At 67.6% G+C, this 57,017-nt stretch carries 54 protein-coding genes (1 of these 54 running past the window's edge); 23 read left to right on the forward strand and 31 right to left on the reverse strand.

All coding sequences use genetic code 11. From position 1 onward, the window contains the following. The 3 genes from AC1DTF_RS12735 to AC1DTF_RS12745 all read right to left on the reverse strand — a co-directional run. The coding region (locus AC1DTF_RS12735) for an ATP-binding protein (RefSeq protein ID WP_477474291.1) at positions 1-3,170 on the reverse strand (3,170 nt) is incomplete at its 3' end. A gap of 1 nt (position 3,171) precedes the next feature. After that, positions 3,172-4,398, reverse strand: a complete 1,227-nt coding sequence (locus AC1DTF_RS12740) for a glycosyltransferase (protein ID WP_477474292.1) — start codon at positions 4,396-4,398, stop codon at positions 3,172-3,174. 111 nt (positions 4,399-4,509) lie between these two features. Next, complete coding sequence (locus tag AC1DTF_RS12745) at positions 4,510-5,076, reverse strand: NADPH-dependent FMN reductase (RefSeq protein ID WP_477474293.1); 567 nt, start codon at positions 5,074-5,076, stop codon at positions 4,510-4,512. An 83-nt stretch (positions 5,077-5,159) separates the two neighbouring features. Here AC1DTF_RS12745 and AC1DTF_RS12750 point away from each other — a divergent pair, with 83 nt between their 5' ends. Genes AC1DTF_RS12750 through AC1DTF_RS12765 form a run of 4 tightly spaced genes read left to right on the forward strand, consistent with a single transcriptional unit; the run spans position 5,160 to position 8,164 of the window. Beyond that, positions 5,160-5,768 carry a TetR/AcrR family transcriptional regulator gene (locus tag AC1DTF_RS12750; RefSeq protein ID WP_057166224.1) on the forward strand — a complete coding sequence of 203 codons (609 nt, stop codon included), beginning with the start codon at positions 5,160-5,162 and terminating at the stop codon, positions 5,766-5,768. Further along, the gene (locus AC1DTF_RS12755; protein ID WP_477474294.1) at positions 5,765-6,796 is read left to right on the forward strand and encodes a DNA polymerase IV; all 1,032 of its coding nucleotides are present in this window, start codon (positions 5,765-5,767) and stop codon (positions 6,794-6,796) included. The genes AC1DTF_RS12750 and AC1DTF_RS12755 overlap by 4 nt, the downstream gene beginning before the upstream one ends. After that, positions 6,790-7,944, forward strand: coding sequence for an AAA family ATPase (locus AC1DTF_RS12760; RefSeq protein WP_057166222.1), 1,155 nt, complete (start codon positions 6,790-6,792; stop codon positions 7,942-7,944). The genes AC1DTF_RS12755 and AC1DTF_RS12760 overlap by 7 nt, the downstream gene beginning before the upstream one ends. A gap of 19 nt (positions 7,945-7,963) precedes the next feature. After that, positions 7,964-8,164 (forward strand): hypothetical protein, encoded by a 201-nt coding sequence (locus tag AC1DTF_RS12765; protein WP_477474295.1) that lies wholly within the window; start codon positions 7,964-7,966, stop codon positions 8,162-8,164. On the opposite strand, the gene AC1DTF_RS12770 is transcribed toward AC1DTF_RS12765, so the two are convergent. Both AC1DTF_RS12770 and AC1DTF_RS12775 read right to left on the reverse strand, forming a co-directional pair. After that, on the reverse strand, positions 8,161-9,021 hold the full coding sequence (locus AC1DTF_RS12770) for an SDR family oxidoreductase (protein ID WP_477474296.1): 861 nt from the start codon (positions 9,019-9,021) through the stop codon (positions 8,161-8,163). The two genes, AC1DTF_RS12765 and AC1DTF_RS12770, sit on opposite strands and share 4 nt — an antisense overlap. A gap of 34 nt (positions 9,022-9,055) precedes the next feature. After that, positions 9,056-9,700 carry a TetR/AcrR family transcriptional regulator gene (locus AC1DTF_RS12775; RefSeq protein ID WP_057166219.1) on the reverse strand — a complete coding sequence of 215 codons (645 nt, stop codon included), beginning with the start codon at positions 9,698-9,700 and terminating at the stop codon, positions 9,056-9,058. Positions 9,701-9,836: 136 nt separating this feature from the next. On the opposite strand from AC1DTF_RS12775, the gene AC1DTF_RS12780 reads away from it, so the two are divergent. From AC1DTF_RS12780 to AC1DTF_RS12790, 3 genes are all read left to right on the forward strand, one after another. Then, positions 9,837-11,318 carry a cytochrome P450 gene (locus AC1DTF_RS12780; protein WP_477474297.1) on the forward strand — a complete coding sequence of 494 codons (1,482 nt, stop codon included), beginning with the start codon at positions 9,837-9,839 and terminating at the stop codon, positions 11,316-11,318. Positions 11,319-11,429: 111 nt separating this feature from the next. After that, positions 11,430-12,923, forward strand: coding sequence for a cytochrome P450 (locus tag AC1DTF_RS12785; protein ID WP_477474298.1), 1,494 nt, complete (start codon positions 11,430-11,432; stop codon positions 12,921-12,923). Then, the gene (locus AC1DTF_RS12790) at positions 12,923-13,300 is read left to right on the forward strand and encodes a DUF4267 domain-containing protein (RefSeq protein WP_057166216.1); all 378 of its coding nucleotides are present in this window, start codon (positions 12,923-12,925) and stop codon (positions 13,298-13,300) included. Before AC1DTF_RS12785 ends, AC1DTF_RS12790 begins: the two co-directional genes overlap by 1 nt. Positions 13,301-13,315: 15 nt before the next feature. Here AC1DTF_RS12790 and AC1DTF_RS12795 read toward each other — a convergent pair whose 3' ends face one another. Beyond that, on the reverse strand, positions 13,316-13,789 hold the full coding sequence (locus tag AC1DTF_RS12795) for a homocitrate synthase (RefSeq protein WP_477474299.1): 474 nt from the start codon (positions 13,787-13,789) through the stop codon (positions 13,316-13,318). Positions 13,790-14,009: 220 nt separating this feature from the next. Between AC1DTF_RS12795 and AC1DTF_RS12800 the strand changes: the two genes are divergently transcribed. After that, positions 14,010-14,759, forward strand: coding sequence for a sulfite exporter TauE/SafE family protein (locus AC1DTF_RS12800; protein WP_477474300.1), 750 nt, complete (start codon positions 14,010-14,012; stop codon positions 14,757-14,759). Positions 14,760-14,762: 3 nt separating this feature from the next. On the opposite strand, the gene AC1DTF_RS12805 is transcribed toward AC1DTF_RS12800, so the two are convergent. Together AC1DTF_RS12805 and AC1DTF_RS12810 are read right to left on the reverse strand one after the other, a co-directional pair. Continuing rightward, on the reverse strand, positions 14,763-16,118 hold the full coding sequence (locus AC1DTF_RS12805; protein WP_477474301.1) for a neutral zinc metallopeptidase: 1,356 nt from the start codon (positions 16,116-16,118) through the stop codon (positions 14,763-14,765). A 109-nt stretch (positions 16,119-16,227) separates the two neighbouring features. Next, positions 16,228-16,995 carry an SDR family NAD(P)-dependent oxidoreductase gene (locus tag AC1DTF_RS12810; RefSeq protein ID WP_477474302.1) on the reverse strand — a complete coding sequence of 256 codons (768 nt, stop codon included), beginning with the start codon at positions 16,993-16,995 and terminating at the stop codon, positions 16,228-16,230. A gap of 99 nt (positions 16,996-17,094) precedes the next feature. On the opposite strand from AC1DTF_RS12810, the gene AC1DTF_RS12815 reads away from it, so the two are divergent. Continuing rightward, a complete protein-coding gene (locus tag AC1DTF_RS12815; RefSeq protein WP_477474303.1) occupies positions 17,095-18,627 on the forward strand; it encodes a molybdopterin-dependent oxidoreductase in 1,533 nt (510 codons plus the stop codon). On the opposite strand, the gene dosR is transcribed toward AC1DTF_RS12815, so the two are convergent. The 3 genes from dosR to narJ all read right to left on the reverse strand — a co-directional run bounded on the left by dosR (position 18,608) and on the right by narJ (position 20,439). After that, the gene (gene dosR / locus AC1DTF_RS12820; RefSeq protein ID WP_477474345.1) at positions 18,608-19,258 is read right to left on the reverse strand and encodes a hypoxia response regulator transcription factor DosR/DevR; all 651 of its coding nucleotides are present in this window, start codon (positions 19,256-19,258) and stop codon (positions 18,608-18,610) included. The two genes, AC1DTF_RS12815 and dosR, sit on opposite strands and share 20 nt — an antisense overlap. A gap of 13 nt (positions 19,259-19,271) precedes the next feature. Further along, complete coding sequence (locus AC1DTF_RS12825) at positions 19,272-19,712, reverse strand: pyridoxamine 5'-phosphate oxidase family protein (RefSeq protein WP_057166402.1); 441 nt, start codon at positions 19,710-19,712, stop codon at positions 19,272-19,274. 91 nt (positions 19,713-19,803) lie between these two features. Beyond that, complete coding sequence (gene narJ, locus AC1DTF_RS12830; RefSeq protein WP_477474346.1) at positions 19,804-20,439, reverse strand: nitrate reductase molybdenum cofactor assembly chaperone; 636 nt, start codon at positions 20,437-20,439, stop codon at positions 19,804-19,806. A gap of 121 nt (positions 20,440-20,560) precedes the next feature. Between narJ and AC1DTF_RS12835 the strand changes: the two genes are divergently transcribed. Genes AC1DTF_RS12835 through AC1DTF_RS12845 form a run of 3 tightly spaced genes read left to right on the forward strand, consistent with a single transcriptional unit; the run spans position 20,561 to position 24,561 of the window. Beyond that, complete coding sequence (locus AC1DTF_RS12835; RefSeq protein ID WP_477474304.1) at positions 20,561-22,090, forward strand: ATP-dependent DNA ligase; 1,530 nt, start codon at positions 20,561-20,563, stop codon at positions 22,088-22,090. Positions 22,091-22,135: 45 nt separating this feature from the next. Next, positions 22,136-24,424 carry a carbon starvation CstA family protein gene (locus tag AC1DTF_RS12840; RefSeq protein ID WP_057166210.1) on the forward strand — a complete coding sequence of 763 codons (2,289 nt, stop codon included), beginning with the start codon at positions 22,136-22,138 and terminating at the stop codon, positions 24,422-24,424. Continuing rightward, positions 24,370-24,561, forward strand: coding sequence for a YbdD/YjiX family protein (locus AC1DTF_RS12845; protein WP_082614031.1), 192 nt, complete (start codon positions 24,370-24,372; stop codon positions 24,559-24,561). The genes AC1DTF_RS12840 and AC1DTF_RS12845 overlap by 55 nt, the downstream gene beginning before the upstream one ends. Here AC1DTF_RS12845 and AC1DTF_RS12850 read toward each other — a convergent pair. The 3 genes from AC1DTF_RS12850 to AC1DTF_RS12860 are packed head-to-tail and all read right to left on the reverse strand — an operon-like array spanning position 24,558 to position 27,696. Then, positions 24,558-25,793 (reverse strand): cytochrome P450, encoded by a 1,236-nt coding sequence (locus AC1DTF_RS12850; RefSeq protein WP_477474305.1) that lies wholly within the window; start codon positions 25,791-25,793, stop codon positions 24,558-24,560. The genes AC1DTF_RS12845 and AC1DTF_RS12850 overlap by 4 nt on opposite strands. Next, on the reverse strand, positions 25,790-26,653 hold the full coding sequence (locus AC1DTF_RS12855; protein ID WP_477474306.1) for an SDR family oxidoreductase: 864 nt from the start codon (positions 26,651-26,653) through the stop codon (positions 25,790-25,792). Before AC1DTF_RS12855 ends, AC1DTF_RS12850 begins: the two co-directional genes overlap by 4 nt. After that, positions 26,650-27,696 (reverse strand): LLM class F420-dependent oxidoreductase, encoded by a 1,047-nt coding sequence (locus tag AC1DTF_RS12860; RefSeq protein ID WP_477474307.1) that lies wholly within the window; start codon positions 27,694-27,696, stop codon positions 26,650-26,652. Before AC1DTF_RS12860 ends, AC1DTF_RS12855 begins: the two co-directional genes overlap by 4 nt. A gap of 86 nt (positions 27,697-27,782) precedes the next feature. On the opposite strand from AC1DTF_RS12860, the gene AC1DTF_RS12865 reads away from it, so the two are divergent. Then, positions 27,783-29,279 (forward strand): acyl-CoA carboxylase subunit beta, encoded by a 1,497-nt coding sequence (locus AC1DTF_RS12865; RefSeq protein WP_477474308.1) that lies wholly within the window; start codon positions 27,783-27,785, stop codon positions 29,277-29,279. Positions 29,280-29,333: 54 nt separating this feature from the next. On the opposite strand, the gene AC1DTF_RS12870 is transcribed toward AC1DTF_RS12865, so the two are convergent. From AC1DTF_RS12870 to AC1DTF_RS12885, 4 genes are all read right to left on the reverse strand, one after another. Continuing rightward, positions 29,334-30,191: a DUF559 domain-containing protein gene (locus tag AC1DTF_RS12870; protein WP_477474309.1), complete on the reverse strand. Its 858-nt coding sequence runs from the start codon at positions 30,189-30,191 to the stop codon at positions 29,334-29,336. Positions 30,192-30,282: 91 nt separating this feature from the next. Then, positions 30,283-31,320 (reverse strand): TIGR03857 family LLM class F420-dependent oxidoreductase, encoded by a 1,038-nt coding sequence (locus tag AC1DTF_RS12875; protein ID WP_477474310.1) that lies wholly within the window; start codon positions 31,318-31,320, stop codon positions 30,283-30,285. Then, on the reverse strand, positions 31,317-31,688 hold the full coding sequence (locus AC1DTF_RS12880; RefSeq protein ID WP_477474311.1) for a nuclear transport factor 2 family protein: 372 nt from the start codon (positions 31,686-31,688) through the stop codon (positions 31,317-31,319). The genes AC1DTF_RS12875 and AC1DTF_RS12880 overlap by 4 nt, the downstream gene beginning before the upstream one ends. Next, positions 31,685-32,752, reverse strand: a complete 1,068-nt coding sequence (locus AC1DTF_RS12885; RefSeq protein ID WP_477474312.1) for a phosphotransferase — start codon at positions 32,750-32,752, stop codon at positions 31,685-31,687. The genes AC1DTF_RS12880 and AC1DTF_RS12885 overlap by 4 nt, the downstream gene beginning before the upstream one ends. A 66-nt stretch (positions 32,753-32,818) precedes the next feature. On the opposite strand from AC1DTF_RS12885, the gene AC1DTF_RS12890 reads away from it, so the two are divergent. After that, positions 32,819-33,418, forward strand: coding sequence for a TetR/AcrR family transcriptional regulator (locus AC1DTF_RS12890; RefSeq protein WP_477474313.1), 600 nt, complete (start codon positions 32,819-32,821; stop codon positions 33,416-33,418). Here the strand turns inward: AC1DTF_RS12890 and AC1DTF_RS12895 are convergent. Genes AC1DTF_RS12895 through AC1DTF_RS12915 form a run of 5 tightly spaced genes read right to left on the reverse strand, consistent with a single transcriptional unit; the run spans position 33,415 to position 38,352 of the window. Next, entirely contained in the window at positions 33,415-34,527 is a 1,113-nt protein-coding gene (locus AC1DTF_RS12895) for an alpha/beta hydrolase (RefSeq protein ID WP_477474314.1), read from the reverse strand. The genes AC1DTF_RS12890 and AC1DTF_RS12895 overlap by 4 nt on opposite strands. Continuing rightward, positions 34,484-36,094 (reverse strand): flavin-containing monooxygenase, encoded by a 1,611-nt coding sequence (locus tag AC1DTF_RS12900; RefSeq protein ID WP_477474315.1) that lies wholly within the window; start codon positions 36,092-36,094, stop codon positions 34,484-34,486. The genes AC1DTF_RS12895 and AC1DTF_RS12900 overlap by 44 nt, the downstream gene beginning before the upstream one ends. After that, positions 36,081-37,061 carry an NAD-dependent epimerase/dehydratase family protein gene (locus AC1DTF_RS12905; protein ID WP_477474347.1) on the reverse strand — a complete coding sequence of 327 codons (981 nt, stop codon included), beginning with the start codon at positions 37,059-37,061 and terminating at the stop codon, positions 36,081-36,083. Before AC1DTF_RS12905 ends, AC1DTF_RS12900 begins: the two co-directional genes overlap by 14 nt. A gap of 33 nt (positions 37,062-37,094) precedes the next feature. Next, positions 37,095-37,529 (reverse strand): nuclear transport factor 2 family protein, encoded by a 435-nt coding sequence (locus tag AC1DTF_RS12910; RefSeq protein ID WP_477474316.1) that lies wholly within the window; start codon positions 37,527-37,529, stop codon positions 37,095-37,097. A 1-nt stretch (position 37,530) separates the two neighbouring features. Beyond that, entirely contained in the window at positions 37,531-38,352 is an 822-nt protein-coding gene (locus tag AC1DTF_RS12915; RefSeq protein ID WP_057167374.1) for a mycofactocin-coupled SDR family oxidoreductase, read from the reverse strand. An 84-nt stretch (positions 38,353-38,436) separates the two neighbouring features. Between AC1DTF_RS12915 and AC1DTF_RS12920 the strand changes: the two genes are divergently transcribed. The 3 genes from AC1DTF_RS12920 to AC1DTF_RS12930 are packed head-to-tail and all read left to right on the forward strand — an operon-like array spanning position 38,437 to position 41,688. After that, a complete protein-coding gene (locus tag AC1DTF_RS12920) occupies positions 38,437-39,444 on the forward strand; it encodes an aromatic ring-hydroxylating oxygenase subunit alpha (RefSeq protein WP_477474317.1) in 1,008 nt (335 codons plus the stop codon). Then, positions 39,441-40,031 (forward strand): cysteine hydrolase family protein, encoded by a 591-nt coding sequence (locus AC1DTF_RS12925; RefSeq protein WP_477474318.1) that lies wholly within the window; start codon positions 39,441-39,443, stop codon positions 40,029-40,031. Before AC1DTF_RS12920 ends, AC1DTF_RS12925 begins: the two co-directional genes overlap by 4 nt. Continuing rightward, positions 40,024-41,688 (forward strand): acyl-CoA synthetase, encoded by a 1,665-nt coding sequence (locus AC1DTF_RS12930; protein ID WP_477474319.1) that lies wholly within the window; start codon positions 40,024-40,026, stop codon positions 41,686-41,688. The genes AC1DTF_RS12925 and AC1DTF_RS12930 overlap by 8 nt, the downstream gene beginning before the upstream one ends. Here the strand turns inward: AC1DTF_RS12930 and AC1DTF_RS12935 are convergent. Beyond that, positions 41,675-43,150, reverse strand: a complete 1,476-nt coding sequence (locus AC1DTF_RS12935; protein WP_477474320.1) for a coniferyl aldehyde dehydrogenase — start codon at positions 43,148-43,150, stop codon at positions 41,675-41,677. The two genes, AC1DTF_RS12930 and AC1DTF_RS12935, sit on opposite strands and share 14 nt — an antisense overlap. A 160-nt stretch (positions 43,151-43,310) precedes the next feature. Here AC1DTF_RS12935 and AC1DTF_RS12940 point away from each other — a divergent pair, with 160 nt between their 5' ends. Both AC1DTF_RS12940 and AC1DTF_RS12945 read left to right on the forward strand, forming a co-directional pair. Further along, entirely contained in the window at positions 43,311-44,534 is a 1,224-nt protein-coding gene (locus tag AC1DTF_RS12940; RefSeq protein WP_477474321.1) for a cytochrome P450, read from the forward strand. A 136-nt stretch (positions 44,535-44,670) separates the two neighbouring features. After that, positions 44,671-45,237, forward strand: a complete 567-nt coding sequence (locus AC1DTF_RS12945; RefSeq protein ID WP_477474322.1) for a TetR/AcrR family transcriptional regulator — start codon at positions 44,671-44,673, stop codon at positions 45,235-45,237. Here AC1DTF_RS12945 and AC1DTF_RS12950 read toward each other — a convergent pair. Next, on the reverse strand, positions 45,228-46,763 hold the full coding sequence (locus AC1DTF_RS12950) for an aldehyde dehydrogenase family protein (protein WP_477474323.1): 1,536 nt from the start codon (positions 46,761-46,763) through the stop codon (positions 45,228-45,230). The genes AC1DTF_RS12945 and AC1DTF_RS12950 overlap by 10 nt on opposite strands. A 48-nt stretch (positions 46,764-46,811) precedes the next feature. After that, entirely contained in the window at positions 46,812-49,004 is a 2,193-nt protein-coding gene (locus AC1DTF_RS12955; RefSeq protein ID WP_477474348.1) for a molybdopterin-dependent oxidoreductase, read from the reverse strand. 101 nt (positions 49,005-49,105) lie between these two features. On the opposite strand from AC1DTF_RS12955, the gene AC1DTF_RS12960 reads away from it, so the two are divergent. The 3 genes from AC1DTF_RS12960 to AC1DTF_RS12970 all read left to right on the forward strand — a co-directional run bounded on the left by AC1DTF_RS12960 (position 49,106) and on the right by AC1DTF_RS12970 (position 51,992). Then, on the forward strand, positions 49,106-49,528 hold the full coding sequence (locus AC1DTF_RS12960; protein WP_477474349.1) for a Zn-ribbon domain-containing OB-fold protein: 423 nt from the start codon (positions 49,106-49,108) through the stop codon (positions 49,526-49,528). Next, a complete protein-coding gene (locus AC1DTF_RS12965; RefSeq protein WP_477474324.1) occupies positions 49,528-50,673 on the forward strand; it encodes a thiolase family protein in 1,146 nt (381 codons plus the stop codon). Before AC1DTF_RS12960 ends, AC1DTF_RS12965 begins: the two co-directional genes overlap by 1 nt. 86 nt (positions 50,674-50,759) lie before the next feature. Continuing rightward, positions 50,760-51,992: an amidohydrolase family protein gene (locus AC1DTF_RS12970; protein WP_477474325.1), complete on the forward strand. Its 1,233-nt coding sequence runs from the start codon at positions 50,760-50,762 to the stop codon at positions 51,990-51,992. Between the two features lie 13 nt (positions 51,993-52,005). Here the strand turns inward: AC1DTF_RS12970 and AC1DTF_RS12975 are convergent, their stop codons facing one another. Continuing rightward, positions 52,006-52,926 (reverse strand): LysR family transcriptional regulator, encoded by a 921-nt coding sequence (locus AC1DTF_RS12975; protein WP_477474326.1) that lies wholly within the window; start codon positions 52,924-52,926, stop codon positions 52,006-52,008. A 100-nt stretch (positions 52,927-53,026) separates the two neighbouring features. Here AC1DTF_RS12975 and AC1DTF_RS12980 point away from each other — a divergent pair, with 100 nt between their 5' ends. Continuing rightward, positions 53,027-53,305 carry a CBU_0592 family membrane protein gene (locus AC1DTF_RS12980; protein WP_477474327.1) on the forward strand — a complete coding sequence of 93 codons (279 nt, stop codon included), beginning with the start codon at positions 53,027-53,029 and terminating at the stop codon, positions 53,303-53,305. 7 nt (positions 53,306-53,312) lie between these two features. Here the strand turns inward: AC1DTF_RS12980 and AC1DTF_RS12985 are convergent, their stop codons facing one another. The 4 genes in view from AC1DTF_RS12985 to AC1DTF_RS13000 are tightly spaced (at most 14 nt apart) and all read right to left on the reverse strand, a layout consistent with a single transcriptional unit that may run on beyond the window. Further along, the gene (locus tag AC1DTF_RS12985) at positions 53,313-54,491 is read right to left on the reverse strand and encodes an acyl-CoA dehydrogenase family protein (protein WP_477474328.1); all 1,179 of its coding nucleotides are present in this window, start codon (positions 54,489-54,491) and stop codon (positions 53,313-53,315) included. Between the two features lie 14 nt (positions 54,492-54,505). Beyond that, the gene (locus AC1DTF_RS12990; RefSeq protein ID WP_477474329.1) at positions 54,506-55,567 is read right to left on the reverse strand and encodes an acyl-CoA dehydrogenase family protein; all 1,062 of its coding nucleotides are present in this window, start codon (positions 55,565-55,567) and stop codon (positions 54,506-54,508) included. Between the two features lie 2 nt (positions 55,568-55,569). Beyond that, complete coding sequence (locus tag AC1DTF_RS12995) at positions 55,570-56,412, reverse strand: amidohydrolase family protein (protein WP_477474330.1); 843 nt, start codon at positions 56,410-56,412, stop codon at positions 55,570-55,572. Beyond that, positions 56,409-57,017 carry the final stretch of an acyl-CoA synthetase gene (locus AC1DTF_RS13000; protein WP_477474331.1) on the reverse strand. The gene runs 1,008 nt beyond the window's last position, so only the last 609 of its 1,617 coding nucleotides appear in the window; its start codon lies beyond the right edge, outside the window; its stop codon occupies positions 56,409-56,411. The genes AC1DTF_RS12995 and AC1DTF_RS13000 overlap by 4 nt, the downstream gene beginning before the upstream one ends.

Genomic DNA, 57,017 nt, shown 5'->3' on the forward strand with positions numbered 1-57,017 from the left:
GCCGACACCATCTGTGCGCCGACCGCCGCGTGCCCGTCGAACCCGCAGGACTCGGCGGCGGCCAGGTACCGGGCGGCAAAGTCCCGCTCGGCCCTGAGGTCGCCCTCGGCCCGGGCCACCAGGGCCCGCAACCGTAGCAACGGAACCTCGTGCAGCATGAATCCGGGATCGGTGGGCACGGCCGCGAGTCGGTCGATCGCCGCGCGCGCGGCACGCACGTCCCCGGCGGCGTTGCGGCCGAGCAGTGCCTCGACCAGTGCGCTGACGGCCGGACCGCGCCACACCACGGCGCCGATGGAGAACAGCGCATCCACCACGACGCCGGCCAGTTCGACGGCGCCGTCGAAGTCGCCGAGCTCACACCGGCGGCGGGCGAACTGGATGTCGGCGATGTGCACGATCGACGAGTTACCGCAGCCCTGCAGCGCGCTGAGCCGAGCCCGGCGCAGGTGTTCGTACCCGGCGTCGCGGCCGGCTTCCTCCCCGGCGACCAGGACCAAACCGCGGGCCAGGTGGGCGTGCACCACCGTGAAATCGTCACCGTCGCGGTCGGCGGCGGCCAGCGCCGCGGCGGTGTCGCGYAGCGCGTCGGACCCGGACCGCAGGGCTCCCAGTCCGATCTGCGCGTACTTGTGCAGGGTGGTGGTGACCAGGATCAGCGGATCCAGTGGGCGCGACAACTCGATGGCGCGGTCCAGGTCGTCCTTCCATCCGGGCTTTCCCACAGACATGCCGGCCACCCCGCGCATGGCGATGGCCAAGGTCAACGGCGAGCCGAAGAAGGTTCCGCCCTGATGCAGATCACCCGCGGCCAGGTCGATGACCCGCTGGGCAATCCGCGTGATCTCGGCGACTTCGGCGGTTTCCCACTTGGCCGCCAGTGCGCCGAACGACACCGCGACCGTCAGGGTGTCATCGCCGCTGCGTTCCAGCAGCCGCTCCAACTCCGAGGCGTGTGCCGAGGCGGCGCGGGGGCGGTTGTGGAAGGTCAGCGCCATCACATAGCCCGCCATTCCGGTGGCCAGCGATCGTTGGTCATCCTGTTCCCTGCACAGCCGACGCAGCTCGCCGAACTCGGCCTCGGCGTCGGCAACGCTGGCGCGCCAGGACATACCGCACAGCGCACCACTGGCATCGATGTGCATTCGCAGCCGGTCCGGGTCGCCGACCGGCAACCGCTGGGCCACCTCTGCGGCGCTGCGCCAGCTCGCGCGGGCGGCCGCGACATTGCGTCCCGTCAGCCACACCCCGGCCCGCATATGCCAGTCGTAGGCCGTCTTCAGATCACCGGCGGCCTCCAGATGGCCGGCGATCAGCGCGGCGTTGGCCTCGGGCGTTCCCGGCCCGTGCTGCTCGATGGTCGAGGCGAGCCGCCGATGCAGCCGGGCGCGTTCCGAGCGCAGTTGCGACTCGTAGGCGACCGTGCGGATCAACGGGTGCCGGAACCCGTATTCCGCGCCGGACGCCGTCACCTCGATCATCTCGGCAGTGATGAGTTCATCGATGCACACCGGCTCGACGAGGTCGTGTAGGCGGCTCTCGGTGAACCGGGCACCGATGACCGCCGCCGCGTTGAGCGCGTTCTTGGCCGCGTCGCCGAGCCGGTCGATGCGTGCCGCGATGGTCGAGTGCAGCGTGGCCGGCACTCCCGTCACCGTGGCGCCGTCGATGGCCACATAGCGGCCGGCACGACCTTGCAGCACGCCGCGTTCGGCGAGATCGCGCACGATCTCCTCGGCGAAGAAGGGGTTGCCCGCAGCATGCTCGGCGATCTCGTCCGCCACCGACGCCACCGACGGATCGGTCCCGAGCAGTTCGCCGATCAACACCGTGGATTGCGAGTCATTCAACGGCACAAGGGAGATCGCGTCGCGGACGGCCAGCCTGCCCCGGTATTCGGGACGGTAGGTGACCAGTGCCATCGACCGGCTGCCGTGCAGCAACGAAAGGAACTCGGCGATGGTGGACTCGCTGGCCTCGTCGATCCAGTGCGCGTCCTCCACGACGTAGACCGCGGGGTCCGGCCGGGCCGCCGACGCGGCGGTCAGCAGGGCGCCGAGCCTGCGCCGGCGCGCGTCCGGATCGATGGCGGGAAGGTCGTTCTCGGATTCCCTGATGCCGAGCAGATCATCGAGCAGCAGCAGTTCGTCCGGGTCGGCGGCGGGCAGATGTTCGCGGACGCATGTGCGTGCCGCCTGCCCGTGCAGGCTGCCGACACCGGTGAGATTGCGGAACAGCCGGGCCGCCGCATGGAACGGCACCTGGCGGGCGTGCGCCTCGCAGAACGTGGAAACGACGCCGATTCCCTTGCCCTGCCCGACCCGGAGCACCTCGGTGACCAGCCTGCTCTTGCCGATCCCCGGCGGCCCGATCACCCCGACGATGCCACCTGCCCCATTGAGAGCGTTGTCCAGATGGCCTGCCAGCAAACGCACTTCGGCATCCCGGCCGACCAGACTCGACTCTCGGCGCCCGCGGCCCGCGCTCATCGCCGCGGATACCAGCCGCCTGGCGGGCACCGGGGCGTCGGCGTTCTTGATCCGCACCATCTCGACCGCGCCGAGCTCGACGACACCGTCCACCAGCCGGGCGGTCGAACCGCTGAGCATCACGCCGCCGGGCGGGGCCACCGCCTCCATCCGCTGCGCCATCCCGACGTGCGACCCGATGGCGGTGTAACTGCCGGGCAGGGAACCGATTTCACCGGTGATCACCTGGCCCGAGTTCAGTCCGACCCGTAGCTGCAGCCCCACCCCGTCGCGCCGGTGCACCTCGGCACCGAACTGGCGCACCTGCTGTTGCAGATCCAGTGCCGCCAGACAGGCGCGAAAAGCATGATCTTCCAGCGCAACCGGTGCGCCGAAGACCGCCATCACGCCGTCACCGGTGAAATCCACTGACCCGCCGTAGCGTTGGACGACCGCACTGGAACGCCTGAACAGTTCGCTCATCACCTCGCGCAGCCGCTCGGTGCCCAGCGCACCGGCCAGATCCATGGATCGCACGACGTCGGCGAACAGCACGGTGACCTGTTTGAACTCCGCGTGGTGCGCGGCGGGGGAAAGCGGCGGGGCGAGCGAGGCAACGGAAGATAACGCGGTGCCGCAGGCGTCGCAGAACCGGGCTCCCGCACGGGGTTCGGTGCCGCAGGTCGCGCATCCGGCCGGCATGTCAGCCGCCGGTCACCGGGATGCCGAGCAGCCGGTGCTCCAGCAGGTCGGCGCCGCGCCGCGCTCCGCCGGCCGCGGCGAATCCGGCCGCCACTCGACGGGCTCCGTCGGTCATGGTCATCGCTTCCAGGACCCTGGACCGTAGCCGTTTGGCATTGAGCCGTTTACCCGGCAATCGGGTGCCGCTGCCCGACACCTCGACCCGGCGGGCCACCTCGAACTGATCGCGGCCGTAGGGCACCACGCACACCGGCACTCCCCTGGCCAGCGCCTTCTGCGTCACGCCCATGCCGCCGTGGGTGATCGCGCACACCGCACGGTCCAGCAGGGGGCCATGCTCGGCGAAGCCCAGGACCGTCGCGTTGGCGGGAACCTCGATGCCACCCGGCACGCCACACGGGAACGTCACGACGACCTCGACCGGCTCATCGGCCAGCGCCGCCATCGCGATGACCGGCAGTGCGTCATCACGTTGGCGCTCCGAGGAATTCGTGACCACGACCAATGAACGTTCCCGGGCCGTCCCTGGCGGCGCGCCGAACTCGCACGGCCCGATCAACGCGACGCGTTCGCCCCAATCGGGACGGGGGTATTCGAGCGGCTCGGCGGTGGCCACGAGCATCAGCGGTGCGCGCCTGATGAAGTCGTCACCCGAACGGATGGGGCGGGTGCCCAGCGCACGGTGGATACGGCCCAGCGGTTCGATCATCGACCTGTCCAGCAGTCCGTTGATCGCCGCGCCCACCACCTCGTCGCGGACGCGCCCGAGCGGTCCCTGCCGCGGACGCAGCCCCAGCCCGAACGGCGGGACCGCCGGGGAGGACAGGTACGGCGGGTACGGCCAGAACGACGCCCACGGCAATCCCTGCGCCTCGGCGACCGCCGCTGCGCCCCAACAGTTCGCGTCGATGACGAGGGCATCCGGTGCGRCCGCCGCGATCGCCGAGCGCAGGTCGTCGACCTCCAGGGCGGCCCGCTCGGCGAACACCGCGAACCCCGTCTTGATCGCCTGCCAGCCGGTCCGTGCCATCCAGTCGGTCATGGCGACCGCCTCGATGCGGGGGTCGACCGGGGTGACGTCAAAGCCCGCGCCGCGCCCGACCGCCAGCCCGGCGGTATGGGTTTTCAACACGATCCGGTGGCCGCGGCGGTGCAGTTCGGACAGAAGCGCGGCGATGGGATACAGATTGCCTAGGGACGGCGAGGTATACGCCAGGATTGTAGACATCGTCGCACGTCAACACCCCACGCTCGGGAGCCGAGCCGGTGCATCGACTCACAGGTGGGAGTCTATTCCCACAACTGGCGGCCCACACGCGGACGATCGAACTACACCGGATCAGCTGATCTCGGCGACGAGCTTCCCGACCACCTCACGGACGTTGGCCGCCACCTCGGCGCTCTCCCGGGGATGCTTGTCATCGAGGGTCTTGGACGGGATCGACAGCTTCAGATCCTCGATGACCCGCGGGCCGGCGATACCGAAGGATTTGCGGGTCTCGTCGTGCGCCCACACACCGCCGAATCCGCCCAGTGCGGTGCCGATCACGGCCACCGGCTTGTCCTTGAGCGCACCGTTGCCCCACGGCCGGGACAGCCAGTCGATGGCGTTCTTGAGCACGCCGGGGATGGAGCCGTTGTATTCCGGGGTCACGACCAGCGCCGCCCCGGCCGCCGCGGCGGCGGCACGCAGTGCCTGCACGGGCTCGGCGACATCCTCGGTGTCGATGTCCTCGTTGTAATGCGGCAGCTCGCCGAGGCGGTCGAAGACCTGCAGCGTGACGCCTTCGGGAGCCGATTCGACGGCCAGTTCGGCGAGTTGCTTGTTGATCGAGGCGGCGCGCAGGCTCCCGACGAGCACCAGCACGTTGGTATCGGCGTTGTCCTGGTTTTGGGCCATGGTCATGTTCCCTTTCGTGGTCTGGGTGATCCTCGCACAGGATAACCGGACTACGGTCCGAATAATTCCGGCTGAGTTAAAGTGCAAGGGTGGGCGCACCCGACCGGCTGAATGCACTGCCGCTGAGCACCGCCGCACCGGCCGAACGCGGCGATGCGGCGCGCAACCGTGCGCTGCTGCTCGATGCCGCCCGCAAGCTTATCGCCGAACGCGGCGCCGATGCGGTCTCCATGGACGACGTGGCCGCCGCCGCAGGCGTCGGCAAGGGCACCCTGTTCCGCCGTTTCGGCAGCCGGTCGGGGTTGATGATCGTGCTGCTCGACGAGGACGAGGTGATCGAGCAGCAGGCGTTCATGTTCGGCCCTCCACCACTGGGCCCCGGCGCGCCGCCGCTGGAGCGTCTGCTGGCTTACGGGCGCAGCAGGCTGAGGTTCGTCCACGTCCACCACGCGCTGCTCTCCGATGCCGCACGTGACCCGCACACCCGCTTCAACGCGCCGTCGAACCTGCATCGCACCCACGTCCGGATGCTGCTCGAAAATGCTGGAACCACAGGCGATCTCGATGCGCAGGCCGACGCGCTCACGGCCCTGCTCGACGCCGACCGGGTGGCACACGAGCTGACCGACCGCGGCAAGACCCTCGACGAACTCGGCGACGCCTGGGAGACCGTGGCGCGCAAGCTCTGCGGCACGTGAGCGGCTGGATCCTGCATGTCGACCTGGACCAGTTCCTGGCCTCGGTCGAACTGCAGCGCCATCCCGAGCTGGTCGGCCTGCCCGTCATCGTGGGCGGCAGCGGGGACCGCACCGAGGCGCGCAAGGTCGTCACCTGCGCGTCCTATGAGGCGCGCGCATTCGGCGTGCACGCCGGGATGCCGCTGCGCGTCGCGGCCCGCAGATGCCCGGATGCCACCTTTCTGCCGTCGGATCCGCAGGCCTACGACGAGGCCTCCGAACGGGTGATGGGCCTGCTGCGCGACCTCGGCCACCCCCTGGAGGTGTGGGGCTGGGACGAGGCCTACCTGGGCGCCGACGTCGCCGATCCCGTCGAACTCGCCGACCGGATCCGCACCGTCGTCGCCGCGGAGACCGGGTTGTCCTGTTCGGTCGGCATCAGCGACAACAAGCAGCGCGCCAAGGTGGCCACCGGGTTCGGCAAACCCGCCGGGATCTTCGTGCTGACGGCGGACAACTGGATGGCGCTGATGGGCGACCGCCCCGTCGACGCACTCTGGGGAGTCGGTCCCAAGACCGCCAAAAAGCTTGCCGCGATGGATATCAGCACCGTTGCCGACCTCGCCGCGACCGATGCCACCACCCTGACCGAGGCCTTCGGCCCCAGCACCGGCCTTGGGATTCTGCTGCTCGCCAAGGGCGGCGGCGACACCGAGGTCAGCTCGCAGCCCTGGGTGCCGCGATCGCGCAGCCATGTGGTGACCTTCCCGCACGACCTCACCGATCGCGCCGAGATGGACCGCGCCGTCACCGATCTCGCCGCCCAGACGCTCACCGAGATCGTCGCCGAGGGCCGCACCGTGACCCGGGTGGCGGTGACGGTGCGCACCAGCACGTTCTTCACCCGGACCAAGATCCGCAAGCTGGCCGCGCCGGGGACCGACCCGGCCGCCATCACCGCCCAGGCCCTGTCCCTGCTCGACGACTTCGAATTGGACCGCCCCGTAAGGCTTCTGGGTGTCCGACTGGAACTGGAGATGCCGTGCTGAGCACCGTCGCCTTTCGCGGCTACCGGTCACTGCGTGACATCGTGCTTCCACTGGGCCCGCTGACGGTCATCACCGGCGCCAACGGCACCGGCAAGTCCTCGGTGTATCGCGCGCTGATGCTGCTCGCGGATTGTGGTCGGGGTGAGGTGATCGGCTCACTGGCCCGCGAGGGCGGGCTGCAGTCGGTGCTGTGGGCCGGCCCTGAACAGACGGCGGGCGCCCGTCGCACCGGCGCGACGGAAGGCACCACCCGCACTCGTCCGGTATCGCTCGAACTCGGTTTCGCCTCAGACGAATTCGGTTACCTCGTGGACCTGGGCCTGCCGCAGTACGCGGGGCCCCGCTCGATGTTCGGCCGCGATCCGGAGATCAAACGGGAGTCGGTGTTCGCGGGCCCACGGTTGCGCCCGTCCTCCGCCCTCGTCCGGCGCCAGGGCGACTATGCCGATGTGGCCGACGAAACCGGGCGCGGTTTCACCGAGTTGACCAAGGCACTGCCGGCCCATCGCAGCGTTCTGTCCGAATACGCGGGCGCACTCCCGGAGCTGGATGCGGTGCGTGATCGGCTGCGCGGCTGGCGTTTCTACGACGGATTCCGGGTCGACGCCGCGGCACCGGCACGCCAGCCCCGCGTGGGTACCCGCACCCCGGTGCTCTCCGATGACGGCGCCGACCTGGCCGCCGCGTTGCAGACCATCATCGAGGTGGGCCACGATGATCTGGCACGCGCCGTCGCCGACGCGTTCGACGGCGCCACCATCTCCGTCGCCGACAACGACGGACTCTTCGAGCTACAGCTGCGCCAGCGCGGTATGTTGCGTGCGCTGCGGCCCGCCGAGCTTTCCGATGGCACCCTGCGCTTCCTGCTCTGGGGCGCAGCACTGTTCAGTCCCCGGCCGCCGTCGCTGATGGTGCTCAACGAGCCCGAGACCTCACTGCATCCCGACCTGATCCCGCCACTGGCGGGAATGATCTGCAAGGCGGCCGCGAATACACAGGTGGTCGTGGTCACCCATTCCGGCGCCATGCAGGAACGGCTGGCCGCCGCTGATGCCCTGACGGTGGAGCTGATCAAGGAGTGGGGTGAAACCCGTGTCGAGGGACAGACGATGCTGACCGCGCCGCCCTGGGACTGGGGTAAGCGCTGAACACCTACCATCGACACCCATGAGCAAGCGCATCGTGGGCACCGTCGCCGTGGTCCTCGCATTGTCGGGCTGTGCACACACCTCCGAGCCGGCAGACACCTCCACGGTGGCCCCGGTGTCGACCACCACCACGACGAAAACCACCACGACCACGAGACCCGGGGCGCCGAGTGCTCCCGAGTTCGCGCCGGCGCCCGGCGGCGACCTGGCCCCGGCCTAGCGGCGGGATTTCGGGCGCAACGCCCGGGTGAACAGGACGTTCACCTGACGCATGGCCACGCTGTAGGGCCACCACGCGGCGCGCTTGAAGGCGTATAGCGCGCGGATATCCGGTGAGGTGTAGATCATGAACCGGTTGCGCCGCACCCCGGTGAGGATCTTCTCGGCGGCCTTCCCCGGGGAGACGGCGTGCCCGGCGAATCGTTCCACCCATTTGGCCACCCGAGGGTCCTCGCGGTCCACGCCGGCGATCTGAACCGTCTGCACCAGAGGAGTTTTCACCGCACCGGGCACCACCACAGACACCCCTATCCGGTGCCGTGCCAGATCGAAGCGCAGCACCTCGCTCAGGCCGCGCAGGCCGTACTTGCTGGCGCTGTAAGCGGCGTGCCAGGGCAGCGCGACGATGCCCGCCGCCGAGGACACGTTGACCAGGTGTCCCCCGCGCCCGGCGGCGACCATCGGCGGCAGGAACGTCTCGATGACGTGGATGGGCCCCATCAGGTTGACGTCGACCATCGACTTCCAGTGTTGATGGGTCAGTGTGGAGACGGTGCCCCACGCCGAGATCCCGGCGATGTTCATCACGATGTCCAGTGCGCCGTGGGCGGAGTGGATGTCGGCGCCGAACGCGGAGACGGCGTCGAAGTCGGAGATGTCCAGCGCCCGGTGGGCGGGTACCTGCGCGCCCAACGCCTGGGCATCGACCACGGTGGTGGCCAGGCCCTCGACATCGCGGTCGGTGAGATAGAGCTCGGCGCCCTGGCGCGCCAGATTCAGTGCGACCGCCCGGCCGATACCGCTCGCCGCGCCGGTGAGCAGAACACGTTTCCCCGCAAAGCTGTCCGCCTGACCCATGTTCTCGACACTACCGAGCGCCGATGCTGGTCGATCAGTCCTCCCAGGAAGCCGCGGTTCCCCACAGGGCGCTCAGCCAGAGCCGTTCCAGCACATCGATCGCCCGCTCGGGGTCGGTACCGCGCCCGACGAACGCCGCGTCATGCGACAGCGTCATCGCGGTGGTCGCGGTCAGCATGCGGACCAGGGCCGGGATGTCATCGGAGATCGGCCGGGTGCCCTTGCGGACCTCATCTTCGACGACCCCGACGATCTTGGCGATCACCAGATCCTCGAAATCGTTCATGATCGCGGCGATCTGCTTGTCGGTCGCCTGTGCCGCGGTGCAGGCCGCCATGATCGGGTCATTGGTGGCGAAGACGGCGGCCGCACTGCCGACCATCCGCTTGGCGAACGCGGCGGGCGATTCCTCCGGGTCACGCGGGGCGAAGTTGTGGGTCAGCACATCCAGTTCGGTGAGTGCGTCCTTGACGATGAAGGCCAGCACTTCGTATTTGGAATCGAAATAGAAGTAGAAGCCTGATCGAGCCACTCCGGCGCGTTCGCTGATCATGCTGACCGACAGGTCGGCGAACGGTTTGGTGCCCAGCAGTTCACGCACCGCCTTGACGATCGCATCGCGTTGGCGGTCCCCGCGACTGCGCCGCGTCTCGGATTCCGTTTCGGGGATGGCGCTCATGGCATTAAACCTTGGCACCGCGACCCGCCGAAACAAAACTTGACATGCGTCAAGTCTGGCATACAGGATGGGTTTCGAGAGTGAGATCCACCACATGGCCCCTGTCGGTGGGATGACCTTCTGAGGAGCTTGCCCGATGTCGACCGTCAGCACCCCGAGCTACCTGCTGGATCAGGCCAAACGACGATTCACTCCGACGGTGAACACGATCCCCGGCATGGGGGCCATCGAGAAGCGTTTGCTCAACCACGAGTGGAAGCAGCACATCCTGGCCGAACCGCCGGCCGGCAGCGGGCTCAAGGCCATCGCCGGAGATTCGGGCCTACCACTGGTCGGGCACATCATCGAGATGTTCCGCGAGGGTGCCGACTTCCCGTTGCACCTGTACAACACCCGCGGGCCCATCACCTTTGCCGATTCGCCGATCCTGCCCTCGATCGTCGCGCTCGGCCCGGACGCCACCCAGACCATCTTCTCCAACCGGAACAAGGACTACTCGCAGAAGGGCTGGCATCCGGTCATCGGCCCGTTCTTCAACCGCGGGCTGATGATGCTCGATTTCGAGGAACACATGTTCCACCGCCGCATCATGCAGGAGGCCTTCACCCGGACCCGGTTGAGCGGGTACGTCGAGCACATCGACCAGGTAGCCACCGCGGAGGTCGCGGCCTGGCCGACCAACGATGCCCGTTTCCTGTTCCACCCGGCCATGAAGGAACTGACCCTCGACATCGCCTCGGTGGTGTTCATGGGCCACGAGCACGGCGGGCACGACCACGAACTGGTCACCAAGGTCAACGACGCATTCGCCACCACCACCCGCTCGGGCGGCGCGATCCTGCGGTTCAGCGTGCCGCCGTTCAAATGGTGGCAGGGGCTGCGCGCCCGCAAGGTGCTGGAGGACTACTTCGTCGAGCGCATCAAGGAACGCCGCAACTCCGGTGGCACCGACATGCTGTCGGTGCTGTGCCACACCAGCGACGACGACGGCAACTCGTTCTCCGACGAGGACATCGTCAACCACATGATCTTCCTGATGATGGCCGCACACGACACTTCGACGTCGACGACGACCACCATCGCCTACCACCTGGCCGCCAATCCCGAGTGGCAGGAGCGTTGCCGCGACGAGTCCGACCGCCTCGGGGACGGCCCGCTCGACATCGAGGCGCTCGACAAGCTGGAGACCCTCGATCTGGTGATCAACGAGGCGCTGCGCCTGGTGACACCGCTGCCGTTCAACATGCGCCAGACCGTGCGCGACACCGATCTGCTCGGCTACTACGTGCCCGCCGGCACCAACGTGGTGACCTGGCCGGGTATGAACCACCGGCTGCCCGAGCTGTGGACCGACCCGGACACCTTCGATCCGGACCGCTTCGCCGAGCCGCGCAGTGAACACAAGAAGCACCGCTACGCCTTCGCACCGTTCGGCGGTGGCGCGCACAAGTGCATCGGCATGGTCTTCGGCCAGTTGGAGATCAAGACGATCGTGCACCGGATGCTGCGCAATTACCGGCTGGAACTGGTCAAGCCCGGTTACACCCCGCGATGGGACAACGGCGGGATGCCGGTGCCGATGGACGGTATGCCAATCATCTTGCGCCCCATCCGCTGAGCGCACACCGCGATCAAACTTGACATGCGTCAAGTTTGACGTACAGGATGTCTGCCAAGAGTGACATCGACCACAGGTCTGTCCGCACGAACCGTTTGAGGAGGCCCGCTAGTGCCGACCACCAGCAAGCCCGCCGTCAGTACTCCGGCCTATCTGCTCGATCAGGCCAAGCGCAAGCTCACCCCCACCCTGAACAACATGCCCGGCCTGGGGTCGGTCGAGAAGCGGCTGCGGCAGCACGATTTCAAGCAGTTCGTGCTGGCCGAGCCGCCCGCCGGCAGCGGGCTCAAGCCGGTGATGGGCGACTCTGGTGTGCCGATCCTGGGCCACATGATCGAGACGTTCCGGGCCGGGCCCGAGTATCTGCTCGAGGTGTACAAGAAGTTCGGCCCGGTGCACTACGCCTACTCCCCTGCGCTGCCCAGCGTGGCCGCGCTCGGGCCGGATGCCACCCAGGCGGTGTTCTCCAACCGCAACAAGGACTTCTCGCAGAAGGGCTGGGATCCGGTCATCGGGCCGTTCTTCAACCGCGGGCTGATGATGCTCGACTTCGATGAGCACATGTTCCACCGCCGGATCATGCAGGAGGCCTTCACCCGCAGCCGGCTCGCGGGCTACGTCGAGCACATCGACCGGGTGGCGTCGGCGGTCATCGCCCATGACTGGGTGGAAAACGATGCCCGCTTCCTCTTCTACCCGGCGGTCAAGGAGCTGACGCTGGACATCGCCTCAGTGGTGTTCATGGGCCATGAGCCCGGCAGCGACAAGGAATTGGTGACGAAGGTCAACGACGCGTTCACCATGACCACCCGCGCGGGCGGCGCCATCATCCGCACCGGCGTGCCGCCGTTCAAGTGGTGGCGGGGACTGCAGGCCCGCAAGGTGCTCGACAACTACTTCGAGGAGCGGGTGAAGGAGAAGCGCAACTCCGACGGCACCGACATGCTCACGGTGCTGTGCCACACCTCCGACGATGACGGCAACACGTTCACCGATCAGGACATCGTCAACCACATGATCTTCCTGATGATGGCGGCGCACGACACGTCCACCTCGACGCTGACCACCATGGTGTATCACCTGGCTGCCAACCCGGAATGGCAGGAACGCTGTCGCGAAGAGAGCGCACGACTCGGGGACGGGCCGCTCGACATCGAGGCGCTGGACAAGCTGGAGACCCTCGACCTGGTGATCAACGAGGCGCTGCGCATGGTGACCCCGTTGCCCTTCAACGTGCGGTCCACGGTGCGCGACACCGAACTGCTCGGCCACTTCATCCCGGCCAACACCAACGTGGTGACCTGGCCGTCGATCAACCATTACCTGCCCGAACTGTGGACCGACCCGGAGAAGTTCGACCCGGACCGGTTCGCCGAACCGCGCAACGAACACAAGCGGCATCGCTACGCGTTCGCTCCGTTCGGCGGCGGCGCGCACAAGTGCATCGGCATGGTCTTCGGACAGCTGGAGATCAAGACCGTCATGCACCGGTTGCTGCGCAAGTACCGGCTGGAGCCGCCCTACCCCGGCTACAAGGCGAAGCTGGACTACGCCGGGATGCCGGTGCCCATGGACGGCATGCCGGTCATCCTGCGCCCGCTCTGATGAGCACCGCCCCCGACCGCGGCGCCCGCCTTGCCGAGGCGGGCATCGTGTCCCTGGCAGCCATGCGGATCGGCATCGGCGCCCTGGCCTGGGTGCGACCGGATGCGGCCTCGTCGCTGTTCGGTTTCCCGCGCCCTGACGGTCAGGCGCGCTACCTGTGGCGGTTGTTCGGGGTGCGCGATGTGATGGTCGGGTTGGGCACGGTGGCCTCGACCGGCTCACGCCGCCGGGTGTGGGCGCGGGTCGGGCTGGCCTGCGATGTCGCCGACGGCACCGCCGGCGCGCTGGGCCGCGGTGAGGTCACACCGCTCAGTGCCGCAGCGATGGTCGGCGTGCCCGCGGCTGCCGTGGCGTTCGGCGCCTGGGCGCTGCGTTAGCTTTCTCTGCGCCTGTCAGCAAGCCGAGATCAACCGGTTCGCGCACGCGATGACGGCCCGCAGCGCCGACTGATTCGGGCATTCCGACCAGCCGATCGCCCATTCAGTGTCCGAACCGTCGGTGCCACGGATGAAGGTCGCGGTCTGCCCGCCGGCGCGCAGCTGATGGAAGTTGAGCATCTCGACGGCGATGCCGTGCTCATGGAGCATCGCGGTCAGCGCCCCGAGCGGGCCCGACGCGGTGGCCGATGACGTGATGGTGCGCTCGCCGATGGCAAGGGTGGCCTGATAGGTGTGTGCGTGACGCCCGTGGGTCCGATCGGCGCGCTCCCACCGGTCCAGGTGCAGGGGCCCGGCGCTGGAACCGAAGGTGTCCGCGACGTCATCCCAGGACATTTCGGAAGCCAGGTCACGCAGTCCGCGCGGCAGGGGTGCGTCGAAGAAGTCCGCGAAGCGGGGGCTCGCGATGGTGGTGGTGTGCGTGTTCATGTGCCGGTCTTCTCTGCTCAAAGGGAGCGACCGACGGGTAGTAGCTTCCGACCCACAGCGGGGGGTCGGTCTGGATCAGACCCCGCTGCGGGTGCTGGCTACTACGAGAAGGTGAATCACGTGGCCGAGGTTAGACCTGTCGGCGGGGTGCGCGCAACTTCTTTGTGGCGGCGGGTGGGAGCGCAGCGACCCGGCGAATCAGATAGGCAAAGATGGCCCGGTGACATGGGCCGAGATCGCGCTGCTGTTCGCCGCCGGTATCGGTGGCGGGCTGACCGGCAGCATCGCCGGGCTGGCCTCGGTGTCCACCTACCCGGCCCTGCTGATGGTCGGTCTGCCGCCGGTGACCGCCAACGTGACGAACACGGTCGCACTGGTGTTCAACGCCTTCGGCTCGGTGCGCGGCTCGCTGCCCGAACTGGTGGGTCAGGCTCCCACCCTCAGACGACTCGTCCCGGTGGGCGTGCTCGGCGGTCTCGCGGGTGCGGTGCTGCTGTTGTCCATTCCCTCGGAGGGTTTCGAGAACGCGGTGCCCATCCTGCTCGCGGTGGCCGCGGTGGCGATCGCGCTGCCCCGGGGCAAGGACACCGACGACGCACCGACGGCACGGCACCTCACCCTGCAGGCGATCGCCGTGGGCGTCATCGCGGTGTACGGCGGATTCTTCGGTGCCGCAGCGGGAGTGCTGCTGCTGGCGTTGTTCCTGCGCACCGGCGCGAAGACCCTCGCCGATGCCAACGCCACCAAGAACGTGGTGCTCGGATCCTCCAATGGTGCTGCGGCCGTGGTGTTCGCGATCGTCGCACCGGTGCACTGGCCGGCCGTGGCGGCGATGGGCATCGGTTGCCTCATCGGCTCCCGACTCGGCCCCATCGTGGTGCGGCACGCACCAGCCACCCCGCTGCGCATGCTGATCGCGGTCGCCGGTCTGGCGTTGGCGGTCAAGCTGGGCTTCGACACCTATCGGTGAGCGTCAGTTCTCGTAGCTCAGGCAGCTTTCGGCGCCGTTGATGACCCCCTCGCGGAACGCCCGCACCCGGTCGAAACCGGCGCCCTGGCGGTCGGCGTCGCCGTCGCCACGGAACACCAACAGCGCCTTGATGCCCTCGTCGAGATCACCCGGTGAGATCGACCAGGAACTGGTTTCGGCGCGGTTGTGCAGGATCACGCTGGCGGTGTAGCCGCCGGCCAGGCAGTCGGCGCGCAGGGTGGACGTCTTCTCATCGGACTCGTCGCCGAGGCGGCTCAGCGCGGCCAGTCCGTACTGGGTGGCCAGCAGCGTGGACACCGCGTAGTCGCCGCCCTGGCGGTACACCTCAGGCATCGTCTCGACATTGTCCCAGCCCACGTAATCGTCTGGGACGCAGTAGAACAGCGAGTAACCGTCGGTCGACTGATCGCCGCACATCGGCGGGTCGGCCGGATCGAAGGCCTCCAGGCCCGCGACCGGCGTCCAGGCCTGACCATTGGTCAGCTCCGGGTAGAGCTGCGTCCAGTAGTCCTCGAGGTCATAGGGCACTCCGTTGACGATCGAGTCATACGGCGCATTACCCTCGGATGCCGCATCCTCGATGTTGTTGAACGGCAGCGCCAGCACCATCGGCTCGTCGTCGCGGTACTCCTTGCACCGATCCAGGCCGTTGTCGAAGCCGTCCTGGAAGGCGCTGGTCCGGTCGAAGCCGCTACCGTGCGCGTCGGGGTCGGTCTTCGAGGTCCCCGGGTTGTCCCGCAGGTCGAGCACACCGGCCAGCGCCGTGTCGAGGCCGGCGCTGGTCACCTCGAAGACACCGTCGTCCTTGGCATGCCGGGCCCACGCACCGGCGAAGCAATCCGCCTGCAGTTCACGGGTGACGGTGCGGGCGGTGAAGTTCGAGCGGGCCTGAACGGCGTGGCCGAACTCGTGGGCCATCACCACCGGGATGACGAAATCGCCGAAGCGGGACTGCAAGTCGGGCAACAGGTACTTGGCATCCCACGCCACCACGTCCTCGGTCGAGCAGTAGAACGCGTTGCCGGAGACCTCTTCGGGATCGGTCGTGCACGGCGGGGCCGGGCTGCCGTCGTCGATGGCGTAGTAGCCGCCGGCGATCTGCTCGAAATCCTTGTCGTAGAGGGCCGGGAAGTTCTCGGCCCAGTACTGCTCCAGATCCGCGATCGCCTGGATCGCGATCTGGTTCACCGGAGTGGAGGCATCACCCTCGACGGTGATGCTGCTGGTGTCCGGCGCGGAGGCCTTCTTCTCCGATTGCGAGGGGATCTCCGGCTGCGGAGAACCGCACGCCGCGACCATCAGCGCGGCAGCCGTCGCGAACATGATCTTGATGTTCATGGGCAAACATTAACGGGTGTTTCGGCAAAATGGGCATTGGATGCGCACAATGCGATTTCGGCGCGCCCGCGACCGCTCAGCGGTCACCGGCGCGCCGAACCCGCAACGTCTACTTGGGGGCGAAACGCTGCCCGGCATCCAGGCGGATGCACTGACCGTTGAGCATCGGGTTCTCCACGATCGCGATGGCCAGCTTGGCGTACTCCTCGGGCTTGCCCAGGCGCTTGGGGAAGGCCGCATCCTTGGTCAGCACGGTGGCGAACTCGTCGGGGATGCCCTCGGTCAGGCCGGTGGCGAACAGGCTCGGTGCGATGGCCAGCGAGCGAATGCCCAGGCTGCCCAGGTCGCGGGCCATCGTCAGCGTGATCCCGGCGATCGCGGCCTTGGCGGCCGTGTAGGCGACCTGCCCGATCTGGCCTTCGAACGCGGCGATGGACGCGGTGTTGATGATGACGCCGCGCTCCTCGGCTTCCTCGTCGACGGGGTCGTTCTTACTCATGTGCCAGGCCGACAACCGGCTGATGTTGAAGGTGCCGATCAGGTTGAGATCGATGGTCTGGCGGAACGATTCGAGGCTGTGCGGGCCGTCCTTCTTGACGGTGCGCTCGCCGATGCCGCCGCCCGCGGTGGTCACCGCGATGTGCAGGCCGCCCAGGTCTTCGACAGTCTTGGCCAATACCTGCTCGGTGCCGTCGAAGTCGGTGACGTCCACCTCGTAGAACGATCCGCCGACCTGGTCGGCGACCTCCCTGCCCTTCGACTGGGGCCGGTCCAGGATCGCCACGCTGGCGCCACGCTTGGCCAGCGCCTCCACGGTGGCCCGCCCGAAGCCGGATGCCCCGCCGACAACCACGGCCCTCTTACCCGAAATCTCCATCTGGCTCCCTTTCCATAAAGCGGTCAGAATGTAACGCTACGTTCCGACGTCACAGTACGGTAAGCCTTTCGGGAACTTCGCTGGGCTAGCGTGGTCAGCGTGACTTCCCCCTCCCCCGGCACCCGCATTCTCAGCGGAATCGCGGCCGCCGCGGTGACCCTCGGCGTCAGCGCACTGGTGGCAGTCCCGCTCGGCTCCTCCGCCGACGCCCGCAACGCCATCGGGTCCACCGTCATCGACCTGACCCCTGGTCCGGTCAAGGAGTGGGCGATCCAGACCTTCGGCACCTCCGACAAGCTGTTCCTGGCGGTGGCGGTGCTGCTGGCCATCGCCGTGCTGGCCGCGATCGCCGGGTTGGCCGAGCGGCGCCGGGTCCCGATCGGCAGCGTCATGTTCGCCGCCGCCGCGACGGCCGGCTGTGTGGCGGTGCTGACCCGCCCCGGATCCACTCCGGTCGACGTGATCCCGACCGCGGTCGGCGGTGTGGCCGGCATCCTGGTCCTGCGTTTCCTGACCTCCGGGCGGTTGAGCGACGGGACCGCCCACGAATCCGCCGAAGCAGACCCCGGCCGCCGGTTGTCGCTGGCCGCGCTCGGCCTGCTCGGTCTCGGCGTACTCGGCGGGGCGGTCGGCTCGGTGTGGTCGCGGCGGGTGCATTCGGTGGCCGATGACCGCGAGGCGTTCACCCCACCGAAGATCGCCAAGCCCGCGCCGCCGCTGCCGCCCGGTGTTCAGCCCGCCGGCGTCGACCTGAGCACATTCGTCACCGACAACGCCGAGTTCTACCGCATCGACACCGCATTGAGCGTGCCGCAACTGTCGCGTGAGGGCTGGAAACTGCGCATCCACGGCATGGTCGACAACGAAAAGACCTTCACCTTCGCCGATCTCGAACAGTTCGAACTGATCGAGCAGATGGTGACGCTGGCCTGTGTGTCCAATCCGGTCGGCGGTGATCTCGTCGGCAACGCGGTCTGGGGCGGGTACCGCGTGCGGGATCTGCTGGCGGCGGCCGGGGTCTCCCCCGACGCCGATATGGTGCTCTCGAAATCCAGCGACGGGTTCACCGCGGGCACCCCGACCGAGGCCATGACCGACGATCGGGATTCGCTGCTGGCCATCACGATGAACGGTCAGCCGCTGCCGATCGAACACGGCTACCCTGCCCGCCTGGTGGTGCCGGGCCTGTACGGCTACGTCTCGGCCACCAAGTGGGTGGTCGATCTGGAGTTGACGAGATTCGATCGCGCCGAAGGTTATTGGACACCGCTGGGCTGGTCCGAGCGTGGTCCGATCAAGACGCAGTCCCGTGTCGAGGTGCCGCGCAGTGGGCAGGACGTCCCGGCCGGGCCGGTCCGGTTCGGCGGGGTCGCGTGGGCCCAGCCGCGCGGTGTGCGTGCGGTCGAGGTCCGCATCGACGAGGGCCCCTGGCAGCAGGCCACTCTCGGGGCGGCGTACTCGGATGACACCTGGCGGCTGTGGAGTTTCGACTGGCAGGCCGATCAGACCGGGCCGCATCTGATCGCGGTACGGGCCACCGACAACACCGGCTATGTGCAGACCGAGGAGATGGCCGACGTCGTCCCCGACGGCGCCACCGGCTGGCACACCGTCAGCTTCTCGGTGGTCTGACTCCCTGCTCCAGCTTCGACGCGAAAACCGCTGCCTGCGTTCGGCGTTGCATGCCCAGCTTCGCCAATAGCCGGGACACGTAGTTCTTCACCGTCTTCTCGGCGAGGAACATGCGCGCGGCGATCTGGCGGTTGGTCAGGCCCTCCGAGAGTAGATGCAGCAGTGTGCGTTCCTGCTCGGTGAGCCCGGTCAGCGGGTCATCGCGTTCGGCCGCGCCGCGCAGGTTGGCCATCAACGCCGCGGCGGCCCGGTTGTCCAGCAGCGACCGCCCCGCACCGACATCCTTGATGGCCCTTGCCAATTCGAGTCCCTTGATGTCCTTGATGACATACCCGCTGGCGCCTGCCAGGATCGCATCCAGCATGGCCTCGTCGGAGGTGAACGATGTCAGCATCAGGCACCGCAGTTCCGGCAGGTCCGAGAGCAGGTCACGGCACAGCTCGATGCCGTTGCCGTCGGGCAACCGCACGTCGAGTACCGCCACATCCGGGCGGGCGGCGGGCACGCGGGCCAGCGCCTCGGCGACCGTGCCCGCTTCGCCGACGACCTCCAGGTCGGGATCGGATCCGAGCAGGTCGATGAGACCGCGGCGGACGACCTCGTGATCGTCGACCAGGAACACCTTCACCACCGGCATGACTCCATCATGGCCGGTACCGCGGCGCAGCGGCCTCGCGGAACTCCCGCCCGGTCATCCGGTCGGTCCGGATCCGGATGAAATGATCCCGTCGGCCCTGCGCCCAGGGCTCGATGAAGGTGCCGGCGACATCCACCAGATCGTCGACCCCGGTGATGGGTTCGGCGTGCCCGACCACCGTCACGCTCCAACCGTTGCGCAGGTCAGGGTCCAGCACGTCGGCTTCGAAGGCGACCACCTGGTGGGCGGTGGCCGCGTGCAGCTTGGGCCCGCCGGCCACCCGGATCACCACATCGTCGCGCCATACCCGGAAGTTGACGGGCTGGATCGCGGGCAACGCGTCCTCGGTGAACACCAGCCTGCCGACCCGCACCTGCACCAGCCGATCCAGGCACTGCCTGCGGTTGAGAACGTCGAGCTGCGTTCCGTGCGTCGTGACAGCGGACATCGTGGCCACCTCCCTGGGGCGGCGTGCATGTGTCGCCGCGTCGACCTCCAGTGTCGGGGACAACGGGGGTGCGCGACAGGGCCAAAGGTCCTCAGTTCGGCGGAACGTCCAGGTGAACGTGTTGCGTGCCAACCGTTTCGGCAGCCGCTCCGCTGCCGGGCACGCTGCGGACTTCTTCGGCGCCGACCTCGGGAAGTGTCGCGCAGACCGCGGCGACGGCGTGGGCGTACGGCGAACCGGCGTCGCTGAGTGCCCGTTGTAGCGCCGCGATCGGCACCCGGTGCTCGACCAACAGCTGCCGGCCCCCCTCCGGGTCGACATGCGCGGCGAACTCCAGCACCGCCGCGAGATGGTCGGGCATGACGCCGGCGGGCGGCGGCACCCCGCCCGCACGATAGGCATCCACGAACGCTTGCCGATGCACGGCCCGTTCGCGGTTGTCGTCGGAGATCCAGTGCGTGAGCAGCAGGCTGCAATGCTTGCGCCGGCCGAACGTATGCGTGTGATCGAGAACTGCTGCCCCGGTGTCGAGGTTCCGCAGTGCGGCGGTGGTCCGGCCCAGCAGTATCGCGAACCCGGCATCGAGGTGTCCGAGCATTTCCTCGACCGTCGCCAGCCGGGCCGGGAACCGCTCGTCGGGCCGTTTCAGCAGCAGCGCGCTGCCCTGCCACACCGTCCGGTGTTGCAGCACGACGGAAGGTCGGCCGTGCTCACGGCCTCGCTTCATGAACGGCGCTCCCGGATGGCGGGCCGATTCCACGGTGTCACACCTCTAAGGGAACCACTGAACTGCCTGCTGAGCACGTTTTCCCTCGTTTTGTGTCGGAGCGCGGTGGCAGGCTGGACCGATGCTGCTCGCCGAGATCGCGACCACCTCGACGGAGGTGGGTTCCCTGTCGTCGCGCCTGGCCAAGGTCAACCGGGTCGCGGCGGTACTGTCCGCGGCCGGCACCCCCGCCGACATCGGTGTGGTGGTGGCGTGGCTGTCCGGGGAGCTGCCGCAGCGTCAGATCGGCGTCGGCTGGGCCTCGCTGCGCACCCTGCCGGACCCGGCCGCCACCGCCACCCTCACCGTGGACGGGGTCGATGCGACGTTCTCGGCGCTCAAGGGGCTGGCCGGGCCCGGTTCGCAGGCCCGTCGCGCGGAGCATCTCGGCGCGCTGTTCGGCGCCGCCACCGCTGATGAGCAGCAGTTCCTACGGCGGCTGCTGGCCGGCGAGTTACGCCAGGGGGCGCTGGCCGGGGTCATGGTCGACGCCGTCGCCAAGGCCGCCGCGGTACCGGTGGCTGCGGTGCGGCGAGCGGCCATGCTGGCCGGGGATCTGCCGGTCGTCGCGGCCGCCGCCCTCAGCGGTGGGGAGCCGGCGCTGGGTCAGTTCACCCTTCAGGTCGGCCGCCCGATCGGACCGATGCTGGCCCAGACCGCGACCTCGGTCGGGGACGCGCTCGACAAACTCGGCGGCACAGCGCTGTTCGAATCCAAGCTCGACGGTGCCCGGGTGCAGGTCCATCGCGCCGGCGATACCGTCTCGATCTACACCCGCAGCCTCGACGATGTGACCGCACGCCTGCCCGAGGTCGTCGCGGCCACGCTGGCGCTCCCGGTCACCGATCTCATCGCCGACGCGGAGGCCATCGCGCTGCGCCCCGATGGACGGCCGCACCGCTTCCAGGTCACCGCGTCCCGGTTCGGTACCCGCTCCGTTGAGCTGGGCCGCGAGCCTCTGTCGGTGTTCTTCTTCGACCTGCTGCACCGCGACGGCACGGACCTGCTGGACCTGCCGATGACCGAACGCCTCGCCGCGCTGGACGAAGTGGTGCCCGAGAAGCAGCGGATGCAGCGCCTGCACACCTCAGACCCTGCTGCCGCGCAACAATTTCTGGATTCGACGCTCGCCGCGGGCCACGAGGGTGTGATGGCCAAGGACCCGGCCGCCGCCTACGCCGCGGGCCGGCGCGGCGCGGCCTGGCTGAAGGTCAAACCGGTGCACACCCTGGATCTGGTGGTGCTGGCCGTGGAGTGGGGTTCCGGGCGGCGCACCGGCACGCTGTCGAACATCCACCTCGGCGCCCGCGACCCGCAGTCCGGGGGCTTTGTCATGTTGGGCAAGACGTTCAAGGGCATGACCGACGAGATGCTGGCCTGGCAGACCCGGCGGTTCACCGAGCTCGCCGACGGGCCTACCGACGGCTATGTCGTGAAGGTGCGGCCCGAGCAGGTCGTGGAGATCGCCTACGACGGTGTGCAGGGGTCGACCCGGTATCCGGGCGGGATGGCACTGCGGTTCGCCCGGGTGCTGCGCTACCGCGACGACAAGAACGCCGCCCAGGCCGACACGGTCGACACCGTCCGTGAACACTACGAACGCAACGGATGACCGGAAAGTCCCGTTGCGGCCTATCTCCGGTGCAAGGATCAACGCATGGCTTCACCACGCGCACCGGAGCGCCTCGAAGAACATGACGGCGACATCACCTACATCCGCACCGACAAGGATCTGCCGCCGGTAGCGATCGTCGACCGGTCTCCCATCACCGCCAAGCACCGCATCATCTTCGGATTGGTGGCGGTGCTGGGCGCCGTCGCATGGGCGATCATCGCGTTCTTCCGCGGCGAGACCATCAACGCGGTGTGGTTCGTCATCGCCGCGATCTGCACCTACGTCATCGGCTTCCGGTTCTACGCCCGGTTGATCGAGATGAAGATCGTCAAGCCGCGCGATGAGGTCGCCACCCCGGCAGAGGTGTTCGAGAACGGCACCGACTACATGCCGACGGACCGACGGGTGCTGTTCGGGCACCACTTCGCCGCCATCGCCGGAGCCGGACCGCTGGTCGGCCCGGTGCTGGCGATGCAGATGGGCTATCTGCCCGGCACCATCTGGATCATCATCGGCGCGCTGGTCGCCGGCTGCGTCCAGGACTATCTGGTGCTGTCGATCTCGGTGCGCAGGCGCGGACGGTCACTGGGCCAGATGGCCAAGGACGAACTCGGCGTGGTGGGCGGCGCCGCGGCCATCGTCGGCGTGCTGGTCATCATGGTGATCCTGCTCGCGGTGCTGGCGCTGGTCGTGGTGAACGCCCTCGCCGAGAGCCCGTGGGGCGTGTTCTCCATCGCCATGACCATCCCGATCGCCATCTTCATGGGCCTGTATCTGCGCTTCCTGCGGCCCGGCCGGGTCTCGGAGGTGTCGCTGATCGGTGTGGTGCTGCTGTTGCTCGCCGTCGTCTCCGGCGGCTGGGTGGCCGAAACCCAATGGGGCACCGACTGGTTCACGCTGTCGAAGGTGGCGTTGTCGTGGTGCATCATCATCTACGGCCTGGCCGCCTCGGTGCTGCCGGTGTGGCTGCTGCTGGCTCCGCGCGACTATCTGTCGACGTTCATGAAGGTCGGCACCATCGCACTGCTGGCGGTCGGCATCCTGGTGGCCCGGCCGATCATGGAGGCGCCGGCGATCTCGTCGTTCGCCACCAGCGGCACCGGCCCCGTCTTCGCCGGCTCCCTGTTCCCGTTCCTGTTCATCACCATCGCCTGCGGCGCGCTGTCGGGTTTCCATTCGCTGATCTCCTCGGGCACCACGCCCAAGCTGCTGGAGAAGGAAAGCCAGATGCGCCTCATCGGCTACGGCGGCATGCTCACCGAGTCGTTCGTCGCGATCATGGCGCTGATCACCGCAGCCATCCTCAACCAGCACCTCTACTTCGTGATGAACGCGCCTGCCGCGTCGACCGGGACGACCGCGCAGACCGCCGCCGACTACGTCAACGGGCTGGGACTGTCCGGGCCCGATATCACCGCCGACGAGATCACCGGCGCGGCAGCCGGTGTCGGCGAGGAGTCGATCGTCTCCCGCACCGGCGGTGCCCCGACCCTGGCCTTCGGCATGTCCGAGGTGCTGCACCAGGTGTTCGGCGGGGAGAGCCTCAAAGCGTTCTGGTATCACTTCGCGATCATGTTCGAGGCGCTGTTCATCCTCACCACCGTCGACGCGGGCACCCGGGTGGCGCGCTTCATGCTCTCCGATGCCCTGGGCAACCTCGGCGGTCCGCTGAAGAAGCTGCAGAATCCGAGCTGGCGGGTCGGCGCCTGGATCTGCAGTCTGGTCGTGGTGCTCGCCTGGGGCAGCATCCTGCTGATGGGCGTGACCGACCCGCTGGGCGGCATCAACACGCTCTTCCCGCTGTTCGGTATCGCCAACCAGCTGTTGGCGGCCATCGCCCTGACGGTCGTCACCGTGGTGATCATCAAACGCGGCCTGCTGAAATGGGCCTGGATACCCGGGGTTCCGCTGCTGTGGGATCTCGTGGTGACGATGACGGCGTCATGGCAGAAGATCTTCTCCGGCGACCCAAAGGTCGGTTACTGGACTCAGCACTTCCAGTACCGCAACGCCAAGGATGCGGGCCAGGCGACGTTCGGCGCCGCGAAGAATCCCGATCAGATCGACGCCGTAATCCGGAACACCTTCATACAGGGCACACTGTCGATCGTGTTCGCGGTCCTGGTGATCATCGTGGTCGCCGCGGGTGTCATCATGGCGCTCAAGGCGATCCGCGGCACGGGCCGGCCGCTGACCGAGGACGAACCGGTGCCCTCGCGCATCTTCGCGCCCTCCGGGATGATCCCCACCGCTGCCGAGAAGGAGGTGCAAAAGCAATGGGACGCGCTACCGAAATCGCACGCCAGATCGGTTGGTACTGGTCATCATTGATGGGCGACAACCACTACCGGCGCTACGTCGAGCACCTCGATCGTGTGCACCCCGGTGCGCCGGTGCCCACCGAACGGGAGTACTGGCGGATGCGCCACGCGGCGACCGAGGCCAACCCGCAGTCGCGCTGCTGCTAGCTCACCCGGTACCGGATCGGCAGGTGCTTGAGCCCGCCGACGAACGTGGTCGCGACGTGCGCCGGGGTGCCGGTCAACTCGACCGACTCCAGCCGCGGTAGCAGCGCGGAGAAGAAGCTGTTCACCTCGAGGCGGGCCAGGGCCGCACCCAGACAGAAGTGCACGCCGTACCCGAAGGCAATGTGCTTGTTGGGATCCCGGCCGATGTCGAACCGGAAGGGCTCACCGAAGACGTCTTCGTCACGGTTGGCCGATACGTAGGACAGCAGCACCGAGTCTCCCGCCGCGATGCGCGCCCCGCGGATCTCATAGTCGCGCTGGGCCGTTCGCATGAACTCTTTGACGGGGGTGGTCCACCGGATCATCTCCTCGACGGCCAGCGGCATCAGGGCGGGATTCTGGCGCAGCCGGGCCAGTTGATCCGGGTGCTCGATCAGCGCATGCATGCCGCCGGAGATGYTGGCGCTCGACGTATCGTGGCCGGCCGCAGCGAGAATCGCGTAGTAGGACACGGTGGCGATGTCATCGAGCGGTTCGCCGTTGATGGTTGCGTTCGCGATGGTCGAGGCCAGATCATCGGTGGGGTTCGCCCGCCGGGATGCGGTGAGCTCGGTGAAGTACTGGAACATCTCGAGCAGCGCCAGCCCCCGCTCCTCCATGCTCTGGCCGCGCTGGAATTCTTCGTCGTCATTGCCGAACAACTCCTGCGTCCAGCGCAACAGTGACGCGAAGTCCGCTTCCGGCACGCCCAGCAGGGTCATGATCATGTACAGCGGGTAGTTGACCGCCACCTGCTGCACGAAATCGCACTCCGGACCTTCGGCCGCCATCGTGTCGACGAACTGTACGGCCAACTCGTCGGCGCGTTCCTTCAGAGCGCGCATCGCCTTGGGCCGGAACCAGTTCGCCCCGATGGCGCGGAAATCCCGGTGCTGCGGGTCGTCCATGTGGATCAACGTCTTGATACCGATGGCGGCCTGCTGTTCATCGGCTTCCCTGGTGACCAGCACGGGCCGCGGCGAGTTGGTGAAGATGTCGTTGGCGCGCTCGATCTCCATGATGTCGGCGTGCTTGGTGACGGCCCAGAACGGCGCGTAGCCGGGCACATCCACCCACGACACCGGCGCGTGGGCGCGCAGATGCGTCAGCGCGCCGTGCAGTCCGGCCTCATCGGTATAGGCCTTCGGATCCGCGAGTACCTTCGCTGCGTCGTCCATGGTCGGAATGCTCACCGGTCTGCTCCTCGTTGTTCCGTGCTCACGACGCCGAGTGCGTCCTGCGCCCGCTGCTCATATCCCGACCGCGCGGTGGTGTCGAATTCCAGGAACACCTTGTCGGTGCCGAAGCGCCGGCCCACCCAGCGCCGGCCGCGCGGGCCGAGCAGCCCGATCGGGCCCAGCACGAACCGGATGCCACCGGGCACGGTGACATGGGTCTTCGGCTTGTCGAGCGCCCTGACGATCGCTGCCGCGATCGCCGCGGGTTCGACGGGCTTGTTGGTCCTGGTCTGCGCGGTGCCCGCGATCAGCTCGGTGCGGGTGAACGGCGGCATCACCACGCTGACCTGGATGCCCCGCGCGGCGAACTCGTCGGCCATCGCGCTCGACAGGCTGATCACCGCGGATTTCGTTCCGGCATAGACGGTCTGGCCCGGCACCGGCATCAGACCGGCCAGCGACGCGACGTTGATAATGTGGCCGCCTCCGCGTTCGATCATCTCGGGAAGCACCAGTTGGCAACCGGTGACCACGCCGTAGAAGTTGACCTCGATCGCCGATCTCAACGCCTGCTCGCCCTGATCGAGAAAACCGCCGATGGGCATCACACCGGCGTTGTTGATCAGCACGTCGATGGGACCCCCACCGCGCGCCTTGTCCAGGAAGACCGCGAACGAGTCCCGGTCGGTGACATCGAGCGGATATCCCTCGACACCGCCGCCCAGGGACTGCACCGCGCTCTCCAGCACGGCGACATCACGATCCCCGATCACCACCCGGGCGCCGCGATCGCGCAGTGCGCGCGCTGTCGCAAACCCGATACCACGGGCCGCACCCGTGATGACGACAACCTTGCCGTCGATTCTGTCGGTCATGATTGGTCCTCTGCCAATGACTTTCGAACATCACCGAGCACCGTCGCGATCGCGTTCTCCGACATTCCCGCCGGAAATCCGGGCAGCACCCGGTCGATCGCACCCGCACAGCGCCGCACCAGGGCGTCGGCGACATCGGGCAATTCGGCGACGACGGCGAACGCGGCCAGCACGTCGTCATCGACCAGCGTCGCCATGGTGTCCCACTGCCCCAGCCGCGACAGCCGGTGCAACTCGGTGTGCAGATCGCCCCAGCCGTGCAGCTCGAGCACCTTGCGGTAGGCCGGCGTCGAACCGTAGAAGGCCAACTGCTTTCGGTGCGCGGCCGCCGAGGCCTCGAACTGCTCGGCGTTCTCACCGGTCACCACGAACACCGGGCAGGACAGCTCGAAGGTCTCCCGGGACCGGCCCGCGGCGTCGAGTCCGGACTGCAGGGCAGGCGCGGTCACCTCGTCGAGGTAGCGGCGGGTGGTGAAGGCATGCGCGATGAGGCCGTCGGCGACCTCACCCGCGGTCCGTGTCATCAGATCACCGACCGCGGCGATGAATATCGTCGGCACCCCGTGCGGTTGCGGCTCGGGAGTGAACATCGGCGTCATCAATTTGTGCGTGTAGAACTCGCCCTCGAAGCTCAGCCGTGAACCGTCCTGCCACGTCGCCCAGATGGCGTGTACCGCAGCGACGAACTCCCGCATCCGGCGTGCCGGATGACTCCACGGCATTCCGTAGCGCTTCTCGATGTGYGCCTGCACCTGGGTACCGAGACCGAGGATGAACCGCCCTTGGGAGTAGGTGTTCAGATCCCAGCCGAGGTTGGCGATCAGCATCGGGTTACGCGCGAACGCCACCGCGATGCTGGTGCCCAGCTGCAGCCGGGAGGTGTGTTCGGCGGCCAGCAGCAGCGGCAGGAACGGGTCATGGGCGAGCTCGCCGGTCCAGCAGCCGTCGTAGCCCTGCAGTTCGATCTCCCGGGCTCGCGCGGGAACAACGGTGAGGTCGCTCGGGATACCGCGATCGATGCTCAGCCGGGCGACATTACCCATGCCGGGGACGCTACAGTAAGCAATTCAGTATGGTCAATCAGTATGGTCACAGGGATAACGACGGTTACCGAGAACAGGACCGGTGTATGACGAACGCTTCCGACTGGCAGGACACGCTCGACGACCTCGACCGCCGTCGTCAGCACAGCCTGGCGATGGGCGGCGAAGAGCGCGTCGCCAAGCATCACGCCAAGGGCAAGCTGGACGTGCGAGCCCGTATCGACCGACTGTTGGACGCAGGCACTTTCCGTGAATTCGGCACCTTCGCCGGCGGTGAGATCGCCGCCGACGGCATCGTCACCGGATCCGGCCTGATCAACGGCGCACCGGTGATGGTGGGCGCCGAGGACTTCACCACCCTGGCCGGCAGCATCGGCTCCACCGGCAACGCCAAGCGCTACCGGCTGGCCGAACTCGCAGTGCGCGACAAGATCCCGTTGGTGATGCTGCTCGAGGGCGCCGGGTTCCGCCCCACCGGCGCGCACTACGGCCGCACCCCCACCGACCTCATCGCCCAGGCGCAGTGCTCGGGCCGGGTGCCGACGGTCGCCGCGGTGCTGGGCCCGTCGGCCGGACACGGCGCCCTGGTCGCCCCGGTCAGCGACTTCCGCATCATGAGCAGTCAGGGCGCCATCTTCACCGCCGGGCCTCCGGTGGTGAAGGAGTCCACCGGAGAGGACATCACCAAGGAGGACCTCGGCGGGCCGGCGGTCGCGCTGCACAGCGGGGTGATCCACAACCACGCCGACACCGATGAAGCCGTCATCGACGATATCCGCCGCTACCTGGCCTACTTCCCGTCCAGCGCCTGGTCCTATCCCGACCAACTGCCCTATGACGAAGACGCCGAACCGCGGCCCACCCCGGAACTGCTCGACATCATCTCGCGCGACAACCGCCGCGTGTACAACATGCGCTCGGTGCTCGACATCCTGTTCGACAACACCGACTGGTTCGAAGTCCAGCCACAGTTCGGCAAGGCCATCATCTGCGCGCTCGCCCACCTGGGCGGGCACCCGGTCGCCGTGGTCGCCAATCAGCCCAATGTGCTGGCCGGCTCGATCGACGCCGACGCCGCCGACAAGGCAGCGCATTTCATCATGGTGGCCGACTCCTTCCACCTGCCCATCGTGTTCCTCGCCGACAACCCCGGCATGCTGCCGGGTAGCCGCTCGGAGCGGACCGGCGTGCTGCGCGCGGGTGCCCGGATGTTCGCGGCGCAGACGGCAGCGACGACGCTCAAGCTCCATGTGACGTTGCGCAAGGCCTACGGGTTCGGCTCGATGGTGATGTCGCTGTTGGGATTCGACAGTCAGGAGGCGACGTTCGCCTTCCCGGGGGCCACCATGGGCGCGATGAGCGCGGCGGCGTTGTCGAAGGCCTCACACGCCGAGGCGGATCTGTCCGCGCAGCTGCGCGATGCCGAACTGTCCGCGTCCTTCCGGTCCGCGGACCATCTCGGTTTCGACGAGCTGATCGACCCGCGCGAGACCCGCGATCAGCTGCTCGACGCGTTGCGCCGGGGACTGCGCGCCCGTCAGGCCGCCGCCGAACCGGTGCAGCGCACGGTGATCCTCCCCTAGCCCCTGCGATTTGTGGTGTTTTCGTCGGAACCAATCCGACGAAAACTCCACAAGTCACCGCGTGAGTGCGTGTGCGATCTGCGCGATGACGCGATCGGGGTACTCGGTGAGGTCCAGCCAGGTGAATCGCAGCACCTGGAAGCCGGCCAGAATAAGGGCATTCTGACGCACCCGGTCGTGATTGAAAACGGCTGCGTCACTGTGGAATGCCCAGCCATCGACTTCCAGGATCAGCTTCGCGTCGGGAAACGCGTAGTCGACTGTGTACCCGGCCACCCGGTGATTGGCCTTCCACCCGGTGATCCCGGCCTGGCGAAGGAGCGTCGCGAGCAGGCGTTCGGCCGCGGATCGGGTTCCGTCCTCGGCAGCCCTCAGCAGGCGTCGCGCGGCCGGTGAACCGTGGCGGCCTGTGTTGTTGAGGTGGGCCTTCCACAGCGCGGGTAGTTCGACATGCCGTTGCAGGGCGGAGTCCATCAGTTTGGCACCCCCACCGCGACGAACGGCGGCTTCGACGACCGTCAGTGGCAGCGCCGTCACGCGCAAGTCGTCCCGTTCGATCACCTCGGCCGGATCGAGATCGCGACGACGCAACCTGGTCCCGGGCTGGAGACGCAGCCGGCAGTCCCGCGGCACGGTCACTTCGACGATCTCGGGCGCGAACTGTGTGAGGCGCTGCCACCAGGCCCCGGTCAGGCCGCTGGCGACGGCTCGGTGACCGTAAGCCCACACCCCGGCACGAATTCGTGCCCGTTCGGTGAATTCGCGGTCATCCGCAAAGTACACACCACGAGCGCATTGCCGCCAGGCGCCGGTGCGCACCCGGTAGTGCACGTCGTCCCGTCCGAGCCCGACGTCCTGTGCCTGGGCAAGCGTGATGACGCCGTCATGGTCGCGCAGTAGGTCAGCCAGCACACTGATTTGGACGCAGCATCCGGTCGATCGGTTCCCCACATCGCGGTTTGTGGAGTGCTCGTCGGAATGGTTCCGACGAAAACTCCACAAATCACTGTCGGTAGGCCCTCACGATCGGTTCGAGCTCGTCCGGGGTCGCGCCGTGCATGATGACCGCGTCCGCGCCGTAGTCGAACTCCTTGCGGATCCGGTCCACACACTGCTGCGCCGTACCGGTCGCCGACGGTTCCAGCCACTCGTCGGGAATCAGGGTGGCGATGTGCTCGATCTGTTCGGCTGTGCCCTTGTGGTCGATTCCGCCGCCGATGGACTGCACCACGGGGTCGTCGCGGAAGCGTTGCAGCACTGCGGGATCCCAGCCGTTCGTGTTGACCAGCAAATCGCCGTAACCCTGCAGGTAGGTGGCGAGCCGCGCCACGGTCTTCTTCAGCCGCAGTTCCTCGGGCAGGTGATCGCCGACGGTGGCGAAACAGGACCACACCCGTACGTCGTCGGGATTGCGGCCGGCCTGCTCGGCGGCGTCCTTGACCGTCTTCACCGCGCGCTGCAGGGTCTCCGGCGTGAAGTAGGTGTGCAGGATGACATCGTCGAATTCGCGGCCACCGAGCGCGAGGGTCTGCGGCCCGAACGCCACGATCGCCAGCCGGATGTCCTCCTTGAAGTCGGGGTCCAGGAACAGCAGCTGATACTTGCCGATCGGACCGTCGTGATTGAAGATCAGCTCGCCGTGCCACAACCGGCGCATCACCTGAGCGAAATCCTCCATCTGCGCCGTCGTCACCGGCGGCACGCCGAAGGCCCCGTACATCGCCGCGATCCCGCGGCCGAGCCCGAGGGTGAACCGGCCACCGGACAGCCGGTGCATGGTGGTGGCCCACGACCCGGTGATGAGTGGGTGGCGGGTGTTGTGATTGGTTGCGGCGGTGGCGATCTGCATGCGGCTCGTGACAGCCAGGGCGGCACCGGTGAGCGACGACGCCTCCTTGACGTTCCAGCGCTCGGAGATGAACCCGGTGCCGAATCCGAGTTCCTCGCCGCGGCGGGCCTCGTCCATCAGCGTGGCCGGACCCTCACCGCCGGCTCCCGCCAGCAGGTAGTAGCCCAGCTCGTCCAGTACCTTCTCGGTCACGCCCACACTCCTTGTTTGTAGCCACAGTTCCAGACGTCGGTGATCCGCCCGTCGATCACCCGGAAGATCTCCATACTGCCGATGGTCGTCTCGGTGCCGTCGGTGAGCCTGATCGGCGACTGGTACACGATCGCCACATGCTCGCCGTCGTCCCCGGCAACCACCAGGTTCAGATCGAACCGGATGCTCTCGAACATCGCCCAGTGGTCCACTACCCTGCTGACCGCCTCGGCGTGGGTCAGCACCGTGACCTCACCGACGTCGTGACGGGTGACGGTGTCCCCCAACAGTTCATCGGCCAGCGCGAAGTCACGCTCGTTCCACACCACCAGGTTGTACTGCTCGACGACCTCACGGGCGGTTCTCATACGTCGAACTCCTCCAGTGCCGCGATCTCGTCGATGGCGGCGACTGCCCGGTCGATCAGGGTGACGCAGAGCCGTCGCGATCGCTCGGGCACCACATCCCAGGTCAGCAGCGCCACCACCGGCATGAACAGCAGCAGCGCGACGGCGAAGCGGTAGTCCCGCCATGCCTGCTCGAACTCGTAGTCGGTGACCCCGCGGCTTCTCAGCGCGGCAACGTACTCACGGACCAGCGCATCGTCCTTTCCCCGGCGCACCGATGTGGGCAGTCCCTGGCTCACCAGGTAGGCGATATCGGCGGCACCCGCACCCCGCACCGCGAGCTGGAAGTCGACGATCTTGAGCTCGTCGCCCCGGAAGAAGAGATTGTCCGCGCGGATGTCCCCGTGCAGCAGCATCGTCCGCTGCGACAGCGCATCCAGTGCCTGCGGCGCCAGTTCGGCGAACCGGTCCGCGAAGCGCGCCACTGCGGGCGGCACCGGCTGACCCGTCTTCTCCAGGTAGAGCTGCCAACCCGGGGTGAAGGCCGGCAGGAACAGGTCGCGGGTCAGTGGGTTGTCGATATTCGGAAACTCCTGCAGACCAACGGTTTGTGGGTTCCGCTGCGACCAGGCGTGCAGATCGGCCAGCGCGGCGATACACAGCGTGGTGCGTTCGATCGACAGCCCGGCCAGGTGGTCGGCGTTGTCCCACTCGCACAGATCCTCCAGCACCAGCACGAAGGTGTCACCGTCGATGCGCGCCACATGGCAGGCGGGCGTGGAGATCGGGGCCTCAGGTGCGATGTGACGGTAGAACGCCAGCTCCCTGCGGTATCCGCCGAGCAGTTCCATACCGCCGCGCGCCTCCGAGTCCGCGGGCAGCTTCACGATCACCGACGCAGGCAGGGTGGAATCGCCGCTCAGCGCCACGCGATACAGCCGCGCGGAGAACCCGGTGTCCTCGGCGATCCGATGCGCCTGCACCGAGGTGACGGTCGCATCTGCGGGCAACGCGTCGGTGAGCCACCGCGCGGTGATCTCGTCGATGCTCGACGGGACCGCAACGGGTACAGCGGGTGATGTCATCCTTGACCTCCGCAGAAATTTGACGCTCGACAACTAAGTTAGTTGTCGAGCGTCTAATATGCAAGGGTGTCCGAGCGCCTCACCCAGTATCAGCGTGTGGAACAGTCCTCGCGCCTGCTGTTGCAGGCCGCCGCCGAACTGATCGTCGAAAAGGGCTGGGAGGCAACCACGGCCGCGGAGATCGGGCGGCGCGCCGGCTACAGCAGAGCGATGGTGCACGCCCGCTATGGCAGCAAGGACGCCATCCTGGAGGCGTTTCAGCAGGTGTATGTGGCACGGCTGAATCCCGACCCCGAGCCGGGTTCCACCGGCCTGGCACAGGTGCTTGCCCATTTCGACCGGGTGCAGGAGATCAACGCCGAGGACCCGTCGGTGACGCGGGCCATGTTCGTCTCCGCCTTCGAGGCCGTGAAGACGAGTTCACCTCTGCGCGAAGGGGTCCGCGACCAACTCAGCGGCGCGGCGAAGAAGGTGGGCGCCGGGGTGCGGGCCGGTATCGCCGACGGATCACTGCGCGCCGACATCGACGTCGACGCCGCGGTGCGCGACATCACCGGCGCGATCTTCGGCATCGCGTTCCAGTGGGTGGTGCTTCCGGAGGAACACGACCTCGATCACGAGATCAACTGCGTTCGGACACGCATCATCTCCACCTACGGCAGCTAGGCCAATAAGAACCGCTCGGTCGCGGTCTGCACACCACCGGAGAACAGATGCCCGACATGGCTGCCGTCATGCCAGTGCAGCTCACCGCCCCAGCGCTCGTGCATCGCCAGCGCCGAGCTGCGCATCGCCATCTGGTCGTGCCAGGCGCCCACGATCAGCCGCCGGTCGGTGACCGGTGTGGTCGCCAACGGATCGATCACCGAGGTCATCGCCGACACCGTGTCGGACTGCAGTTGCTCGGCGGCGCTGCGGCCGGCCTGGCCCCAGCGGCCCAGATGCAGTCCGATCATCGCGTTGAGCCCGAGGATTGGGGTGTACAACGCCACCGCGCCGACGCGGGCGTCCAGGTGCGACACCAGCGCGGCGACCGCACTGCCCAGCGACAACCCCGAGACCGTCACCGATCCCGAATCGGCTGCCAGCCAACCGATCAGCGCGCGCACCTCGGACACCACTCGCATCGTCCCCGCCACGTTGGCCAGCGGGTCCCGCGCCGGATACTCCGGCCATTCCCGCCGCCGGACACCGTGCCCGGGCTGCACCGGGAGCGCGACGTTGAAACCCAGCGCATCCAGTCTGCGCACCCGCGCCACCATGAGATCCATCGGGTCACCCTGGCCGGCACCGTGGATCCAGACCACCCAGGGTCGCTGTTCGTCACGCCGGTACAGCCGCACCCGCGCCGTCGCCACCCCGCCGTGGCCATCGGCCAGCAGCGACTCCGGCAGGGCCGGGGTGTGTACGAAGCTCAGCTCCTCGAACCGCAGCGCCCCGAAGGTCCGCCGCTCGATGCTGTCGACGTGCAGTGGCTCCGGATCGCGGTGCGCCCCGGCCACACCGAGTTCGCCGAGCTCGGTGGCGGCATCGACATAGGCCGCCAGTGGGCGCGGCAGCTGGGGCGGCGGACCGGTCAATGTCATCCCGGTGACCACCAGCTCGTCGAGTGCGACCTCACCGAGTTGCCGTAATCCGGCCCGCGACAACCTGTGCCAATCGCCGGAACCGTTGAGCGCTCCGACCGAGCGCGGCAGCACCCCGCCGAGTTCCCATGCGATCTGGATGGCTCTACGCAAGGGTGAACCCCTGATAGCCCTGGGCCGCGATCTCATCGCAGCGCCGCCGGTACTCCGGGATGCCCGCCGTGTAGCCCATGTACATCCGCTTCTTGCCGGGCACGTTGGCGCCGTTGTACCAGGAGTTGCACGACGGATGCACCAGTACCGTCGCCGCGACCAGCGAGGTGGCGTGCTCGATCCATTCGTGCTGCGCCTCGACCTGTGCGTCGATGGTCCGGTAGCCGTGTTCGCGCAGGTGGCCGATGCAGTCCGCGATCCACTCGATGTGCTGTTCCATCGCTGCGATGAAATTCGTTGCCGCAGAGGGACTCCCCGGCCCCTGCACGGTGAACAGATTGGGGAACCCCGCCACGGCCAGACCGAGATAGGACAGCGGCCCCTCCTCGGCCCAGTAGTCGCCGAGCAGCGCACCGTCACGGCCGCGCACCTTCATCTTGCTCAACGCGCCGGTCATGGCGTCGAATCCGGTGGCGTAGACGATGACGTCCAGGTCGATATCGCGTGCTCCGGTGGAAATCCCGGTCTCGGTCACCGCGCGGATCGGGTTCGCACGCAGATCCACCAACGTCACATTGTCGCGATTGAAGGTTTCGTAGTAGCCCTGATCGATGATCGGGCGCTTACAGGCGAACGGGTGGGTGGGCACCAGGGCGACGGCGGTGTCCGGATCCGTCACGATCCGTGCGATCGCCTCGCCGTACAGGGCGGTGGCCATCCGGTTGGCCTCGATATCGAAGAAGACGTCACCCCAGTTGAGCGCGCCCATGACACCGCGCTCCTCGATGGCCCGCAGTTGCTCCTCCCGGGTTGCCGTCTTAATCGGGGGGCTGGCCAGCATGTCGAGCAACACCGAGAATGCGGACAGCCGGGCCGCACCCACCGGATGCGCACGCTGAGCCGCGCGGATGTCCGCGTACCCGGCCTTCAGATCGTCCAGTTCACCCGGGCCGAAGGCGCGCACGGTCCACGGCAGCGTGAACGCCGGCGAGCGCTGAAAGACGACGAGCTCACCGGCCTGCTGCGCGATCACCGGGATCATCTGCACCCCAGTCGATCCGGTGCCGATGACACCGACCCGCTTGCCGGCCAGGTCGACGGCCTCGGCCGGCCACCGGCTGGTGAACAACGACTCGCCGGCGAAGGAGGCCACCCCGGGGATGTTCGGCTCCAGCGGAACCGACAGGATGCCCGAGGCCGCCACCACGAACTGCGCCTCGCAGGTCCTGCCGTCGGCCACCTCGAGCCGCCAGACCGTGTCGTCCTCGTCGAACGTCATGCCGAGCACCTCGGTGCCGAACGCGATATCGCGACGCAGGTCGAGCCGGTCGGCGACAAAGTTCAGATATGCCTCGATCTCCGGTTGAGCCGGCATCGATTCGGTCCACACCCACTCCTGCTGGATCTCCTCGGAAAAGCTGTAGGAGTACTCGATGCTCTCGATATCGCAGCGGGCACCGGGGTAGCGGTTGACCAGCCAGGTGCCGCCCACCGCATCGGCCTTCTCCAGAACCGCCACCCGCAGGCCCTGTTCGCGCAGCTTGTGCAGTGCATACAGTCCGGAGAAGCCGGCCCCGACAATGATGACGTCATAACCGTGCATGGTGTCTCTCCACGTAGAACTCTGCCGCCCGGGCAATGGCCTCGGTCGCCGGACCTGGTTGCCAGCCGAGCTCGCGGGTCGCCTTCGAATGATCCAGCGGTGAGGTGTGATCCAGCAGTCGCACCGAGGTGAGCGTCACCGGGGTGTCGCGGCGCAGCACTCTGCCGAGCAGCTCGCCGGTGGCACCGACCGCGTAGAGCACCTGCACCGGCAGCCCGATACGCGGGGCGCGTTCACCGACAGCGTGTGCCGCCGTGGCGAACAGCTCACGCTGACTGATATAGCGCTCGGAGACGATGTAGCGCTCCCCCGCCGTGCCGTGTTCGGCGGCCAGGACCAGCGCCTCTGCGGCGTCCTCGACGCCGACGACCTCCGAGCCGACACCGTCGACGTAGACCGGCACCCGCCCCAGGGCCGCGGCGGCGATCATCGCACCGTGCGGGGTGGGTTGCCAATCGCGCGGACCGTAGGTGTTGGACACGCACATCGCGACGGCGGGCAGGCCCCGCTCACGGGCGTAGCTCAGCACCAGATCTTCTGCCTGACGCCGTGATTCGACATATGGACCGCCGATCCCCGGCCAGTTGAACGGGTCGTCCTCGGTCGCTGCCCGGCCGTCGTCACCGACTGCCACCGCGCCGATCGTGCTGGTGAAGACGAACTTCGGTAACCCGGCCGCGACCGCGATGTCGAGCACGCCGCGCAGGCCCTCGACGTTGGTGCGGAACAGGGGAGCCGGATCACGAAGCCAGGCACGGGTATCCACCACACAGTAGAAGACGGCGTCGCAGCCGTGCATCGCGATGCGCACCGCGTCGGTGTCGAAGATGTCACCGTAGTGACGGTCGACGTCGAGATCGTCGATGGCGCGGGTGGAACTGCTTTCCCGCAACAGCACCCGTACCCGGTCACCGCGTTCGACGACCTTGCGGGTGACATGGGAGCCCAGAAAGCCGCTGGCACCCATCACCAGCACGGTGCGCTGCTCGGTCACCGCAGGCTACTTCGCCGGGGTGAAGCGCAGGATGGTCCGGGTCAGGTGCAGGCTGGTGATGACCCAGCCACCGTCGCGTTTCTCGTAGGTCTCGTGGTAGTGCCCGGCGCCGAAAAGCTCACCGCCATCGGGAAACAACAGCAGATCTTCCATCGCCCAGATGGCCGACGCCGTGGTGTCCGAGGTGAGGTCGATCTCCGGGGTGTGCACGTGATGCTTGGTTTGCGCGTGCTCGACGCCGCCCAGCACCACCGGCACGAACGCGTCGAGCCCGTTCAGGTCGGGTGCGGTCTGGCCGTCCGCGCCGCCGGTGGAGATCGCCATGTCCAGCTTCACCACGACGTCATGGGCGAACAGTGCCTTCCACGCCTCGTAGTCCTTGGTGTCCAGGAACCGGCAGTACCGTGCCTTGAGCCGGCGAATCGCCTCGTAGTCGTCCATATCAGAACTGTGCCATTCCGTTGTCGATGGACAGCGCCACCGCGCTGATGTGGCGGGCCTCGTCGGAGGCCAGCCACGCCACCGACGCGGCGATGTCCTCGGGTTCGGCCATCCAGTTCGGGGTGAACGGGGTGCCCATCTGCACCAGCGGCGGGTTGGTCTCGAATGCCTTGCCGAGCGCGCCGACCATGTCTCCGGTGCCCATCGCGGTGTTCACCGGCCCGGGATGCACGCTGTTCACCCGGATGTGGTGCTTGCCGAGCTCGGCGGCGAACGCACGCGCCATCCCGGTGACGGCGTGCTTACTGGCGGTGTAATGCACCATGAAGGCCTGCATCTTCACGCCCGCAAGCGAACTCACCAGGATGATCGAGCCGCCCTTGCCGCCGTCGATGATGTGCTGGGCGCCGGCCATCACCGTGTTCCAGGTGCCGGTGACGTTGATGTCGATGGTGTCGCGGAAGGACTCCGGGGTGATGTCGTGCCAGGCCTCGGGGATGGTGATGCCGGCGTTGGCGACGATGACATCGAGGCGGCCCAGTTCGGCGACGCCGTCGTCGACGGCGGACTTGAGGCCCTCGTAGTCACGCACATCCACAGCGCGGTGAAAGATCCGCCGCCCGCTGGCCTTGACCAGATCGACCGTTTCGGCGAACTCATCGGGGGTGGCCGACAGATAGGGCACCTTCGGCGGGAGCGGACCGGCGATGTCGACGGCGATGATGTCGGCGCCCTCGTTGGCCATCCGCACCGCATGGGCGCGGCCCTGGCCACGCGCGGCGCCGGTGATGAAGGCGACCCTGTCGGTCAACAACCCTGGCATCGTGCTCCTTTGCATTTCACGGCTCTTGCGGACGATACTACTGTAAGCTGTTCAGTAGCAGGTTCGGATCTGGAAGGTGTTCCCGTGGAGGTTCCGTTCACCTGGAAGGTCACCGGCTGGTTCATGATCGGCTGGTCGGCCGAATTCGTCGCCGGAGAGACCCGTCCGTTGCGTTACTTCGGTGAGGACCTGGTGGCCTGGCGCGATGAGGACGGCGCGCTGCACCTGATGGAAGCCCATTGCAAGCACCTCGGCGCCCACCTGGGTCACGGCGGCAAGATCGTCGGTGACTGCGTCGAGTGCCCCTTCCACGGTTGGCGGTGGGGACCCGACGGCACCAACCGCCACATCMCGTACCAGCCCGACAAACCCAACCGCGGCCTGCGGCTGCGGACCTATCCGATCGCCGAACAGCACGGCTGCGTGTTCATGTGGTTCCAGCCGCACGGCGAGCCCCCGCACTGGGAACTGCCCGATATCTTCGACAAGTTCCCGCAGTTCCCGACCGATCCCGACGCGTTCTACCGCCCTTACCCGGAGTTCTCCCGGTTCGCCGAGAACGAGCCGGTGCATCCGCAGATCGTGGCCGAGAACGGGCCTGACAGTGCGCATTTCCGCTATGTGCACCGCGCCACGGTCACCCCGGTCTGCCTGGACTGGAAGGTGGTCGACAACGAGTGGCAGTTCCTCACCGGCTGGCCCGATGCCCGCAGCGATGATCCCGACAAGATGTCGCTCTACATCCACAGCCACTTCTCCGGACTGGGCTTCGCGATCAGCGCCTTCGAGGGCGCGGCCGAGCACCGGCTGATCTTCGCCTGCACCCCGGTCGATGACCACGTGTCCAACATGTTCTATTCGATCTGGTGGCCCAAGCTGCCCGGCGACACCTCCGACATCCCACCCGAGGATGTCCGCAAGCGCGTCGAGAAGCAGTATCTGGTGACGGTCTGGGACGACCTCGACATCTGGCGCTACCAGAAGTACATCGAGCGGCCGTCACTGTCCAAGATCGACGCGAAACCGTATATGGCCATGCGTAAATGGGCGACACAATTCTATGAAGTCCCGCCGGTCGGCACACCGGTATGACGACAGCGGTCATCACCCAGGAACTGCAGGGTGCGGTGGTCGGCCCGAACGCCGGGCTGGCCGTGCTGGCCGACGAGGCCCGACGGGTGGCACTGCCCAATATCGGCCGGCTGCTGCCTGCGGCGCGCGCCGCAGGCCATCACGTCGTGCACTGCCTGGTGCAGCGCCGGCCCGACGGACTGGGCTCCAATCACAACGCCCGACTGTTCGCCGCGGGCAAGCGCGCCGTCGACATCACCCCCGGCAGTGCCGGAGCCACCCTGCTACCCGAATTCGGTCCGGAGCCAGCCGATCTGGTGTTGTCCCGCTGGCATGGGCTCGGCCCGATGGGCGGCACCGATCTGGATGCGATCCTGCGCAATCTCGGCGTCACCACCATCGTGGCCGTCGGTGTCTCGCTCAACATCGCCATCCCCAACCTGGTGATGGATGCCGTCAACGCCGGCTACCGGGTGGTGCTCCCCCGGGACGCGGTCGCCGGTGTCCCCGCCGAATACGGCGAGGCCGTCATCGACAACAGCCTGGCCCTGCTGGCCACCATCACCACCACTGCAGCACTCATCGAAGACTGGAGCGTCCATGGCTGAGGTTTCCGCGATGTTCACCGTCTCCGCGGTGGCCGAGGCCGTCGCCGCGGCAATTCCCGACCGCACGCTGGTCGCCCAGGGTGAGCGACGCTACAGCTACGGCCACATCGTCGAGCGATCGACCCGGCTCGCGGCATACCTGCATGCGCAGGGGCTGGGGTGCCACACCGACCGTGACACGCTGGCCGGGCACGAGGTCGGCCAGGACCTGCTCGGCATCTATGCCTACAACGGCCCGGAGTTCGTGGAGGGGATGCTCGGCGCGTTCCGGGCCCGGGTAGCGCCGTTCAACGTCAACTACCGCTACGTCAAGAACGAATTGCAGTATCTGCTGGCCGATTCCGAGGCGTCGGCGCTGCTGTATCACGCCGCGTTCGCACCGCGGGTGGCCGAGATCCGCGACGAAGTGCCCCATCTCAAGGTGCTCATCCAGATCGCCGACGGCTCCGGCAACGAATTGCTCGACGGTGCCGTCGACTACGAGTCGATCGTCACCGCCGAGGYCCCGGCGCCGCCRGTGCAGCCCTCCCCCGACGATCTCTACGTCCTCTACACCGGCGGCACCACCGGCATGCCCAAGGGCGTGTTGTGGCGCCAGCACGACATTTTCATGACCGCGTTCGGCGGCCGCAACATGATGACCGGCGAGCGCGCCGGATCGGTCGAGGAGATCGTCGGCCGGGTCACCGAGAACCCCGGCACAAAGCTGCTGATCCTGCCGCCGCTGATTCACGGCGCCGCGCAGTGGGCCGCCATGACGGCCATCACCACCGGGCAGACGCTGGTGTTCCCGAGCATCGTCGAACGTTTCGACACCGATGATGTGGTCCGCACCATCGAGCGTGAGCAGGTGCTGGTGGCCACCGTGGTCGGTGACGCGATGGCCCGCCCGCTGCTGGCCGCCCTCCAGCGCAGCCTGCGCGACGGCAGTGCGGATGTCTCCAGCCTTGCGGTGGTGGCCAATGGCGGCGCGCAACTCACCCCGTATGTGAAGCAGCAGTTGATCGATGCCAAACCCGGGCTCATCGTGATCGATGGTGTCGGCTCCTCGGAGACCGGTGCGCAGATGAGCCACATGTCGGCCCCCGGTGCGGTGTCGACCGGCACCTTCAACGCCGGGCCGGACACCTGTGTGGTGGCAGAGGATTTCACCACGATCCTGCCGCCGGCCCACGACGGACTCGGCTGGCTGGCCCAACGCGGCTTCGTGCCGCTCGGTTACAAGGGCGATGCCGCCAAGACCGCGGCGACGTTCCCGGTGATCGACGGTGTGCGGTTCGCCGTCCCCGGTGACCGGGCCCGGCATCTGGAGAGCGGCGCGGTCGAACTGCTCGGCCGGGACTCGGTCACCATCAATTCCGGCGGTGAGAAGATTTTCGCCGAGGAGGTGGAATCGGCCATCGCCTCGCATCCGTCAGTGGTCGACGTGGTGGTGGCCGGACGGCCCAGCGAGCGGTGGGGCTCCGAGGTGGTCGCGGTCGTCGCGCTCGCCGAGGGCGCACAGGCCGACGCCGAGGAGCTCATCCGGCATGCCGAAAGTTCCATCGCCCGCTACAAACTGCCCAAGGCGGTGGTGTTCCGCCCCGTGATCGAGCGCAGCCCGGCGGGCAAGGCGGACTACCGGTGGGCCCGCGAACAGGCGCTCACCGGTTCCTGAGCCGACGCCGGGTACGCCGGCGGGCCATGCTCAGGGTTACATCGGCGTACATCTGCATCCCGCGGCGGAACGGCGGTGCCGCCGACCCGGTCATGCTGAACGGCAGATCGGTGCCCACCACCGTGCGCTGATGGCTGAAGGCGTCAAAGCCCGCCTTACCGTGGTAGGCGCCCATACCGCTGCGACCCACCCCACCGAATGGTGCTGCCGACGGAATCATCTGTGCGGCAAAATCGTTGCGCGCCACCCCACCGCTGCGGGTGTTGCGCAGAAAGGTGCGGAAGGTCTCGCCGTCCGGGCCGAACCAGTAGGCGACCAGCGGCGCGGGACGCGCGTTGATGTAGTCGATGACCTCGCCGAGCGCCGAGTAACCGAGCACCGAGAGCACCGGCCCGAAGATCTCCTCGGAGGCGATGGCCATGTGCTGGTCGACACCGCTGACAATGGTCGGGGCGATCTTGCGGGTCACCCGGTCGGGCAGTGTCTCCCCGGTCGGGACCATCGATTCCACGGTGGCGCCCCGGTCACGGGCGTCGTCGATCAGTCCGACCACCCGGTCGAAGTTGGCCTCGTTGACACTTGAGCAGTAGTCGTCATTGCCGATGATGCTGGGGAACATGCCCGCCCAGGTCCGGCGGACGGTGTCGATGAACGGCGCGACGCTGTCATCGGGGACGAACACGTAGTCCGGGCAGACGCAGACCTGGCCGCCATTGACCATGCGGGCCTGGGCGATTCGCGTCGCCGAGCGCTGGATGTCCGCGGTGGGTGCCACCACGACGGGATTCTTGCCGCCCAGTTCCAGGGTCACCGGGACGAGGTTCTCCGACGCGGCGCGCTGTACCAGCGATCCCACCGACGGGGAGCCGGTGAAGAAGAGGTGGTCGAACGGCAGCCGGGAGAATTCGGCGGCCACCTCGGGCCCACCGGTGACCACGGCGAGTTCGGTGGCCTCGAAGTACTTCGGGGCCAGCCTCGCCATCAGTTCCGCTGTGCCCGAGGTGACCTCGGACATCTTGATCATCACCCGGTTGCCGGCGGCGAAGGCCGCCGATGCGGGCAGCACCACGAGATTGAGCGGGAAGTTCCACGGCCCGATGATRCCGACGACGCCCAGCGGGGACGGTTCGACCTCGGCGCGCAGCCCGGCGACGCGCCCCGCGCGCATCAGCTTGGTGGCCTTCATCCAGTGCGGTACATGGGCCCTGGTGTGTTCGATGACCGGGATGATGCCGACGACCTCGGTGAACAACGATGCCGCGCGCGACCGGGTGCCGAAGTCGGCGGCCATCGCGTCGACGAACGCGTCGGTGTTCTCCAGCACCAGCGCCAGCAGCCGGTCGATGCGGTTGCGGCGCAGGGCCACGCTCGGCGGGCCTGCGGCGATGAACGCCCGCCGCTGACGTTCCAGCAGAGCTCGGGCGTCGACCTCGTGCTCGATGCGCTGGTCGGTTGTGCTCATATCCTGAACTCCCTCCGGTAACGCTCACGGTAGCAGCAGCGGTCCGCGGCGGGCGGCAGACCATCGCAGGAGGAAAACGCTATGTTTCGAACAGACGGGACGTGTTACTGTAAGTGTTACAGTATTAACGCGGATGACGGCACGAAGGCAGGTAGCGCGCGTGGACAGCCAGACGCAGGACGACAGCGATCTCTTGGCGGATTTGGGCGACACGGTCAACCTGCTCCGCGACCCGTACCCGTTCTTCGCCGCACACCGCGCCCGCCACGGCGTCTTCGCCGGCAGTGTCATGGACTGGTCCAAGACACCCGACGAGTTCCGGCCCGAGAACCAGTACGCGGCGGTGTCCTATGACGCCGTCAACACCGTCTTCCGGGACAGCAAGTCGTTCAACTCCAAGATCTACGACGACACCATCGGGCTGTTCATCRGCCCGTCCATCCTGGCGATGGAAGGCACGCTGCACCGCGCACACCGCAATCTGGTCACCACCGCGTTCAAGGCGAAGTCACTGAAGCGCTGGGAGCCCGAGATCGTCCGCCCCATCTGCGAACGGCTCATCGACGAGTTCATCGAGACCGGACGCGCGGACCTGGTCCGCGACTTCACCTTCGAATTCCCGACCCGGGTGATCTCCAAGCTGCTGGGTCTGCCCGAAGAGGATCTCGCCTGGTTCCGCGCCCGGGCCGTCGAGCTGATCAGCTACCACGTCAAGTACAAGCGTGCCTTCGAAGCCTCTGCGGCGCTGAAGGATTACTTCGTCAACCAGATCGATCTGCGCCGGTCCTCGCCCACCGATGACATCATCGGTGATCTGGTGACCGCCGAGGTCGACGGCGAGAAGCTCACCGACGAAGAGATCTACTCGTTCCTGCGACTGCTGCTGCCGGCCGGCCTGGAGACCACCTTCCGCTCCTCGGGCAACTTGCTCTACCTGCTGCTGACCCATCCCGATCAGTTCGCCGCGGTGCAGGCCGACCACGAACTCCTCGGCCAGGCGATCGAAGAGGGCCTGCGCTATGAGACACCGCTGACCACCGTGCAGCGTTCGGCCAGCGTGGCCACCGAACTCGACGGCGTCGAGCTCCCCGCCGGGGCGGTCATCGATGTGTGCATCGGCGCCGCCAATCGCGACGAGGCCCGCTGGGAACGGGCCGAGGAATTCGACATTTTCCGCAAGCGCGTGCCGCACATCACCTTTGCCGCCGGCGAGCACACCTGCCTCGGTCTTCACCTGGCCCGGATGGAGACCCGGGTCGCCATCGAATGCCTGCTCGACCGGGTCACCGACCTCGAACTCGACGCCGGCGCGGACCCCCACATCTTCGGTCAGCCGTTCCGCTCGCCCACGGCCGTACCCGTCACGTTCCGACCGATCACCTGAGTACGGAAGGCACCGTGAGCAGACCCGCAACGAAAAGACAGCGTCGTGAACGCGGGTCCATCAGTGTCGAGGAGATCCTGTCCGGCGCGTTCGACGTCGCCGCCGACGTGTCGATCGACCACCTCAGCATGCGCAATTGGCCAAACATCTCGATGTCGGCGTCACCAGCATCTACTGGTATTTCCGCCGCAAGGATGACCTGCTCGACGCGATGACCAACCGGGCCCTCGACGAGTACGACTTCACCGCACCGAGCATCGATGCGGACAACTGGCGGGAATCGCTGGCACACCACGCGCGGATCATGCGAAAGACATTCCGTGGCAATCCGATTCTGTGTGATCTGATCCTGATCCGCGGATCCTACGGACGTGCGGCGGTGCAGGGCGCCATCCAGAAGCTCGAACCGCCGGTGGCCGCCCTGGTGCGCGCCGGGCTGACCTCCGAGCAGGCCTTCGACACCTACTCGGCGATCGCCACCCATGTGCGCGGCACGGTCATCATGGAACGCCTGCAGGACAAGATGCCCGGTATCGCACCGCGCCGGGACGGCGAGCGCAATCTCATCGACCCGGCCGCCACCCCGTTCATCGCCGAGGCCACCGGCCGCGGCCACCGGATGGGCGTGGCCGACGACATCAACTTCGACTACGTGCTGGAGTGCATCCTCGACCACGCCGAGATGCTCGCGCGTCAACCCTGACGGGGCAGACGCCACCCGATGGTCTTCGTCTCGGTGTACTGGGCGAAACCCTCGATACCGCACTGCCGGCCGACGCCGCTGTTCTTGTAACCGCCGAACGGTGCGTCGGCGCCGTAGTACATGCCGCCGTTGACGCCGATGGCACCGGTCCGGATCCGCCGGGCGACGCCCATCGCGCGTTCCGGGGACTTGGACAACACCGCACCGGCCAGTCCGAAGGCGCTGTCGTTGGCCAGCCGCACCGCGTCGTCGTCATCGTCGAACGGGATGAGCACCAGCACCGGACCGAACACCTCGTCCTGCGCGATGGATGATCCCGGGTCCGCCCCCAGGATCACCGTCGGCGCCACGAAATGCCCGTTGGCCAAGTGGTCGGGCAGCCCGTCGGGTACGCCGCCACCGACGACGATCTCGGCGCCGTCACGTCGAGCGCCCTCGATGGCGTCGAGCACCCGCCGCTTCTGTGCCGCGCTGATCAGTGGCCCCACCAGGGTGGTCGGGAGCGCCGGGTCACCGACGGGCACCCCGCCGAAGGCCATCGTCACATTGGCGACGGCCTCGTCGAACAGGCTGCGGTGCACCAGCATCCGGGTGTTCGCCGCGCAGGCCTGCCCGGCGTGCACGCAGGCGCCGATCGCGCCGGGGATGATGTGCGCCGGGTTGGCGTCGTCGAGCACGATCATCGCGGACTTGCCGCCCAGTTCGAGGAAGGTGCGCTTCATGGTGTCGGCGCCGACCCGCATCAGGTGCCTGCCCACCGCGGTGGACCCGGTGAACGACACCATGTCGACGCGGGGGTCGGTGCCGAGCAGCCCGGCCACCTCATTGGACGGGGTGGGCACCACGTTGATCACCCCGGCCGGAATGTCGGTGCGCTCGGCGATGAGGCGCCCGAGCCGGGTGGCGTTCCACGGGGTGTTCGGATCCGGTTTGAGCACCACGGTGTTGCCGGCCGCCAGCGCCGGGCCGAGCTTGTTGAGGATGACCTCGATGGGGAAGTTGGAGGGCGTGATGGCGGCGACGACGCCGACGGGCTCCTTGACCACGGTGCGCGCGTTGCGCTCACCGAACAGGCCGCCACCGTCGAGGCGCCGTTCCCATTCGAACTCGTCGATCAGCCGGGCCGGGTAGCGCAGCGCGTCGGCGAGGGGCCAGTCGAGTTGCGCGTTCTGCGTCGTCATCGCCGGGCAGCCGACCTCGGCGATCAGTTCCTCACGCAGCTCTTCGGTTTCGGCTTCGATGGCGTCCTGCAACTGGAGCAGTGCTCGCTGCCGCAGTGCGCGGTTGGTGGACCAGTCGGTGCCATCGAAGGCGCGCCGGGCCGCGCCGATGGCGCGATCCATATCCTCGGGACCGGCGGCCGAGGTGCTGCCGAGCAGCAAACCTGTTGCCGGGCTGAGATTGTCGAACACCGCACCGGAGGCCGCGGCGGTCAGCTCACCGTCGATGAGCATCCGCATCTCGGCGCGGTCCGCCGCGCGGCGCCCGATGTCGACACTCGACGCATCCGCCACCACCTCACTCACCAGAAGACCTCCCAGGCCGAATGCATCAACAGTAAACGTTACAGTATCTCAGTGCGCAATAGTCACCGGCGCCACCTGCACCGGCACTCCGGTCAGCCACGACATCCCGGCCAGGGCCTCGACATCGGCCGGGTCACTGGACATCAGCTGGTTGACATTGACACCGCCGGCCCGGTTGGCGATCCGCCAGCCACCGGTCCCCCGATGACCCCAACCGTGCGGAATCGCAATGGTTCCCGGCACGATATCGACGGTCAGCGCCACCGGCACAGCGATCTCGCCGAACGGTGAGCGCACCGTCGCGGTGTCGCCGTCGGCGATGTTGCGGGCGGCGGCGTCATCGACATGCATGAGTGCCCGCTGGGTGCGCCCCCCGCGCATCAGCAGCGGCGCGTTGTGCATCCACGAGTTCTCCGAGCGGGACTCGCGCATCCCGATCATCCGCATCGGAAATCCCGCGGGCCGCGCGCGCCGCGTCAGTGCGACGATCTCATCGCCGATATCGCGATGCGCCAACTCGACCTTGCCGTGCCGGTAGGCGACCACCTCGTCGAGCACGCCGGTCCGGATGTTCGGCGCCACCACCACGCCGTGCGGGTGTGCGGTGGCCAACCGGCGAAAGTTCAGTCCGTCGCGGCGCAGCCCGAACCGATCTCCCCCGTCGGCCATTCGGATCATCATGTCGACCACCGGACGCGGGCTCAACCGTCGACCGCTGCGTCCGGCCATCCGCTGACCCACCCGCAGCGCGGCGAAAACCGGTGTGCGCAGCTGAATTCGTGAGATCAGGTCCACGATGATGTCCCATTCGGTGCGACATTGCCCGGCCGGCGCRACGACCGCGTCGGTGGCCTGGCGGAACGGGGTGGCCTGGAACTGCTGGAACGTGACGGCGAAATCGTCGCGCTCGTACATCGTCGTGACCGGCAGGACGTAGTCGCAGTGCGCGTGGGTCTCGTTCACGTACAGGTCGAGGCCGACCATGAGGTCCAGGGAATCCAGCGCATCCTCCAGTTCCGCACCGTTGGGCAACGACAGCACCGGGTTGCCGGCACCGACGAACATCGCCCGGATCTGCCGCTGTCCCGGGGTGGTGATCTCCTTGGCCATCAGCGCGGCGGGTTCGGCGCCGATGACCGTTCGCATACCGCCGATCCGGGTGCGTTTGGTGCGGTATGTGCGCCGCAAGGAGGCGCCCATCAGCTTCGAACCCCATTTCTGCCCGGGGATTCCCAGCGTGCTGAACACGCTGCCGCCTGGGCGGTCCAGGTTGCCCGCCACCAGATTCACCGCGTCGATCAGATAGGTGACCAGGGTGCCGTTGCGCCCCACGCAGGTGCCCAGGCGCCCGTACACCGCCGCCCGGGGCGCCGCGGCGAGATCACGCGCCAACGCGCGCACCGCATCCGGCGTCACCCCGGTGTGCACCTGGGTGGCTTCCGGCGTGAACGACGCAACTTCGGCGTCCAGCCAGTCCAGCCCGCGGGACTGTGCCCGGCCGATCCCGCTGACCAGTCCCTCGGCGAAGAACACCTGCAGCACCGAGAGCAACAGGTAGGCATCACTGTCGGCGATGACGCCCAGCCACTCGAATTGCGCTGCGGTCTCACTGCGGCGCGGATCAATCACCACCACCCGGCCGCCCTTGCGCACGATGTCGTGCATGCGGTCCTTGATCCGCGGTGCGGTCAGAAAACTGCCATGGGACACCACCGGATTCGCGCCCATCAGCACCAGCAGATCGGTGCGCATCAGATCCGGGATCGGCACCGTCATCGGGGAGCCGTAGAGGAACTGGCTGGCCAGTAGCCGGCTGCTGGTGTCCTGCGAGGAGGAGGTGAAGAAGTGACCGTGCCGGCCCAGCCCCTTGGCGAAGGCCATCGCCCCGAAGAGGTGGGCGTAGCTGAAGGCGGCCGGATTGCCCATGTACCAGCCGAACGCGCCGGAACCGTGCCTGCGGTGGATCGCGTCGCACCGCGCGGCGATATCGTCGAGTGCGGAGTCCCAGCTCACCGGTTCGAAGCCGTCAGGGGTGCGCTTGAGCGGGGTGGTGACCCGGTCCGGATCGTTGACCACTTCGGTGAACGCGATGCCCTTCTGGCACGCGAACCCCGCCGACAGCGGATGCTCCTTGTCCGGCCGCAGCGCGGTCAGGCGCCCGTCCTCGACAGTCGCGATCATCCCGCACAGCGGCTCGCAGATCCGGCAGAACGTCGGCTTGTGTTCGATGCTGGTAGCCATCATTCACCGCACTTCCGTGGCGTCGGGGGCCGGCCACCAAGTACGCTACTGTAAGAATTACAGTTGGCATGTGGAGTTCGCAGTTTCTCAAGGAGAACGAGATGCAGAAGGCGCTGGCGACCGAGATTTCGACGTGGCCCGACGCCGAGCCCGCATTGATCGGTAGCCGCTGCGGGTCCTGTCGCGCGACGACGTTCCCGGTGCAGCGGCGCTGCCCCGGCTGCAGCAGTGCCGCGATGAGCCCTGAGCACCTGCCCCGGCGCGGCACCCTGGTCGCCTGGACCACCCAGGGCTTTGCGCCCGGTCCGCCCTATAAGGGACCCACCGGCAAGGATTTCGTGCCGTTCGGCGTCGGGCTGGTCCAGCTCGGGGATGTCCTCCGGGTCGAAGGGCGGCTCACCGAAAACGACCCGGCCAAGCTGACATTCGGCATGCAGGTCGCACTGACCATGATTCCGTTCGCCACCGACGCCGAAGGTGACGAGTTGATCACCTTCGCCTTCGCACCTGTTGAGGGAGCCTGATGTACGACGTAGCGATCATCGGTGTCGGCCTGCACCCGTTCGGGCGCTTCGAAGGCAAATCGGCTCTTGCGATGGGCGTGGACGCGATCTTCGCCGCCGTCGATGACGCCGGGGTCGATTGGAGAGACATCGGTGCCGCCACCGGCGGCAGTTGGACGGTCGCCAACCCCGATGCCATCGTGGGCATGGTCGGGCTCTCCGGCATCCCGTTCACCAACGTCTTCAACGCCTGCGCGACCGCGGCCAGCGCGGCCAAGGTGTGCGCGGACGGTATCCGTCTCGGCGACTACGACATCGGGATCGCCGTCGGACTGGACAAGCACCCCCGCGGCGCCTTCACCGAGGATCCGGGTCTGGTCGGCATGCCGGCCTGGTACGCCGAGAACGGCCAGTACCTGACCACCCAGTTCTTCGGCATGAAGGCCAACCGGTACCTGCACGACCACAACATCTCGGCACGCACCCTGGCCAAGGTCGCCAACAAGAATCTGCGCAACGGCGCCCTGAACCCGAATGCCTTCCGGCGCAAACCCATCGCCGAGGACGACATCCTCAACTCGACGATGCTGAACTACCCGCTGACCCAGTACATGTTCTGCGCCCCCGATGAAGGCGCGGCGGCGGTGGTGATGTGCCGGGCCGATCTGGCCCACAAGTACACCGACAAGCCGGTGTACCTGCGGGCCGTCGAGATCCGCACCCGCAGCTACGGGGCCTACGAGGTGAACACCACCTGCGCCCCCGTCGTCGAGGACGTCGCCCCGACGGTGTACGCCGCCCGTGCCGCGTTCGAAAAGGCCGGTGTCGCACCCGAAGACGTCGACGTGGTGCAACTGCAGGACACCGATGCCGGTGCCGAGATCATCCATATGGCCGAATGCGGATTCTGCGCCCATGGCGACCAGGAGAAGCTGCTGGCCGACGGCGCCACCGAGATCGGCGGTTCACTGCCGGTGAACACCGACGGCGGGCTGATCGCCAACGGTGAGCCGATCGGCGCGTCCGGGCTGCGCCAGATCCACGAGCTGGTGCGCCAGCTGCGCGGCGAGGCCGGCGATCGCCAGGTTCCCGGCGAGCCCAAGGTCGGTTTCGCCCAGCTGTACGGCGCGCCCGGCACCGCGGGCGCCACCGTCCTGACCCTCTGACATTCACCGCGAGCAGACGTGAATGGTCCRAAATCATGCCATTTGAGCGCCATTTGCGTCTGCTCGCCGGATAGGGAGACATCACCATGACCGAACAGTTCCGGGACGCACCGATCTTCGACGCCGACCAGCACATGTACGAGACCGCCGATGCCCTGGTCAAGTTCCTGCCCGAGAAGTACAGCCGCGCTGTGCAATACGCACAGTTCGGCAGGCAGACCAGGATCGTGATCAACAACCGGGTGACCGATTTCATCCCGAACCCGACGTTCGAGCGGGTCGCCGCGCCGGGGGCACACGAGAAGTTCTTCGCCGGCGAGAACACCGAGGGCCTGACGCTGCGCGAGATGCAGGGCAAGGCCATCGAGGCACCCGAGGCCACCCGCAACCCCGAGGCGCGCGTCGCGGAACTGGACCGCCAGGGCGTCACCGAGGCGTTGAACTACCCGACCCTGGGCAGCCTGGTGGAGCATTCCAGCGCCGACGATCCCGCGCTGACGCTGGCCATCGTGCACGCACTCAACGAGTGGATTCTCGAGCACTGGTCCTTCAATTACCGCAACCGGGTGTTCACCACCCCGATCATCAACCTGTCCGAGGTGGACGCCGCCCAGCGTGAGTTGGGCTGGCTGCTGGAGAACGGCGCCAGGGTGGCCCTGATCAAGCCGGGCCCGGTGAACGGTCTGCACGGCTGGCGCTCCCCCGCGCTTCCGGAGTTCGACCCGTTCTGGCGCGACGTGGAGGCCGCCGGTCTGCCGATCGTGCTGCACGCCAGCTACCCGCCGCTGGACGATTACGTCGGCAAGTGGGAACCGCCGTACACCCAGAACTTCATGACGCAGAGCGCCTTCCGCTGGATGGTGCTGGGGCATCGCGAGATCGCCGACATGATCACCGCGCTGATCTGCCACGGCACCTTCACCCGGTTCCCGAAGCTGCGGGTCGCGAGCGTCGAGAACGGCAGCGGCTGGATCTACCCGCTGTTCCACGATTTCGAGGATCTGCAGAAGAAGATGCCGCAGAACTTCCCCGAGCATCCGCACGATGTGTTCCGCCGCAACATCTGGGTCAGCCCGTTCTGGGAGGGCTGTGTCTCCGATGTGGTCAACACCGTCGGCTGGGACAAGGTGCTGTTCGGGTCGGACTATCCGCATCCCGAGGGGCTCACCGAGCCGAAGGGGTTCTGGAAGTACGCCGAGGGCATGGACGTCCGGCGCACCTACGATTTCATGGGCGACAACGCCCGCCGGTTCATGGGCCTGCCTCTCGCCAACCCGGACCCCGAGGCCGTCAAACCGCCGGTGATGGCCCGCGCCTGATCACAGCGCGCGCTCAGCTGGTCGGTTCGAAGGTGATGTTGGCCACCGCGTCACGGATGAGCCCGACCATGGCGTTGATCAGGTCACTCGACTGCCTACTGCGGGTGTAGCTGCGCATCACGATCCTGCGCATCCCGAGGCCCGGCACGTCCAGCCAGTCCACCCCGTCCTGGGGCAGGCCCTGCAACGCCAGCATCGGGATCAGCGCCATGCCCTCGCCCGCCGCCACCAGCGCCAGTCCGGTCTGGGTGTTGAAATAGCGGTGGGCGGTGGGTTGATCCATGCCGGTGGCCCGGCGCAGGCGTGCAATGGCGCGCGTGCTGGCCGCCGAGGTCCCGACCCCGAGCCAGGGCAGATTGAGCTTGCTGATCTCGGTGACGTCCGGGGCCAGGGTGCCCGCGGGCACCACCAGCTTCCAGGGATCATCGAGCAGGGGCACCTCGGTCATGCCCACCGGCAGTCGCCGGGGCGTGTCCTCGGCGTCCAATTCCACGATGGCAGCGTCCAACTCGTCGGACTTCATGGAGCGCATCAGCTCGTCTTCCTCGTCCTCGACGAGTTCGATGCGCACATCGGGTTGGACGCGACGCCACTCCGGCAGCGCCGGCGCGATGACTGCGCTCAGAAAACTCTGGAACCCACCGATGCGCATGGTGCCGTGAACCTCGGCATCACCGCGCGCCAGCCTGGCCTCGGCGGCCGCCAGCGTCTGCTCGATCTGCTGACCGGCCTCGGCCAGCGCCCAGCCCTCCGGCGTGAGGGCCGATCCCTGGGTGGTGCGCGTCATCAGCACCCGGCCGGTTTCGCGTTCCAGCCGGGAGATCTGCTGGGACACCGCCGACGGCGTCAGGAGCAGTTCGTCCGCCGCGGCGAGGACGCCGCCTGCACGCGCCACGGCCAGCAGATAGCGCAGCCGGCGCGGGTCCAGATCCATTAAGAAATGCTACATCGGATGTGCATTTCTATTCAATTGTGTTTAACGCAGCCGACCTCGATACTTTTCGGTGAAAGCAGCGAGATCGAAGGCGGAGCACATGATTGCGGCAACTCTGGGGTGGATCGGGACGGCAGGCACGCTGGTGGCGTACCTGTCCCTGAGTCGCGGCTGGTTGTCCAACGCCTCCCGGCGCTACGCCGCGCTGAACATCGTCGGCGGCGTGCTCGGCGGCACCGCGAGTGCGCTGTACGGCGCTTGGCCCAGCGCCGCATCGAACTATGCCTGGGCAGCCATCGGCGCCATGAGCGTCGCCGCCCTGTACCGGGACGGGGCCGCACGCACCCGGTTGCCGGCCGAGGCGTGTGCGGCGTCCTGACCTCGCGTCAGGACGCTCTCTTCGCTGCGGGCGGCGAGTAGTTGGGCTTGCCCAATCCGAGGACATGCTGGGCGATCATGTTGCGGAACACCTCGAGGGTCCCGCCGTAGATCCCCACCAGCGGGGCAAAGCGGTACACGTACTCGCTGCGGTCGTCGCAGCCGCCGTCGGCGCCGATCGGCAGCGCGGCCACCGATCCGGCGACGTCCATCAGGTCGGGTGCAACATCACGCATGGTCTGCGCCAGCGCTACACGACCGAAGATGCTCGGCGCGGACAGCGATGCCTCGATACGGGCGATGCTGCGGCCCAGGCGGTATCCGACCGAGGCGTCATCGATGGCGCCCGAGCGCTGCACCACGGCGGCGACGTTGTCGGCGGCCTCGACCATGAAGCCGGCCTGATGCGCCATGATCGCCACATCGGCCAGCCCGTCATCGGCGGCCGCGACCGCACCGTGCTCGGCGTCCAGCGGTTCGCGCACCACGGTCCAGCCGCCGTTGACCTCACCGAGGCGGTACTTGTCGTCGACGCGGACATCGGAGTAGTAGACGATGTTCGTGCGGTCCCCGTCCACGGTGCGGATGCCCTGGATCTCGACGCCGGGCAGATCCAGCGGCACCAGGAACATGGTGAGGCTCTTGTGCTTCGGCGCGTCCGGGTCGGTGTTGGTGATCAGGAAGGTGTACGTGCAGTTGTGCGCCCCGGTGGTGAACATCTTGGAGCCGTTGATGATCCATTGGTCACCGTCGCGCACGGCGCGGGTCTTGCAGGTGGCGACATCGGAGCCGCCCTCGGGTTCGGTGTAACCCAGGCACAGCCGCACCGTCCCGTCGAAGACACCGGACAGCACCTCGTCACGGATCTCGTCGGGGGCGAACTTGGCCACCGAGCGCGCCACCATCGACGTGGTACCCCAGGTCACCCAGGGCACCTCTGCGCGGCGCTTCTCCAGTTCCCAGATGCGCCGCCGCACCCGGCTGAACCCGCCGTCGGCCTCGGTCTTCCATTCTTTCTCCAGGTACCCGGCGGCCCCGAGCGCCAGGTGCACGCCCTCGTCGAAGTTGTCACCGGTCTCGCGGTCGCGGCGGATGACATCCTTGGTCACCACGCCCGCCAGGAACTCACGGACCTCGGCCTGAAACGCCTTGTCCTCCGCGGACAGTTCTACTGCTGAGAAGTCCATCGCTGTGCTGCTCCTTAGACCTGGGCCGACTGGCTCTCGCGCGCGGTGACGAGCCGCGCGATGTGTACTGCGGTGGCGCCCGGGTCTCCGCCGGCGAGCGCCCAGCCGCGGGCCCGGACCAGGTAGGCGGTGGCGGCGGCCTCGGCCGACACCCCGAGCCCGCCCTGGACATGCACGGCGACGGTGGCGGCCTTGGCGGCCTCCTCGGACATGAACACGAATGCCGACGGCGCGAGTTCGGGTCGTTCCTGTGGTTCGTTGTCCAGGAACCATGCCGCGCGCCGGGCCAGGCCGCGCCCGCTCTGGACGGTGATGGCGATATTGGCCAACGGGTGCGAGATGCCCTGCAAGGTGCCGATCGGCACGCCGAGGGTGTAGCGGGATTTGGCGAACTCGGCGGCGATGGTCATGGTTTCCTCGACGAGGCCCACCAGCGCGRCCGCCGTGAGCAGTCGCCACTCATCGAGTGCCCGTTGGTATTCGGCCAGGGCCTCGGGGCCACTGCCGAGCACGACGCGGTCGTCGGCGGCGGCCGGGTCCACCCAGGCCATCGGCAGTTTGCCGATGTTGTCGACCTTGGCCGGCGGGCTGGAGTAGCCGAGCTTCACGATGTCCTCACCGTCGCGCACGATGATCTGCCCGGCGATCGACCCGGCGGGGATCAGTCGCGCGCCGCTGGGCGCCACCTGTTGTGGGTCCAGCGCGACCAGGGTGGTGCCCGCCACGATGCCGTCGGCGTCATCACCGGTCAGCGCACCCAGGCGCGCCAGCAGCCGAGCGGCGACCACGTGGTCGATCCACGGGACCGGGGCCAGGTAGCGCCCGATCTCTTCGGCGACCAGCGTCAGGTCGACCAGGGTCGCCCCGTCACCGCCGACCGACTCGGGCAGGCCCATGGTCGTTGCGCCCATGCTGCACAACCGTTCCCACAGGCTCTTGTCGAATCCGCTTGCCTCGGCGGCGCGCACGGTCTCGATATCGGAGTGCGTCTTGAAGAACTGCTTGTATGCGGCCTGCAGGTCCTTGTGGTCCTCGGTCAGGCTGTAGTCCAGCCTGCGCAATTCGTAGCGGTCCATGCTCAGTTCTCCCGGTTCCCGGTTTCGCCGAAGAAGAACTCGGCGGCGTTGTTGTAGAGGTAGTTGTCCAGCACCTCGGCGGGCAGGTCCAGCGCGAGCGCTTCGGGCACCACGCGTTCCATCCGCAGTACCGGATAGTCCGACGCGAAGATGATCTTCTTCGGCCCGCGGGTCCGCATGTAGTGCAACAGGCTGTCCGGCAGCCGTTTCGGTGACCACGCCGAGGTCATCAACCGCAGGTTCTGGTACTTGATCAGCATTCTGATCGCGACATCCCACCACGGGTCCGCACCGTGGATCATGCAGAGCTTCAGCTCGGGGAAGCGGACGCACACCCGGTCCAGGTGGATCGGGTTCTGCACCTCACCCGGGATCGGCGGACCCGGCATCCCGGTGTTGACACACAGTGGCAGTTCCAGCTCGGCACACTTGGTGTAGAGCGGGTAGTAGACCGCGTCGCTGGGCGGATACTGGCCGTCGGCCCAGAAGCTGGGGCCGACAACGGTATAGGCGACCGGCAGATCCTTCGTGATGGCGGCCAGCTCGCGCAGGGACGGGATGGGCCGCAACAGGTTGACCCCGCCCATCGCCAGCGCGAACCGCTCCGGATGGGCCTCGACGAACTTGCGCGCCGTCACCGAGGGTTTGGCCAGTGAGTCCATCAGGATCGCCTTGCGCACCCCGTGGGTGTCCATCTCGTCGAGCAGGGCCGAAAGGTCGATCGGGTCGTACATCGACTTCGGGCCCTTGAAGTAGTCGTCGCGCACCTTCGTCATGAAGGTGGGCTGCTGTTCCGTCTCGCCGAAATGCACATTGGCCAGACAGTCGATAACTCGCGTTGTCATACCGTCCCCATCGCCGCTGCCTCGACCGCGTGGCTCTTCGCCCACCGGTAATCGGCCTTGCCGTTGCCGAGCCTGCGTACCTGCTCGACGAAGAGCACCTCCTTGGGCGCCTTGAAACGCGCCAGCACCGTGCAGCTGTGCTCGCGCAACAACTCTGCGGTCGCCGTGGCGTCCGGGTGCAGCGCGACGATCGCGACGATCTCCTCGCCCCACCGCTCACTGGGCCTGCCGACCACCAGGGCGTCGACGACATCGGGGTGCGCCCGCAACGCTGCCTCGACCTCCTCGACGAAGACCTTCTCCCCACCGGTGTTCACCACCAGCGAGTCCCGGCCGTACAGCCGCAGGCTGCCATCGGGATCCAGTGCCGCACGGTCCCCGGAGACCACCACCCGCTGGCCGCCGACCTCGGGGAAGGTCTTGGCGGTGGCGTCGGCGTCGTCGAAGTACCCCAGCGGGATCCGGCCGTTTCGGGCCACCCAGCCCACCTCGGCCTCACCGGGTTCCAGGAAGCGGGTGTAGTCCTCGGCGAGCACCAGACCGCCGGGCCGCAACTGGAAGGTGTCGGCGGTGTCGGTCTGGCGCTGGGTGTGCCCGAAACCCAT

Source organism: Mycobacterium sp. P4_H6 (assembly GCF_056400845.1).

Coding starts and splice junctions, on each gene's coding strand:
- AC1DTF_RS12745 (WP_477474293.1), bottom strand. CDS start 5,076: ATGACCATGGCCCAAAACCAGGACAACGCCGATACCAACGTGCTGGTG.
- AC1DTF_RS12765 (WP_477474295.1), top strand. CDS start 7,964: ATGAGCAAGCGCATCGTGGGCACCGTCGCCGTGGTCCTCGCATTGTCG.
- AC1DTF_RS12770 (WP_477474296.1), bottom strand. CDS start 9,021: ATGGGTCAGGCGGACAGCTTTGCGGGGAAACGTGTTCTGCTCACCGGC.
- AC1DTF_RS12775 (WP_057166219.1), bottom strand. CDS start 9,700: ATGAGCGCCATCCCCGAAACGGAATCCGAGACGCGGCGCAGTCGCGGG.
- AC1DTF_RS12780 (WP_477474297.1), top strand. CDS start 9,837: ATGTCGACCGTCAGCACCCCGAGCTACCTGCTGGATCAGGCCAAACGA.
- AC1DTF_RS12790 (WP_057166216.1), top strand. CDS start 12,923: ATGAGCACCGCCCCCGACCGCGGCGCCCGCCTTGCCGAGGCGGGCATC.
- AC1DTF_RS12795 (WP_477474299.1), bottom strand. CDS start 13,789: ATGAACACGCACACCACCACCATCGCGAGCCCCCGCTTCGCGGACTTC.
- AC1DTF_RS12805 (WP_477474301.1), bottom strand. CDS start 16,118: ATGAACATCAAGATCATGTTCGCGACGGCTGCCGCGCTGATGGTCGCG.
- AC1DTF_RS12810 (WP_477474302.1), bottom strand. CDS start 16,995: ATGGAGATTTCGGGTAAGAGGGCCGTGGTTGTCGGCGGGGCATCCGGC.
- AC1DTF_RS12825 (WP_057166402.1), bottom strand. CDS start 19,712: ATGTCCGCTGTCACGACGCACGGAACGCAGCTCGACGTTCTCAACCGC.
- narJ (WP_477474346.1), bottom strand. CDS start 20,439: ATGAAGCGAGGCCGTGAGCACGGCCGACCTTCCGTCGTGCTGCAACAC.
- AC1DTF_RS12835 (WP_477474304.1), top strand. CDS start 20,561: ATGCTGCTCGCCGAGATCGCGACCACCTCGACGGAGGTGGGTTCCCTG.
- AC1DTF_RS12840 (WP_057166210.1), top strand. CDS start 22,136: ATGGCTTCACCACGCGCACCGGAGCGCCTCGAAGAACATGACGGCGAC.
- AC1DTF_RS12845 (WP_082614031.1), top strand. CDS start 24,370: ATGGGACGCGCTACCGAAATCGCACGCCAGATCGGTTGGTACTGGTCA.
- AC1DTF_RS12855 (WP_477474306.1), bottom strand. CDS start 26,653: ATGACCGACAGAATCGACGGCAAGGTTGTCGTCATCACGGGTGCGGCC.
- AC1DTF_RS12865 (WP_477474308.1), top strand. CDS start 27,783: ATGACGAACGCTTCCGACTGGCAGGACACGCTCGACGACCTCGACCGC.
- AC1DTF_RS12880 (WP_477474311.1), bottom strand. CDS start 31,688: ATGAGAACCGCCCGTGAGGTCGTCGAGCAGTACAACCTGGTGGTGTGG.
- AC1DTF_RS12885 (WP_477474312.1), bottom strand. CDS start 32,752: ATGACATCACCCGCTGTACCCGTTGCGGTCCCGTCGAGCATCGACGAG.
- AC1DTF_RS12895 (WP_477474314.1), bottom strand. CDS start 34,527: ATGAGATCGCGGCCCAGGGCTATCAGGGGTTCACCCTTGCGTAGAGCC.
- AC1DTF_RS12900 (WP_477474315.1), bottom strand. CDS start 36,094: ATGCACGGTTATGACGTCATCATTGTCGGGGCCGGCTTCTCCGGACTG.
- AC1DTF_RS12905 (WP_477474347.1), bottom strand. CDS start 37,061: ATGGGTGCCAGCGGCTTTCTGGGCTCCCATGTCACCCGCAAGGTCGTC.
- AC1DTF_RS12910 (WP_477474316.1), bottom strand. CDS start 37,529: ATGGACGACTACGAGGCGATTCGCCGGCTCAAGGCACGGTACTGCCGG.
- AC1DTF_RS12915 (WP_057167374.1), bottom strand. CDS start 38,352: ATGCCAGGGTTGTTGACCGACAGGGTCGCCTTCATCACCGGCGCCGCG.
- AC1DTF_RS12925 (WP_477474318.1), top strand. CDS start 39,441: ATGACGACAGCGGTCATCACCCAGGAACTGCAGGGTGCGGTGGTCGGC.
- AC1DTF_RS12960 (WP_477474349.1), top strand. CDS start 49,106: ATGCAGAAGGCGCTGGCGACCGAGATTTCGACGTGGCCCGACGCCGAG.
- AC1DTF_RS12965 (WP_477474324.1), top strand. CDS start 49,528: ATGTACGACGTAGCGATCATCGGTGTCGGCCTGCACCCGTTCGGGCGC.
- AC1DTF_RS12970 (WP_477474325.1), top strand. CDS start 50,760: ATGACCGAACAGTTCCGGGACGCACCGATCTTCGACGCCGACCAGCAC.
- AC1DTF_RS12975 (WP_477474326.1), bottom strand. CDS start 52,926: ATGGATCTGGACCCGCGCCGGCTGCGCTATCTGCTGGCCGTGGCGCGT.
- AC1DTF_RS12980 (WP_477474327.1), top strand. CDS start 53,027: ATGATTGCGGCAACTCTGGGGTGGATCGGGACGGCAGGCACGCTGGTG.
- AC1DTF_RS12985 (WP_477474328.1), bottom strand. CDS start 54,491: ATGGACTTCTCAGCAGTAGAACTGTCCGCGGAGGACAAGGCGTTTCAG.
- AC1DTF_RS12995 (WP_477474330.1), bottom strand. CDS start 56,412: ATGACAACGCGAGTTATCGACTGTCTGGCCAATGTGCATTTCGGCGAG.